The sequence below is a fragment of the uncultured Shimia sp. genome (assembly GCF_913054185.1).
GTDB lineage: Bacteria > Pseudomonadota > Alphaproteobacteria > Rhodobacterales > Rhodobacteraceae > Shimia.
In genome coordinates this window covers 1-54962 of the sequence record NZ_CAJXIV010000010.1, presented here as the reverse complement: position 1 = coordinate 54962, position 54962 = coordinate 1, and the positions used below count along the sequence as shown (strand labels likewise).

Annotated in this window: 62 protein-coding genes (1 of these 62 running past the window's edge); 39 read left to right on the top strand and 23 right to left on the bottom strand. The window is 56.9% G+C overall.

Annotation, left to right across the window (positions count from 1 at the left end; translation table 11 throughout):
• Positions 1–712, top strand: partial view of a 3-dehydroquinate synthase gene (gene aroB / locus QZ517_RS03940; protein WP_294222443.1) — the 3' portion only. Its footprint begins 401 nt before the window's first position; 712 of the gene's 1113 nt are visible here — the last part of the coding sequence; the start codon falls outside the window, past its left edge; its stop codon occupies positions 710–712.
• 51 nt (positions 713–763) lie between these two features.
• Here the strand turns inward: aroB and pepT are convergent, their stop codons facing one another.
• Positions 764–2008: a peptidase T gene (gene pepT / locus QZ517_RS03935; protein WP_294222440.1), complete on the bottom strand. Its 1245-nt coding sequence runs from the start codon at positions 2006–2008 to the stop codon at positions 764–766.
• 141 nt (positions 2009–2149) lie between these two features.
• Positions 2150–2689 carry a single-stranded DNA-binding protein gene (gene ssb / locus QZ517_RS03930; protein WP_294222437.1) on the bottom strand — a complete coding sequence of 180 codons (540 nt, stop codon included), beginning with the start codon at positions 2687–2689 and terminating at the stop codon, positions 2150–2152.
• 227 nt (positions 2690–2916) lie between these two features.
• Here ssb and QZ517_RS03925 point away from each other — a divergent pair, with 227 nt between their 5' ends.
• The gene (locus QZ517_RS03925) at positions 2917–3501 is read left to right on the top strand and encodes a lytic transglycosylase domain-containing protein (RefSeq protein ID WP_294222433.1); all 585 of its coding nucleotides are present in this window, start codon (positions 2917–2919) and stop codon (positions 3499–3501) included.
• Between the two features lie 20 nt (positions 3502–3521).
• Here the strand turns inward: QZ517_RS03925 and QZ517_RS03920 are convergent, their stop codons facing one another.
• Entirely contained in the window at positions 3522–4442 is a 921-nt protein-coding gene (locus tag QZ517_RS03920) for an AraC family transcriptional regulator (protein ID WP_294222430.1), read from the bottom strand.
• Between the two features lie 87 nt (positions 4443–4529).
• Positions 4530–5411 carry a tRNA (adenosine(37)-N6)-dimethylallyltransferase MiaA gene (gene miaA, locus QZ517_RS03915; RefSeq protein WP_294222427.1) on the bottom strand — a complete coding sequence of 294 codons (882 nt, stop codon included), beginning with the start codon at positions 5409–5411 and terminating at the stop codon, positions 4530–4532.
• A gap of 119 nt (positions 5412–5530) precedes the next feature.
• Here miaA and pyrH point away from each other — a divergent pair, with 119 nt between their 5' ends.
• From pyrH to QZ517_RS03845, 14 genes are all read left to right on the top strand, one after another.
• On the top strand, positions 5531–6265 hold the full coding sequence (gene pyrH, locus QZ517_RS03910; RefSeq protein WP_294222420.1) for a UMP kinase: 735 nt from the start codon (positions 5531–5533) through the stop codon (positions 6263–6265).
• A gap of 97 nt (positions 6266–6362) precedes the next feature.
• Positions 6363–6926 carry a ribosome recycling factor gene (frr, locus tag QZ517_RS03905; protein ID WP_294222417.1) on the top strand — a complete coding sequence of 188 codons (564 nt, stop codon included), beginning with the start codon at positions 6363–6365 and terminating at the stop codon, positions 6924–6926.
• A gap of 6 nt (positions 6927–6932) precedes the next feature.
• On the top strand, positions 6933–7655 hold the full coding sequence (locus QZ517_RS03900) for an isoprenyl transferase (RefSeq protein WP_294222411.1): 723 nt from the start codon (positions 6933–6935) through the stop codon (positions 7653–7655).
• A gap of 29 nt (positions 7656–7684) precedes the next feature.
• Positions 7685–8425: a phosphatidate cytidylyltransferase gene (locus tag QZ517_RS03895; RefSeq protein WP_366765999.1), complete on the top strand. Its 741-nt coding sequence runs from the start codon at positions 7685–7687 to the stop codon at positions 8423–8425.
• On the top strand, positions 8422–9591 hold the full coding sequence (dxr, locus tag QZ517_RS03890) for a 1-deoxy-D-xylulose-5-phosphate reductoisomerase (RefSeq protein ID WP_294222404.1): 1170 nt from the start codon (positions 8422–8424) through the stop codon (positions 9589–9591). The genes QZ517_RS03895 and dxr overlap by 4 nt, the downstream gene beginning before the upstream one ends.
• A gap of 24 nt (positions 9592–9615) precedes the next feature.
• On the top strand, positions 9616–10962 hold the full coding sequence (gene rseP, locus QZ517_RS03885) for an RIP metalloprotease RseP (protein ID WP_294222401.1): 1347 nt from the start codon (positions 9616–9618) through the stop codon (positions 10960–10962).
• Positions 10963–11055: 93 nt separating this feature from the next.
• Positions 11056–11202, top strand: coding sequence for a hypothetical protein (locus QZ517_RS03880; protein ID WP_283426365.1), 147 nt, complete (start codon positions 11056–11058; stop codon positions 11200–11202).
• A 178-nt stretch (positions 11203–11380) separates the two neighbouring features.
• Positions 11381–13738 carry an outer membrane protein assembly factor BamA gene (gene bamA / locus QZ517_RS03875; RefSeq protein ID WP_294222395.1) on the top strand — a complete coding sequence of 786 codons (2358 nt, stop codon included), beginning with the start codon at positions 11381–11383 and terminating at the stop codon, positions 13736–13738.
• Between the two features lie 6 nt (positions 13739–13744).
• Positions 13745–14311, top strand: coding sequence for an OmpH family outer membrane protein (locus QZ517_RS03870; RefSeq protein ID WP_294222393.1), 567 nt, complete (start codon positions 13745–13747; stop codon positions 14309–14311).
• A gap of 139 nt (positions 14312–14450) precedes the next feature.
• A complete protein-coding gene (fabZ, locus tag QZ517_RS03865) occupies positions 14451–14915 on the top strand; it encodes a 3-hydroxyacyl-ACP dehydratase FabZ (RefSeq protein WP_294222390.1) in 465 nt (154 codons plus the stop codon).
• A 5-nt stretch (positions 14916–14920) separates the two neighbouring features.
• Positions 14921–15718 carry an acyl-ACP--UDP-N-acetylglucosamine O-acyltransferase gene (lpxA, locus tag QZ517_RS03860; RefSeq protein WP_294222387.1) on the top strand — a complete coding sequence of 266 codons (798 nt, stop codon included), beginning with the start codon at positions 14921–14923 and terminating at the stop codon, positions 15716–15718.
• A gap of 4 nt (positions 15719–15722) precedes the next feature.
• Positions 15723–16523 carry a UDP-2,3-diacylglucosamine diphosphatase LpxI gene (gene lpxI / locus QZ517_RS03855; RefSeq protein ID WP_294222385.1) on the top strand — a complete coding sequence of 267 codons (801 nt, stop codon included), beginning with the start codon at positions 15723–15725 and terminating at the stop codon, positions 16521–16523.
• Positions 16523–17680 carry a lipid-A-disaccharide synthase gene (gene lpxB / locus QZ517_RS03850; RefSeq protein ID WP_294222382.1) on the top strand — a complete coding sequence of 386 codons (1158 nt, stop codon included), beginning with the start codon at positions 16523–16525 and terminating at the stop codon, positions 17678–17680. The genes lpxI and lpxB overlap by 1 nt, the downstream gene beginning before the upstream one ends.
• A complete protein-coding gene (locus QZ517_RS03845; RefSeq protein WP_294222380.1) occupies positions 17677–18255 on the top strand; it encodes a cadmium resistance transporter in 579 nt (192 codons plus the stop codon). Before lpxB ends, QZ517_RS03845 begins: the two co-directional genes overlap by 4 nt.
• Positions 18256–18264: 9 nt before the next feature.
• On the opposite strand, the gene mnmA is transcribed toward QZ517_RS03845, so the two are convergent.
• Positions 18265–19410 (bottom strand): tRNA 2-thiouridine(34) synthase MnmA, encoded by a 1146-nt coding sequence (gene mnmA / locus QZ517_RS03840; RefSeq protein WP_294222375.1) that lies wholly within the window; start codon positions 19408–19410, stop codon positions 18265–18267.
• A 123-nt stretch (positions 19411–19533) separates the two neighbouring features.
• On the opposite strand from mnmA, the gene QZ517_RS03835 reads away from it, so the two are divergent.
• The 5 genes from QZ517_RS03835 (at position 19534) to QZ517_RS03815 (ending at position 25306) form a co-directional block, all read left to right on the top strand.
• Entirely contained in the window at positions 19534–19806 is a 273-nt protein-coding gene (locus QZ517_RS03835; protein ID WP_283426374.1) for a DUF1153 domain-containing protein, read from the top strand.
• Positions 19807–19908: 102 nt separating this feature from the next.
• Entirely contained in the window at positions 19909–20625 is a 717-nt protein-coding gene (gene ctrA / locus QZ517_RS03830; RefSeq protein WP_294222371.1) for a response regulator transcription factor CtrA, read from the top strand.
• A gap of 98 nt (positions 20626–20723) precedes the next feature.
• On the top strand, positions 20724–22979 hold the full coding sequence (gene ligA, locus QZ517_RS03825; protein WP_294222472.1) for an NAD-dependent DNA ligase LigA: 2256 nt from the start codon (positions 20724–20726) through the stop codon (positions 22977–22979).
• On the top strand, positions 22976–25066 hold the full coding sequence (gene recG / locus QZ517_RS03820; RefSeq protein ID WP_294222366.1) for an ATP-dependent DNA helicase RecG: 2091 nt from the start codon (positions 22976–22978) through the stop codon (positions 25064–25066). Before ligA ends, recG begins: the two co-directional genes overlap by 4 nt.
• A 117-nt stretch (positions 25067–25183) precedes the next feature.
• Positions 25184–25306: a hypothetical protein gene (locus QZ517_RS03815; protein ID WP_294222363.1), complete on the top strand. Its 123-nt coding sequence runs from the start codon at positions 25184–25186 to the stop codon at positions 25304–25306.
• 304 nt (positions 25307–25610) lie between these two features.
• Here QZ517_RS03815 and QZ517_RS03810 read toward each other — a convergent pair whose 3' ends face one another.
• Complete coding sequence (locus QZ517_RS03810) at positions 25611–26063, bottom strand: iron-sulfur cluster assembly scaffold protein (protein ID WP_294222361.1); 453 nt, start codon at positions 26061–26063, stop codon at positions 25611–25613.
• A gap of 67 nt (positions 26064–26130) precedes the next feature.
• Between QZ517_RS03810 and hisI the strand changes: the two genes are divergently transcribed.
• Positions 26131–26493 (top strand): phosphoribosyl-AMP cyclohydrolase, encoded by a 363-nt coding sequence (gene hisI / locus QZ517_RS03805; RefSeq protein ID WP_294222358.1) that lies wholly within the window; start codon positions 26131–26133, stop codon positions 26491–26493.
• On the opposite strand, the gene gluQRS is transcribed toward hisI, so the two are convergent.
• The 3 genes from gluQRS to QZ517_RS03790 form a co-directional block, all read right to left on the bottom strand.
• Positions 26490–27332, bottom strand: coding sequence for a tRNA glutamyl-Q(34) synthetase GluQRS (gene gluQRS, locus QZ517_RS03800; protein WP_294222355.1), 843 nt, complete (start codon positions 27330–27332; stop codon positions 26490–26492). The genes hisI and gluQRS overlap by 4 nt on opposite strands.
• Before the next feature lie 94 nt (positions 27333–27426).
• Positions 27427–28770: a methylenetetrahydrofolate--tRNA-(uracil(54)-C(5))-methyltransferase (FADH(2)-oxidizing) TrmFO gene (gene trmFO, locus QZ517_RS03795; protein WP_294222352.1), complete on the bottom strand. Its 1344-nt coding sequence runs from the start codon at positions 28768–28770 to the stop codon at positions 27427–27429.
• 256 nt (positions 28771–29026) lie between these two features.
• Positions 29027–29812, bottom strand: a complete 786-nt coding sequence (locus tag QZ517_RS03790; RefSeq protein ID WP_294222350.1) for an enoyl-CoA hydratase — start codon at positions 29810–29812, stop codon at positions 29027–29029.
• A 56-nt stretch (positions 29813–29868) separates the two neighbouring features.
• On the opposite strand from QZ517_RS03790, the gene QZ517_RS03785 reads away from it, so the two are divergent.
• Positions 29869–30294 carry a PaaI family thioesterase gene (locus QZ517_RS03785; protein WP_294222347.1) on the top strand — a complete coding sequence of 142 codons (426 nt, stop codon included), beginning with the start codon at positions 29869–29871 and terminating at the stop codon, positions 30292–30294.
• A 63-nt stretch (positions 30295–30357) separates the two neighbouring features.
• Here QZ517_RS03785 and QZ517_RS03780 read toward each other — a convergent pair whose 3' ends face one another.
• Complete coding sequence (locus QZ517_RS03780) at positions 30358–30588, bottom strand: DUF1127 domain-containing protein (protein WP_294222344.1); 231 nt, start codon at positions 30586–30588, stop codon at positions 30358–30360.
• Positions 30589–30677: 89 nt separating this feature from the next.
• Between QZ517_RS03780 and QZ517_RS03775 the strand changes: the two genes are divergently transcribed.
• The 7 genes from QZ517_RS03775 (at position 30678) to QZ517_RS03745 (ending at position 36710) form a co-directional block, all read left to right on the top strand.
• Positions 30678–32072 carry a PLP-dependent aminotransferase family protein gene (locus tag QZ517_RS03775; RefSeq protein WP_294222339.1) on the top strand — a complete coding sequence of 465 codons (1395 nt, stop codon included), beginning with the start codon at positions 30678–30680 and terminating at the stop codon, positions 32070–32072.
• A gap of 159 nt (positions 32073–32231) precedes the next feature.
• Positions 32232–32693: a 50S ribosomal protein L13 gene (gene rplM / locus QZ517_RS03770; RefSeq protein ID WP_294222335.1), complete on the top strand. Its 462-nt coding sequence runs from the start codon at positions 32232–32234 to the stop codon at positions 32691–32693.
• Positions 32694–32696: 3 nt separating this feature from the next.
• Positions 32697–33182: a 30S ribosomal protein S9 gene (rpsI, locus tag QZ517_RS03765; RefSeq protein ID WP_093320630.1), complete on the top strand. Its 486-nt coding sequence runs from the start codon at positions 32697–32699 to the stop codon at positions 33180–33182.
• Between the two features lie 166 nt (positions 33183–33348).
• Positions 33349–34512, top strand: coding sequence for a hypothetical protein (locus tag QZ517_RS03760; protein ID WP_294222323.1), 1164 nt, complete (start codon positions 33349–33351; stop codon positions 34510–34512).
• 163 nt (positions 34513–34675) lie between these two features.
• Complete coding sequence (locus QZ517_RS03755) at positions 34676–35350, top strand: cytochrome c3 family protein (RefSeq protein ID WP_294222320.1); 675 nt, start codon at positions 34676–34678, stop codon at positions 35348–35350.
• Complete coding sequence (locus QZ517_RS03750; protein ID WP_294222317.1) at positions 35347–36231, top strand: DUF3365 domain-containing protein; 885 nt, start codon at positions 35347–35349, stop codon at positions 36229–36231. The genes QZ517_RS03755 and QZ517_RS03750 overlap by 4 nt, the downstream gene beginning before the upstream one ends.
• 59 nt (positions 36232–36290) lie before the next feature.
• Entirely contained in the window at positions 36291–36710 is a 420-nt protein-coding gene (locus QZ517_RS03745) for a hypothetical protein (RefSeq protein ID WP_294222314.1), read from the top strand.
• Positions 36711–36719: 9 nt separating this feature from the next.
• On the opposite strand, the gene QZ517_RS03740 is transcribed toward QZ517_RS03745, so the two are convergent.
• The 8 genes from QZ517_RS03740 to secG all read right to left on the bottom strand — a co-directional run bounded on the left by QZ517_RS03740 (position 36720) and on the right by secG (position 43731).
• Positions 36720–37295, bottom strand: coding sequence for a hypothetical protein (locus QZ517_RS03740; protein ID WP_294222311.1), 576 nt, complete (start codon positions 37293–37295; stop codon positions 36720–36722).
• A gap of 14 nt (positions 37296–37309) precedes the next feature.
• Positions 37310–37927 carry a TetR/AcrR family transcriptional regulator gene (locus QZ517_RS03735; protein WP_283426392.1) on the bottom strand — a complete coding sequence of 206 codons (618 nt, stop codon included), beginning with the start codon at positions 37925–37927 and terminating at the stop codon, positions 37310–37312.
• Positions 37920–38789: a polyphosphate kinase 2 gene (gene ppk2 / locus QZ517_RS03730; protein ID WP_294222307.1), complete on the bottom strand. Its 870-nt coding sequence runs from the start codon at positions 38787–38789 to the stop codon at positions 37920–37922. The genes QZ517_RS03735 and ppk2 overlap by 8 nt, the downstream gene beginning before the upstream one ends.
• A 71-nt stretch (positions 38790–38860) precedes the next feature.
• Positions 38861–39805 (bottom strand): homoserine O-succinyltransferase, encoded by a 945-nt coding sequence (metA, locus tag QZ517_RS03725; protein ID WP_294222305.1) that lies wholly within the window; start codon positions 39803–39805, stop codon positions 38861–38863.
• 48 nt (positions 39806–39853) lie between these two features.
• Complete coding sequence (locus QZ517_RS03720) at positions 39854–40723, bottom strand: ATPase (protein WP_294222300.1); 870 nt, start codon at positions 40721–40723, stop codon at positions 39854–39856.
• 209 nt (positions 40724–40932) lie between these two features.
• Positions 40933–41205 (bottom strand): hypothetical protein, encoded by a 273-nt coding sequence (locus tag QZ517_RS03715; RefSeq protein ID WP_294222297.1) that lies wholly within the window; start codon positions 41203–41205, stop codon positions 40933–40935.
• Between the two features lie 255 nt (positions 41206–41460).
• Positions 41461–43104 carry a CTP synthase gene (locus tag QZ517_RS03710; protein WP_294222295.1) on the bottom strand — a complete coding sequence of 548 codons (1644 nt, stop codon included), beginning with the start codon at positions 43102–43104 and terminating at the stop codon, positions 41461–41463.
• 264 nt (positions 43105–43368) lie between these two features.
• Positions 43369–43731: a preprotein translocase subunit SecG gene (gene secG / locus QZ517_RS03705; protein WP_294222292.1), complete on the bottom strand. Its 363-nt coding sequence runs from the start codon at positions 43729–43731 to the stop codon at positions 43369–43371.
• A 153-nt stretch (positions 43732–43884) separates the two neighbouring features.
• On the opposite strand from secG, the gene nthA reads away from it, so the two are divergent.
• From nthA to QZ517_RS03690, 3 genes are read left to right on the top strand one after another with little or no spacing between them, the layout of a single operon-like run.
• Positions 43885–44499, top strand: coding sequence for a nitrile hydratase subunit alpha (nthA, locus tag QZ517_RS03700; RefSeq protein WP_294222288.1), 615 nt, complete (start codon positions 43885–43887; stop codon positions 44497–44499).
• Positions 44496–45173: a nitrile hydratase subunit beta gene (gene nthB / locus QZ517_RS03695; protein WP_294222285.1), complete on the top strand. Its 678-nt coding sequence runs from the start codon at positions 44496–44498 to the stop codon at positions 45171–45173. The genes nthA and nthB overlap by 4 nt, the downstream gene beginning before the upstream one ends.
• The gene (locus QZ517_RS03690) at positions 45170–45532 is read left to right on the top strand and encodes a nitrile hydratase accessory protein (protein WP_294222282.1); all 363 of its coding nucleotides are present in this window, start codon (positions 45170–45172) and stop codon (positions 45530–45532) included. Before nthB ends, QZ517_RS03690 begins: the two co-directional genes overlap by 4 nt.
• Here the strand turns inward: QZ517_RS03690 and QZ517_RS03685 are convergent.
• The gene (locus QZ517_RS03685; RefSeq protein ID WP_294222281.1) at positions 45502–45897 is read right to left on the bottom strand and encodes a DUF6524 family protein; all 396 of its coding nucleotides are present in this window, start codon (positions 45895–45897) and stop codon (positions 45502–45504) included. The genes QZ517_RS03690 and QZ517_RS03685 overlap by 31 nt on opposite strands.
• Before the next feature lie 151 nt (positions 45898–46048).
• On the opposite strand from QZ517_RS03685, the gene QZ517_RS03680 reads away from it, so the two are divergent.
• From QZ517_RS03680 to QZ517_RS03665, 4 genes are all read left to right on the top strand, one after another.
• Positions 46049–47362, top strand: coding sequence for an adenylosuccinate synthase (locus tag QZ517_RS03680; protein ID WP_294222279.1), 1314 nt, complete (start codon positions 46049–46051; stop codon positions 47360–47362).
• 32 nt (positions 47363–47394) lie between these two features.
• Positions 47395–47637, top strand: a complete 243-nt coding sequence (locus tag QZ517_RS03675) for a DUF2842 domain-containing protein (protein WP_294222276.1) — start codon at positions 47395–47397, stop codon at positions 47635–47637.
• Positions 47638–47753: 116 nt separating this feature from the next.
• Positions 47754–48221 carry a DCC1-like thiol-disulfide oxidoreductase family protein gene (locus QZ517_RS03670; protein ID WP_294222273.1) on the top strand — a complete coding sequence of 156 codons (468 nt, stop codon included), beginning with the start codon at positions 47754–47756 and terminating at the stop codon, positions 48219–48221.
• Between the two features lie 71 nt (positions 48222–48292).
• Complete coding sequence (locus QZ517_RS03665; RefSeq protein WP_294222270.1) at positions 48293–48772, top strand: DUF4166 domain-containing protein; 480 nt, start codon at positions 48293–48295, stop codon at positions 48770–48772.
• 73 nt (positions 48773–48845) lie between these two features.
• Here QZ517_RS03665 and QZ517_RS03660 read toward each other — a convergent pair whose 3' ends face one another.
• On the bottom strand, positions 48846–51290 hold the full coding sequence (locus QZ517_RS03660; protein ID WP_294222268.1) for a hypothetical protein: 2445 nt from the start codon (positions 51288–51290) through the stop codon (positions 48846–48848).
• 142 nt (positions 51291–51432) lie between these two features.
• On the opposite strand from QZ517_RS03660, the gene QZ517_RS03655 reads away from it, so the two are divergent.
• Complete coding sequence (locus QZ517_RS03655; RefSeq protein WP_294222265.1) at positions 51433–52113, top strand: thiamine diphosphokinase; 681 nt, start codon at positions 51433–51435, stop codon at positions 52111–52113.
• Here QZ517_RS03655 and QZ517_RS03650 read toward each other — a convergent pair.
• From QZ517_RS03650 to QZ517_RS03640, 3 genes are all read right to left on the bottom strand, one after another.
• Complete coding sequence (locus tag QZ517_RS03650; RefSeq protein WP_294222262.1) at positions 52070–52993, bottom strand: DMT family transporter; 924 nt, start codon at positions 52991–52993, stop codon at positions 52070–52072. The genes QZ517_RS03655 and QZ517_RS03650 overlap by 44 nt on opposite strands.
• 70 nt (positions 52994–53063) lie before the next feature.
• Positions 53064–53279 carry an Lrp/AsnC ligand binding domain-containing protein gene (locus tag QZ517_RS03645; RefSeq protein WP_294222259.1) on the bottom strand — a complete coding sequence of 72 codons (216 nt, stop codon included), beginning with the start codon at positions 53277–53279 and terminating at the stop codon, positions 53064–53066.
• Between the two features lie 15 nt (positions 53280–53294).
• Positions 53295–53540 carry an AsnC family transcriptional regulator gene (locus QZ517_RS03640; RefSeq protein ID WP_294222256.1) on the bottom strand — a complete coding sequence of 82 codons (246 nt, stop codon included), beginning with the start codon at positions 53538–53540 and terminating at the stop codon, positions 53295–53297.
• Between the two features lie 93 nt (positions 53541–53633).
• Here QZ517_RS03640 and QZ517_RS03635 point away from each other — a divergent pair, with 93 nt between their 5' ends.
• Complete coding sequence (locus QZ517_RS03635) at positions 53634–54788, top strand: MFS transporter (protein ID WP_294222253.1); 1155 nt, start codon at positions 53634–53636, stop codon at positions 54786–54788.
• Positions 54789–54962 lie beyond the last annotated feature (174 nt).

Genomic DNA, 54962 nt, shown 5'->3' with positions numbered 1-54962 from the left:
GGCGCAGGTGGACAGTTCCGTGGGGGGCAAGACCGGCATCAACAGCCCCTTGGGCAAAAACCTTGTGGGCGCATTCCATCAACCGCGATTGGTGCTTGCCGATATTGACGTGCTGGGCACGCTGACGCCGCGCGATTTCCTTGCCGGATATGGTGAGGTGGTGAAATACGGGATGTTGGGTGACGCCACTTTCTTTGAGTGGTTGGAAGCGCAAGGGCCTGCGTTGGCGACCGGTGATGAGGCGGCGCGGATTGCGGCGGTGAAACGCTCCTGTGAGATGAAAGCCGAGATTGTGGTGCGTGATGAGACCGAGCAAGGGGATCGCGCCTTGCTCAACCTGGGGCACACGTTCTGTCACGCGCTGGAGGCGGCAACCGGCTATGGCGACCGCCTGCTGCATGGTGAAGGCGTGGCCGTGGGCTGCGCGCTGGCGTTTGAATTGTCGATGCGTTTGGGGCTTTGCGCGCAAGAGGCGCCAAGCCGGGTGCGCGAGCATCTGCGCGCCATGGGCATGAAGGTGGACCTGAAGGACATCGACGGTGGGTTGCCGGATGCCGACGGGCTGCTCGACCTGATGGGGCAGGACAAGAAGGTCGTGGACGGCCAGCTGCGCTTCATTTTGGCGCGTGGGATTGGCGAGGCTTTTGTGACCGCAGATGTGCCGCGTGATGTGGTGCGCCAATTGTTGGCAGAAGAGCTGGCACGGCGGTAAACTTAACCGAAGCGGAAGTTGAAAGGCCGACCCATTGGGTCGGCTTTTTTGTTATTTGGCAGCGATTTGTACGAGGTTGGAAATCATCCGCGTGGCACTGGCCATGTCTTGCACAGAGACCCATTCCAACGGGCCGTGGATTTCCATCATGCCGGTGTAGAGATTGGGGCAGGGCACGCCCAGCTCAGTCAGGCGGGAGCCGTCGGTGCCGCCGCGGATGGGTACGGATTCAGGATCAAAGCCTTCGGTGCGGATGGCCTTGCGGGCCAGCTCCACTGGGGTCATGTCGTTTTCCAGCCAATAGCGCATGTTGCGATATTGTTTGGTGATGTCGCAGGTCACTTTGGAGCCGGGGAAATCCGCTTCGGCTTTGACGCAGGCGGCTTTCAGGCGGGTGGCCTGCGCCTCGAGGTCGTCCATTTCAAAGGCCCGCAGGATGAAGCGCAGTGTGACTTCACTGCTGCCGCCGTCCTGGGCGTAGACATGGGTGAAGCTTTCTCGGCCGGAGGTGGTCTCCGGGGTGGTGCCGGGCTCGTCCAGCTCGGAGACAATCTGTGCTGCCACATGCAGGGCATTGGTCATCTTGTCTTTGGCGTAGCCGGGGTGGGCAGAGGTGCCGGTGATGGTGACCACAGCGCCGTCGGCGGAGAAGGTTTCATACTCCATGGTGCCGCGTTTGGCGCCGTCCAGCGTGTAGGCGAAGTCGACGCCAAAATCGGCGGGCAGGTCGGCATGCACGCCTTTGCCAATTTCCTCGTCCGGAGTGAAGGCGATGCGGACCTTGCCGTGTTTCAGGCCTTGTGTGGTCAGCAGATGCTCGGCCATGGTCATGATGATGGCGACGCCGGCTTTGTCGTCTGCACCAAGAAGCGTGAGGCCGGAGGCGGTGATGATGTCTTCGCCTTCTTTTCCTGCAAGGTAAGCAGACGTCGACGGGTTCAGCACCAGATCCGGGTTATCCGGGTAGGAGATGTCGCTGCCGTCCCAATTGGCAATAACGCGGGGTTTTACGTCAGTGGCGTTGAACTGTGGTGCGGTGTCGACATGGGCGCAAAAGCCGATTGTGGGGGCGGTTTCGACAGTGCCGGGCACAGTTGCGAGAACCACGCCATAGGAGGTTAACTCCACATCCGAGGCGCCAATGCGCTCGAGTTCTGCCACCAGATGGCGGGAGACGTCGAGTTGGATGTCTGTGGAAGGGATGCTCGCGGAGTGCTCATCTGATTGGCTGTCGATGGCACAGTAGGCGACCAGTCGGTCGATGAGTTGCTGGTCAAAACTTGTTTGGTCGCTCATTTCGGGTCTCGCTGAATGATCGTTCACTTGTGCATGACATTGGAAGATGTTGGCGACGGTGTAAAGATAGGCAGGGGGTGGCGCACAATAAAAAAGAGGTCGCCTTAGGGCGACCTCTGAAACAGTGTTGTTTGGTGTGACTTAGAACGGGATTTCGTCGTCCATGTCGCGGCTCGGCGCTGGACCGCCCTGGTTGTTGCCGCCGCCGCCACCGAAGTTGCCGCCGCCACCACCTTGATCGTAACCGCCGCCGTAGCCGCCGCCACCTTGGTCATAGCCACCACCGCTGCTGCCGCCGCCAAAGCCACCGCCGTCACCACCGCCGCCGGAACGGCCGTCGAGCATGGTCAGAACGCCGTCAAAGCCTTGCAGCACCACTTCGGTGGAGTAGCGGTCCTGACCGGATTGATCCTGCCATTTGCGGGTTTGCAATTTGCCTTCGACATAAACCTTGGAGCCTTTGCGCAGGTATTGCTCAGCAATGCGCACGAGACCTTCCTGGAAGATGGCGACGGAGTGCCATTCGGTGCGCTCTTTACGCTCGCCGGTGTTGCGGTCTTTCCATGTCTCAGAGGTGGCAATGCGCAGGTTGCACACTTTGCCGCCGTTCTGGAAGGAACGCACCTCAGGGTCGCGCCCCAGGTTGCCAATGATAATTACTTTGTTCACCGATCCGGCCATGCGCCTATGTCTCCCACGGATTCTTTCTCTGGATTTGGGGCACCATACACCACTGCGGGGGATGAATGGGAAGCGGTTTCTCCCATTCCAAAGGAGGAAACTTGTGGATAACCTGAGGCGGGAAAGACGCGGAACGCGCGGGATTTTGCCAAGCGGTATGCTGTGGTCTGGAAAAATCCCTGCAATTTGATTAAGAAGGCCGCAAAAGCAGGGTGGAGCAGGCGCACATGGCGCGCAGAATTTTGGGACTCGCAATTGGATTGGCCTTGGTTTCAGGGCCGGTGGCGGCACAAAGCCTGTCGACCAAATCCAATGCGCGGCTGTTCAAAAACCAGACAAAAGTGCTGGATGGGCGGGCGTCTGAGCAATACCGCAATTCCGTGCGGCTAAAACCCAAACCCGTGATCACCCCCTCCAAATGGGGCTCCGGAAGCTACAATGGCAAGTATCGCGGGCCGTATCTGGTGATGGCGCAAGAAGCAGCATTGTTGCATGGGGTGCCGGTAGATCTTTTCCTGAAGCTGGTGCAACAGGAAAGCAATTGGAACGCCAAGGCCAAATCGCACAAGGGTGCTTTGGGGTTGGCACAGTTGATGCCACAAACCGCGCGCCTGTTGCGGGTGGACCCACATGATCCGCAGCAAAACTTGGAAGGTGGCGCGCGCTATCTGAAGCAGCAGTATCAAAAGTTTGGCAGTTGGCGTTTGGCTTTGGCGGCCTATAACGCGGGGCCTGGTGCGGTGGAGAAATATGGCGGCGTGCCGCCTTATGCGGAGACCCGCAATTACGTGCGAGTCATTTGGGGCGGGTAAGCCTTTTTACCTCAGAAGCACTACCGACCGTGGGCCTGTTTGCGCACCTGACTTGGGGCGGCACCGAAGTGCTGTTGGCAGAACCGCGTGAAATAGGCCGCGCTGCCAAACCCAAGGGAATCAGCCACACGTTTGATGGGCAGGTCGCTGTCCAAGAGTAGGCTGCGGGCGCGGTGTTGGGTCATTTGTGACAACATTTCCGCAGCAGTCAGCCCGGCGGCTTGGCGACAGACACGGGTCAGATGTGTTGGGGTGATCTCAAGTTGATCGGCATACCAGGCCATGGGGCGGCCGCTGGTGTATTCCGCGGCTAAAATATCACAGAAGCGGCGCACAATGCGTTCTGAGGCGCGGGTTGGTGGCGGTGGTCCGGCCTCTTGCAGATCACGGCGTAACGCGACGGAAAGCAGGCGGGCGTGGGCATTTAAAGCCTCGGCCATAAAGGGGCGCTTGTCGTGTAATTCACGACGCAGAGCGTCCAGAATGGCGGTGAATTCGGCTTGTTCGGTGCCGTCCTGCAATCGCAGATGTTGGGCGCGGTCGGGCAGGGTCACCCGACCGTCATCCGGGATCAACATGGCCAAACCCTGGACCTGAAGGCCAAGTTCAAACGACAGCAGTTTGCCAGCGGGGACAAAAATCGCGTTGTGCGCCCCAAAGCCGCGGCGCAGACCATGCAATAAAACGCGCCCTTGGCCGCGGGTGGTCCACAATAAGATGTGATGGGACCGCACGTGTAATTGCTCAAGCATCCAAGGGGCGCCTTTAGTCAGGCCGGCAAGAGTTTCTACACGAATTTGTGGTAAGGGTTGATCTGCCAAAACAGGGCGTGACGGCGAAGGCGCCGCCACAGGTGCTGCTAGCTTACGCGCGGCACCAGACATGCCGCCCATGCCTGATTTGGTCATAAATGACGGGATATGTAAATTTTTATCGGTCATCTTGCGGTGGATTAAGCGCAGGATGTGCGATTCGAGCAAGTGAAGACTTGTCGTTGTTTTGTGCCGTCTTGCGAAAATTTGCGGAAATTAGATACCTGCGGGCGTGTGGTGATGCCAAGATTTCATCTTTGAGCGGAACCAGGTGCGTTGACGTTTGGCAAATTGCCGGGTGGCAATTGTGGCGCGTTCGCGGGCGGTTTCCAGATCAATTTCACCGCGCAGATGCGCGATGAGTTCGGGCGCTCCGATGGCTTTTGCGGAGAGGTGTGTCGGGTCAAAGATCGAAAGGTTGGCTTGTGCCTCGTCCAAAGCACCCTGTTCCAACATGAGGTCAAACCGCCGGGCAATCCGGGCGTTGAGCCAGTCTTTTGGGGCGTCAAAGACAATCGGTGTTGTGTCGGCTAGGGGCAACATAGGTGGCGGGGTGTTGTCTTGCCAGTCAGCCATTGCACGGCCGGTGGCGGTGAGCACTTCCCAAGCGCGCTGCACGCGCATTGGGTTGTGCGTGTCGATCCGGGCCGTGGTTTCAGGGTCAAGTTCGGCAAGTAGGGCTTGGAAGCCTTCGGCTGCAACGCGTGCGTTGGCGTGCTCGCGCAGGTCCGGTGGCGTGGCGGGGATGTCCGCCAGACCTTGTGTCAGGGCTGTGAAGTATAAGCCCGTGCCACCAACAATGATGGGGCGGGAGCCGTTGGTCAGAAGCGGCGCCACCTCGCGCAGCCAATGGCCAACCGAATATTCCGCGTCATGCGGAATATGGCCATAGAGCAGGTGCGGTGCCGCGGCCTCGTCGGCTGCTGAGGGGCGCGCGGTCAGCACACGCCAGTTGTCAAACACCTGAATCGCATCGGCATTTATGATCACACCACCTTGTGTTTGTGCGATCTCCAGAGCAAGGGCACTTTTGCCGCTGGCGGTGGGGCCTGCAACCAATACGGGCTGATCGGCGGCGATGGGCGGCAGTTGTGACATGAGGGTGACCTGACTTTGCGCTTACTTTTGTCGGTTATTCCCAACTCTCGCATTGAACCTGCGGGCGTTTTCCGACATTTTGCGTCCAATCCTAAAACGATGCGCAGATGGAGTGCAACATGAGCGACGACACCGCCCCCGCCGACGCCACTTATAACCGTGTGATGTTGAAGATTTCGGGGGAGGCGTTGATGGGAGACCAAGGCTACGGCCTGCACCCGCCCACAATTGCGCGCATTGCCAAAGAAGTGCAGTCGGTTCACGACATGGGTGTGGAGATCTGCATGGTGATAGGTGGCGGCAATGTGTTCCGTGGCTTGTCAGGTGCTGCGCAGGGAATGGAGCGCACCACTGCGGACTACATGGGTATGTTGGCAACGGTGATGAACGCGCTGGCAATGCAGAGCGCGCTGGAAGAGTTGGGTGTGTTTACCCGCGTGATCAGCGCCATCCGTATGGATGAGGTGGCTGAGCCTTACATCCGTCGCCGCGCTGTGCGCCACCTAGAGAAAAAACGTGTGTGCATCTTTGCCGCCGGAACCGGCAACCCGTATTTCACCACCGACACTGCGGCGACGCTGCGCGCCAATGAGATGGCTTGCGAAGCCATCTTTATGGGCAAAAATGGTGTGGACGGGATTTATGACAAAGATCCGGCCGAGCATGACGACGCGGTGCGCTTTGATGAAATCACCTATGATGAGGTCCTGACAAAACGCCTGCGGGTGATGGACGCCAGTGCAATCGCTTTGGCGCGGGACAACAACCTGCCGCTGATCGTATTTCCGTTGGATGAGCCAGGTGGGTTCAAAGGTATTCTGGCTGGCCGGGGCACCTATACAAAGGTTGTCTGATCCCGTTAAGGTGATCAAGACTGCGTGACGCGGTGCCGGTGGCGCCGCAACGCGCGAAAAACACAAAAGAAAATACACAGAAGAAGAGAGCAATCTCATGTCCGAAGAGTTCGAACTTGATACCAACGACCTAACCCGCCGCATGGATGGCGCGATGGGCGCGTTGAAAACTGAATTTGCCTCTCTGCGCACAGGCCGCGCCTCGGCAAGTATGCTGGAACCGGTGATGGTGGAGGCCTATGGCTCCAAAACACCTATCAACCAGGTGGGCACTGTAAACGTGCCAGAGCCGCGCATGGTGACCATTAACGTCTGGGATAAGTCGATGGTTGGCGCAGTTGAGAAGGCGATCATGAATTCCGGTTTGGGTATCAACCCTCAGACCAACGGCACCATTGTGATGCTGCCGATTCCGGAGCTCAACGAAGAACGCCGCACCGAGTTGACCCGTGTGGCCGCGCAATATGCCGAACACGCCCGCGTGGCGATCCGCAACCTGCGTCGTGATGGCATGGACTCCATTAAGAAAGCCAAATCGAATGGTCTGTCTGAGGACGATCAGAAGATTTGGGAATCTGAAGTTCAGGAGATGACCGACAGCTACATCAAGCAGATCGACGGCGCGCTTGAGAACAAGCAATCCGAGATCATGCAGGTCTGAAGCAACATGGGTGACGAGATTCCCGCGACCGGCCCTCGGCATGTGGCCATTATCATGGATGGCAACGGCAGGTGGGCGCAGGCCCGCGGTCGCCCGCGGTTATTTGGGCATCACGCCGGGGCCAAGCGCGTCAAGGAGATTGTACGCGCCTGCGGCCCCTTAGGTGTTGAATATTTGACAATATTTGGGTTCTCGACCGAGAACTGGAAACGCACACAGGCGGAAGTGGCGGGCTTGATGAGCCTGTTTCGCCAGTACATTCGCAAAGAAGCTCGCGGGCTGAAGGCGGAAGGTGTGCGGGTGCGGTTTATTGGCGACCGGCCTCGGCTGGATGCGAAGCTGCGCGCGTTGATGGACGAGCTCGAAGAACTTACTGCTGAGAATGACGGTGTGAACCTGACCATTGCGCTGAACTATGGTGGCCGGGACGAGGTGGCTCGCGCGACGCAACGCTTGGCGCAGGATGTGGCGAATGGCTCATTGGCACCGGAAGATGTGAACGAAGAGACGTTGCCGAAGTATCTGGACACACATGTGTTGCCGGATCCTGATCTGGTCATTCGTACGAGTGGGGAAGCCCGGATATCCAACTTCTTGTTGTGGCAGTCGGCTTATGCCGAATACGAATTTATTGACACGTTATGGCCGGATTTCTCCAAAGAGGAGTTCCGCAAACTGGTGGACGCTTATGCACGACGCGACCGTCGCTTTGGCACGGTGACAGTGTGAGCGGTGCGGCTGGTAAATGGGGTGATTTGTTGCCTCGGACTCTGTCAGCAGTGGTGCTGCTTGGCGTGGGCGGATTGGCGATCTGGCAAGGCGGCTTTCTGTTCCATGAATTTGTCGTAATCATTTGCGGTGGCATGGTTTGGGAGTTGACCCGGATGATGTCTGGTGGCGACCAAAAAGTGTCGCTGTCGATGGGGGCGTTGGCCGCTGTGGTCATGTTCCTGACTGACTTTGTACCCGGTCAGGCGGTCTTACCGATGTTGCTCGCGGTGCCATTGGCAGGGGCTGGGCAAATCAAGAAAGATCGTGGAGTTTACGTAGCTTATGCGGCGGGGCTCATGTTGGCTTGCTATGGGTTGATTGTGCTGCGTGACGTGCGTGGCGCCTATTGGGTGATCTGGCTGGTGTCGGTTGTTGTGGCAACTGATGTGGCAGGCTACTTCGCGGGACGCATTTTCGGCGGGCCGAAATTTTGGCCAAAAGTCAGCCCGAAGAAGACTTGGTCAGGCACTATGGCCGGCTGGGTAGCTGCAGCATGTGTGGGCCTGGCTTTTGGCGGCACGCCTTTGATTATTCTGTCAGTGCTGACGGCATTTGCCTCACAAATGGGTGATGCTGCAGAGAGTGCAATCAAACGTCGGACAGGCATTAAAGACAGTTCGAATCTCATTCCTGGTCACGGCGGCTTGCTCGATCGGTTTGATGCCATGTTGGGCGCAGCACTTTTGGTGTTGGTGCTGGGCGCCGTGTTGGGGCTGCCGGCAACATGAGAAAAATTTCCATTTTTGGAGCTACCGGGTCGATTGGGCAAAACACCATCGACCTGATCCGACGCGATCCTGACAGCTATGACGTGGTGGCGTTGAGCGGGGGGCAAAACATTGCCCAATTGGCGGCAGACGCGCGCGAATTGAGCGCAGATATCGCCGTGACAGCGGATGAGGCGCGGCTTGAAGAGCTTCGTGTTGCGTTGGACGGCAGTGGCGTTGAGGTTGCAGCGGGTGCAGCAGCGATCCGCGAGGCGGCGGCGCGGCCTGCGGATTGGGTGATGAGTGCCATTGTTGGCGCGGCGGGGCTGGCACCGGGATTAGTGGCGCTGGAGCAGGGCGCGACGTTGGCATTGGCCAACAAGGAATCGCTGGTCACAGCTGGTCAGCTGATCATGGGCACCGCCGCGAAACACAATGCGCGTATCCTGCCAGTGGACAGTGAGCATTCGGCGATTTTCCAAGGTCTGATTGGCGAAGACATGGCGGCTGTGGAACGAATTATTATCACCGCCAGCGGTGGTGCGTTCCGAGATTGGACGCTAGAAGATATGGCGCGCGCAACGCCGGAGCAAGCCAGCAGCCATCCCAACTGGAACATGGGGCAGCGGATCACGGTTGACAGCGCATCCATGTTCAATAAGGCGCTCGAGGTCATTGAGACCAAAGAATTTTTTGGCTGTGCACATGAGCAAATTGAGGTGCTGGTGCATCCGGAATCGTTGGTGCATGCGCTGGTTGGGTTTAACGACGGTGCATTGATGGCGCATGTTGGCCCTCCGGATATGCGTCATGCAATTGGCTTTGCGTTACATTGGCCGGAACGCAAGACACTACCAGTGGAACGGTTGGACCTCGCTAAGATTGGCGCGCTGCATTTTCGAGAACCGGATCTGCAAAGGTATCCGGCGCTGCGTTTGGCACATGATGTGCTGGAACTTGGTGGACACGCCGGAGCCATTTTCAACGCGGCCAAGGAGCGTGCGCTGGATGGGTTCCTCGCTCATCGCATTGGGTTTTTGCAGATGGCAGAGGTGGTCGAAGAGGTTTTGACACAGCTTTCTCCATCACATTGCCGCAAGAATGCCGAAATGACCCTTGATACGGTTATGGAAACCGACCATCTGGCTCGCAAGACGGCCGATCAGGTCATGCAAAAATTGGCATAACGCCCCAGAAAGAGGACGACCCCTTTGGATATTTCATCGCTGATTTCCGGTATTGGTGGCGGCGGCCTGACCGTGTTGTGGTTTGTGTTGGCCCTGTCGATCATCGTCGCGATCCATGAGTATGGCCACTACATCGTTGGCCGATGGAGCGGGATTGGCGCGGATGTGTTCAGCCTTGGTTTTGGTCCGGTGATCTGGTCACGCTATGACAAACGTGGCACCAAATGGCAGATCGCGGCCATTCCCCTGGGCGGATACGTGAAGTTTAAAGGTGACGCCAATGCCGCAAGCGGCAAAGATGGCGAGGCCATGGCGGAGTTGACCGAAGAAGAACGGCGCCACACCATGCATGGTGCGCCATTGTGGGCGCGGGCGGCAACTGTTCTGGCGGGGCCTGTGTTCAACTTCATTCTGTCGATCATCATTTTCACCGGTGTGATGATGTTCAACGGTCAGATTGGCAGCAAGCTGATTGTTGGCGAGATCTGGGATTTGCCGGACGCACCGTACGAGTTGCAACAAGGCGATGTTGTGACCGCGATTGGGGGGGCTGAGATCCCGTCGTTTGATGATCCGGAAGCCTTTGATGGCTTTGCCAAAGCAATGCCAAAAGAGGCGGTGCTAAGCTATACGGTTGAGCGCAGCGGGGAGACGTTGGACGTGTCCGGGCCGTTTTTGTATCCGCCGATGGTGCAGTCTTTGGCCCCACGTTCGGCAGCTTATAACGCTGGCCTGGAAGTTGGCGACGTGTTCACCGCGATTGATGGCAAGCCGATTGTGGCCTTCTCCCAGCTCAAGGAAGCTGTTGAAGGTGGGGAAGGGGCCACATTGGCACTGACTGTGAACCGGGCTGGCACGCTGGATCAGTTTGACCTGACACCCCGTCGGGTCGACGAGCCACAGGCTGATGGTGGGTTTGTCACGCATTGGCGGATTGGCATTGGTGGCGGGCTGGCATTTGATCCAGCGACAGAGACTTTGCCCGCGGGCGAGGCATTTATGGCTGGTGTGCGTCAGACCGGTCGGATCATGGAAGGGTCCGTGAGCGGACTATATCATATGATCACCGGCGCGATCAGCAGCTGTAATCTGTCTGGACCTGTTGGGATTGCGCAGACCTCTAGCGCGATGGCAAGCCAAGGGGCGCAGAGCTTTATTTGGTTCATTGCTGTGTTGTCGACGGCAATTGGCCTGCTGAATCTGTTCCCGATTCCGATGCTGGATGGCGGACATCTGGTATTTTACGCCTATGAAGCCGTGACCGGGAAGCCCCCTGCAGACGGTGTGCTGCGCATTCTTATGACGGCAGGTTTGGTGTTGGTTTTGAGCATGATGGTGCTTGGACTGACCAACGATTTGTTCTGCCCGTAACGTGATTTTGGGCGCGGCTTTGCAGGTTGCGCCCAATTTTTGCCCAATTCCTACGGTAGAGTTAGCACGTAGGTAAGAATTGGGTTTGGAACTATGCATACAATCGAAGACGGATACCGCGCAGTTGGTTTGCTCATCGACATCAACTGGGAACGTCTGTTGTTCCCAACGGCGATCATCGCCGGGTTGTCACTTGGCTCTTACATCGGCACGATGATCATGAACGGTGGCTTGTACTGACGCCAATTGAGCGGAACGGGGCCGACACACCATATTATGTGGTGCAACAGGCCTCATCCGCTATTGGTGCTGAAACGGCGCAGGCTGATTCTCTTTGATCAAAGGCCAATGCTGTTTTGACATCAGCCCTCAGACCCGATAGTCACAATCCAACTGGGATGTACTGCGGAGTTTGGGAATGACCAAACAATCGAGGGCTTTGGCAATCGCCAAAGACGGGGAAGAGGTGCAGAATCGGCGCCTCTTAACAGCGTTTTTCTTTGCAATTTTTGCGGTTGTGATCGCGTTGCCAACTTTTGGTCGCGCACAAACGTATAATTTCAGCTCCATTCGGGTGGAAGGCAATCAGCGGATCGAAGACGCCGCGGTGGCCAATTACGCCGCAATTCCGCGGGGCACGGCTGTTACGGCTGGTCAGGTGAATGCAGCGTATCAGCGTGTTCTAGCAAGTGGCGTGTTTGAAACCGTTGAAATAATTCCAAGTGGCAGCACCCTTGTCATCAAGGTGACGGAGTACCCAACAATCAACCGCATCAACTTTGAGGGCAACAAGCGTCTCAAGGATGAGGCGCTTTCACAGTTGGTGGAATCTGAAACCAGACGGGTTTTGAACCCATCTGTTGCAGAGCGAGACGCAGCGCGCATCACTCAAGCCTATTCTGAGCAGGGCCGCTTGGCCGCGCGCGTGAACACCCGTGTCATTCGCCGAAGTGATAACCGCGCTGATCTGATTTTTGAAGTGTTCGAAGGTGGCGTGGCCGAAATTGAGCGCATTGGCTTTGTGGGCAATCGCAACTTCAGTGATAATCGGTTGCGTCGTGTTTTGGCGACCAAACAGGCCGGACTGCTGCGGGCGTTCTTTAAGCAAGATACCTTTGTGAATGATCGCATCGAGTTTGATAAACAGGTGCTGCGCGATTTCTATCTGTCGCGTGGGTATGTCGACTTCCGCACTGTGGGTGTAAACGCGGAATTGTCTCGTGAGCGGGACGGCTATTTCCTGACATTCAACATCGAGGAAGGGCAGCAGTTCAAGTTTGGCAATATCACCGCAACAAGCGAAATTGATGGTGTGGATGCGCAGGCCTATTTGGACACGCTACGTCTGAAGCCTGGTGTGGTGTATTCTCCAACGCTGGTGGAAAACTCGATTTCCCGGATGGAGCGGTTTGGCCTGAAGCAGGGGCAAGACTTTCTGCGGGTGGATCCTCGGATTTCGCGCAACGATCGTGATTTGACGCTTGATGTGGATTTTGTGCTGACCAAAGGTCCGAAGATCTTTGTCGAGCGCATCGACATCGAAGGTAACACAACCACTCTGGACAAGGTGATCCGGAACCAGTTCCGCATTGCCGAAGGTGACCCGTTTAACCCACGTGAAATACGTGAAAGTGCGGAGCGCATCCGTGCACTTGGGTTCTTCACGGTGGCTGATGTGAATGCGCGCGAAGGCAGCACTCCAAGCCAGGTGATTGTGGACGTGGATGTCGAAGAACAGCCCACAGGCTCGCTGGCACTGGGTGGTACCTACTCGACCAACGACGGGATTGGACTCGTTGTGCGGTTCAACGAAGCAAACTTCCTGGGTCGTGGTCAGAGTTTTGGACTGTCCTTCTCCACTTCGTCAGACATCAAAGATTACAGCCTGTCGTTTGCGGAACCCGCGTTCTTGGGACGCAACTTGACCGCTGGATTTGGGTTCTTCTACAAAGAGTTCGAGCCTAGTGAGGCGCGTTTTACAAATACAGTTGGTGAGTTTTCTCCATACCTTGGTTTTGAACTGGGCGAATACTCCAATATGCAGCTGCGCTATAAGTTGGAACGGTCTGACATTACCGTTGAGAGCGCAAATGCGGTGCCAGGTTCGATTATCGATGCTGAAGCGTCACGTGGAGAACTCTGGAAAAGTTCCGTCGGATACACTTACCGCTATGACACACGTCGGCGTGGCCTAGATCCAAATCGCGGGTACCTGGTGGAGTTTGGCCAGGACTTTGGCGGGCTTGGCGGCGACTATACCTTTGTGTCGACAACTGCGCGTGCGGTTGCCGAATCCAAAGTGTGGCATGAGGAAGTGACCTTGCGCGCCACGTTGCAAGGCGGGGCTTTGTACTCTCCAAATGGCGACAGCCGAATTGATGACCGCTACATCGTCAGCAATCGGGACATTCGCGGTTTTGAACCTTACGGTCTTGGTCCGCGGGAGCGTTCTGCGGATGGATCTGTGGATGACGCTTTGGGTGGTAAATACTATGCTGCGGCGCGGTTTGAAGCGGAGTTTCCATTGGGGCTGCCCGAGGAATTGGGGATCACGGGCGGTTTGTTCTATGATGTTGGCTCATTGTGGGGTTTGGACAAAACCAATGGTGTGGGCAACATCTACTACGAAGACTTCACTTTGCGTCATGTGATTGGGGCGTCGATCTTTTGGACAACGCCAATTGGTCCACTGCGGTTCAACTTCACTAAAGCCCTGCAGAAAGAAGAGTTCGACCGGGATCAGAGCTTTGACTTCACCATCAGTGCGCAGTTCTGATCTGGTATGGGTGGCAATGCATTTCGCATAATATTTCTGGTCGGGGCGCTTCTCAGCGCCCCGTTTGCCTTTGCACAAGACGCGGCATTGCCGCAGTCTCAAGTGTTGACGGTCGACAGTGACCTGATGTTCAGTCAGTCGATGTTTGGCATACGTGTGGCTCAGGAGTTGGCGGCGGATGAGTCAATTCTGTTGGCGGAGAACCGGCGCATTCAGGCGGAGTTGACGGCGGAAGAAAGAGCGCTCACTGACAAACGCGGTGAGATGGAAGCAGGCGCGTTTCGCGCAGTTGCAGAGGCGTTTGACGCGCGGGTGGTGCAGATCCGCAAAGAACAAGACCAGAAAGCCGCCAATTTGGAGCAACGTCGTCAGCGTGAGCAAGAGGCTTTTATCCGTGTTGTCAGCCCAGTTTTGACAGCGCTGATGCGGGATGCCGGGGCGAGCGTGATCCTTGAGCGTCGGGATGTTTTGCTTGGAGATCCTGCTGTGGATGTGACGTCCTTTGCGATTGAGCGTCTCAATCAAATGTTGGGCGATGGTCGGTCCAATTCCGAGCAGCCAGAAGACGAATAGAAACAAGTCTTTGGCCTTGTTTCGATGGTTTTCAAATTTGGTGGCCTTGTAAGTCATTGATTGCAGGCTGGTGCTTGCTCCTCGCGGCGCGGGTTGCTAGGGCTAGGATCAAAGTCTTAGGCCGCACGAGGAGCAAATTATGTCCGAAGATCTCAAGAGCGCCGATATCGAACTGATCCAACGGCTCATTCCACATCGCTATCCTTTCCTGCTGGTCGACAAAGTGGTTGATATCGATGGATATCAATCGGCCAAAGGCATCAAAATGGTTACGATGAACGAGCCGCATTTTCAGGGCCATTTCCCCAAAAAGCCGATCATGCCAGGGGTTACCATTGTAGAAGCTATGGCGCAGACGTCGGCCATTATGGTGGGTGTAGCACTAGATTTGGCCGACAAAGACCTATTGGTCTACTTCATGGGCATCGACAAATGTAAGTTCCGCCGCATGGTGGTGCCAGGCGACAAGCTGGAAATGAAAGTGGAAACCACCCGAGGAAAACCAGGCGGCAAAGTCTGGAAGTTTGCTGGCACCGCCACAGTTGACGGCGACGTGGCGTGTGAAGTTGAGTTTACCGCAATGATGGATTTGCCTAAGGAGTAACGCTGATGGCTATTTCTGCAAAAGCAGAGGTGCATGCCTCAGCGGTGATCGAAAACGGCGCGGTGATTTCGGACGGCTGCGTTGTTGGGCCATTTTGCGTCGTGGGTGCAAAGGTTGTTTTGCATGCCGGCGTTGAGTTGAAGTCTCATGTGGTGGTGACCGGTGACACTGAGATTGGTGCGGACACGGTGGTGTTCAGCTTCTCGGTGATTGGCGAGGTCCCACAGGATCTTAAGTTCGGTGGCGAAGACACCAAACTGGTGATTGGCGAACGCAATTGTATCCGTGAGCACGTGACGATGAACAGCGGCACCGAAGGTGGCGGTGGCGTCACGCGAGTGGGCAATGACGGGTTGTTCATGGCGGGCTGCCACATCGCGCATGATGCACAGATCGGCCACAATGTGATTGTGGTGAACTCGGCGGCCGTGGCAGGGCATTGTATCATTGAAGATGACGTGATCATCGGCGGATTGTGCGGCATTCACCAATGGGTGCGCATTGGCCGTGGCGCCATCATTGGCGCGGTCAGCATGGTGACAAACGACGTGATCCCTTATGGCTTGGTGCAAGGGCCGCGTGGCGAGTTGGACGGGCTGAACCTTGTTGGATTGAAGCGACGCGGTGTGGCACGGTCTGACATCACTGCTTTGCGGGCGGCGTTTCAGATGCTGGCGCAGGGCGAGGGGGCGTTTCAGGCGCGGGCCAAGCGCTTGGGCGAGGAGACCGACAGTGAATATGTGCAAGAGATGGTGGCCTTTATCATGGGCGACTCTGACCGTTCTTTCCTGACGCCGAGGTAAAACAATGAGCAGGCTGGCTATTCTTTGTGGCGGCGGCGCATTGCCGGTTGCGCTGGCAAACGCGCATCCGGACGCAATGTGTGTTGTCTTTGAGGGGGTCTCTCATGACATGCTCGGTGAGGTGCATTCGCATCGCTTTGAAAAGATGGGCGGGTTGTTTGAGGCGCTGAAGGATGGCGGTGTCACGCGGCTGGTGATGGCTGGAGGGCTTGGCCGCCCACCGCTGAATCCGGCGGATTTTGATGCCGGGATGATGGCAATAGCGCCGCGTTTACTGCCTGCATTGCAGGGCGGCGACGACGCCATCCTACGACTGATTATTGCGGTGTTTGAAGAGCAGGGTTTTGAGGTCGTTGGCGCGCATGAGCTGCTTGAGGGACTGACGGCGGAGGATGGATTGCTGGCCGGGCCGGAGCCGTCTGAGCAGGCCCTGCAGGATTCTAGCCGTGCGGCGGATATCTTGCTGGCCCTGTCGCCACTGGATGTGGGGCAGGGCGCAGTTGTGGCCGCGGGGCTCACACTTGGCATCGAGACGCTTCAAGGCACGGATGCGATGTTGCGGTTTGTTTCTGAAACGCCAGACCACTTGCGGCGGGGCAAAGGCGTGTTTCTGAAAGCACCAAAGCGTGGGCAAGACTTGCGGGTCGATATGCCCGCCATTGGGCCGGACACCGTGCTGGCTGCGGCCAATGCGGGTGTGGAAGGTATTGTGGTTTCAGCAGGGCGAGTGGTTGTGCTGGATCGTCCCAAAACCATGGCGGCCCTAGAAGAAACGGGGTTGTTCTTGTTGTCGCGGGTGATCTGATGAAAGTGTTTCTGGTCGCAGGCGAATTGTCGGGCGACCGACTTGGCGGGGCGCTCATGGAAGGGCTGCGCCAACTGGTGCCGGATGTGGAGTTCGCCGGGGTTGGCGGACCGCTGATGGCCGCACAGGGGCTTGAGAGCCTGTTTCCCATGGATGAGTTGAGCGTGATGGGCATTGCCGAGGTGCTGCCCAAATACCGCCATCTGGTGAAACGTATGTATCAAACTGCGGATGCAGCGCTGGATTGGCAGCCGGACGTGATGGTGACTATCGACAGTCCGGACTTCTGTCTGCGTGTGGCGCGGGAAGTGAAGGCCAAGAGCGATTTGCGCTGCGTGCATTATGTGGCGCCGTCAGTATGGGCCTGGCGTCCAAAGCGGGCCAAGAAAATAGCCAAATATGTGGATCAAGTGTTGGCACTGTTGCCGTTTGAGCCGCCTTACATGAAAGCGGTTGGTTTGCGCTGCGACTTTGTTGGACACCCGGTGGTAACAGAACCGGTGGCAACGGAAGCTGAAGTTGTTGCGTTTCGGGAAAAGCACTGGATTGGTGATGCGCCACTTCTGCTGGCTTTGCCGGGATCTCGGCGAGGGGAAGTTGACCGAATGACGCCAACCTTTGGCGAGGTGGTCGCGCGATTGGTGCACCAGAAGCCAGAATTGAAAGTTGTTGTGCCCGCCGCGGCACCAGTAGCTGATCTGGTGAAGGAGTTGGTGGCGGATTGGAAGGTTGCGCCACTAGTGCTTGACCCAAACGAAATGGACGCAGAGACCGCGCAGGCACAGAAACTTGCGGCGTTTAAAGCGGCGGATGTAGCCTTGGCGGCATCGGGCACCGTGTCGCTTGAACTTGCGGCCAGCGATACGCCAATGGTTATTGGCTATAACATGAACTGGATCAGCTGGCAGATCATCAGCCGCATGCTCTTGATTGATACGGGCACGTTGGTGAATTTGGTGGCCGAGAGTCGGGCAGTGCCGGAATTTATGGGCCCAGCGTTTCAAGCTGATGACATTGCTCCAGCGATATTGCGGGTGTTGGCGGATTCCTCTGAGCAACGCGAGGCGATGGCCTTGACGATGCAGCGTTTGGGCCGGGGGCAAGAGTTTCCCGGTTTGCGTGCAGCACGGGCGGTGTTGGATGGATTGAGCGCATGATCGACGAGCTTGGCATTGCTCTATCCGCATTGACCGCGCACGTGGCCACCAATTTGGACAACCTCGCCATCATGGTTGGGCTGATCTTGACTGTGGGGCAGTTGCGCACACTGAGCGGATTTTTGATTGCGCAGGGCATTATGCTGTCCGCCGCGTATTTTGTCTCCGCTGGGCTTGAGACAGGCTTGCCGCATCAAGTGGGCTACCTTGGGTTTATTCCGATTGGGTTGGGGCTTTATGCTTTGGTTGGGCGTTATCTGGGCGCTGATAGTAGCGCTGCGGAGCAAGTGTCCAAGTCGCGTGTGTTGGCCATTATCGCGCTTTTCCTCAGTGTGTCGTTTGACAGTTTTGCTGTGTTCACGCCATTGTTGGCGGATTCAGGGCCCAGCTACACAATGCCAATTCTGTTGGGGGCAGCGACATCTGCAGTGGCCCTGGCAGTGGGCGGCGCCATGCTGGCCTCTATGGCCCCTGCGCGGGTCTCTCGGATCGAGCGGTTGGAGTGGCTGGCGCCGTATGTGATGATAGCCATCGGACTTTATGTGGTGATCAACACAGGCACCGACATCACCTGACGGCGCGGCTCAGTAGCCGCGCCAGATCCAGCCGCCGCCAAAGATGCGGGAGCTGTCGTTGTCATAAAACACACAGGCCTGCCCGGGGGAGACACCCTCTTCTGGCGTGAGCAGCTCCACCTCGGCGGTGTCCGGTCCCGTTGGGCGCAAAATGGCGTCACGTGGCGGCCGCGTGGACCGCACTTTGACCGACATATGCCACTCCTTGCGGCTTTCAAACGGCTCGTCGCCCAGCCAGTTGATTTCCCGGACAGGAATGATGCGGGTTGATAGCAGCTCCTTGGGACCAACAACGACCTGCTTCTTGTCAACGTCAAGCTTCACCACATACAGCGGCGTGCTCAGCCCCCCAATGCCAAGGCCTCGGCGCTGTCCAATGGTGTAGTGGATCACACCGTTGTGGGTGCCAAGGACGTTGCCTTCGTTATCAACAATGTCGCCAGGTTCCGCTGCACCGGGGCGCAATTTTTCAATCACACTGGCATAGTCGCCGTTGGGAACAAAACAGATGTCTTGGCTGTCGGGTTTGTCCGCCACGGCAAGACCGTATTCGGCAGCCAAAGCGCGGGTGGAATCTTTGTTTGGCAGATGGCCCAATGGGAATCGTAGATAGTCGAGCTGCTCCGGTGTGGTGGAGAACAGGAAATAGCTTTGGTCGCGATTGGCGTCAGCGGCGGAGTGCAGCTCGGGGCCGTCTTCGCCCAGTTTGCGTTGAATGTAGTGGCCAGTAGCCATGCAATCCGCTTCCAGATCTTTGGCGGTTTCCAATAGATCTTTGAATTTCACCCGTTCGTTGCAGCGGATGCAGGGCACAGGGGTGGCGCCGCCAAGGTAGCTGTCGGCAAATTCATCGATCACGGCATCTTGGAAAATGTTTTCATAATCCAGGACGTAATGCGGAAACCCTTTTTCCTCAGCCACGCGGCGGGCGTCGTGGATATCAATCCCTGCGCAACAGGCACCTTTTTTGGCCAAAGCCGCGCCGTGGTCATAAAGCTGCAACGTCACGCCAACAACGTCATAGCCCTCGTCCGCCAATTGGGCGGCGACCACGGAACTGTCGACGCCACCAGACATGGCAACAACCACGCGGGTCTCGGATGGGGGCTTGGCGAAACCGAGCGAATTTAGGGGTGTGTCGCCATCAAGCGGCATGGTGAGTCTCTCCGGGTCAGAAGTCCAAGAGAATATAGGAAAATCTTAGACACTCTCAAGGGCTGCTTTAGGGCCTCGTTAAGTCCCATAGGCGATTATTTTCCCACCAAGAGGATGAGCGAGATGTTTTTAAAGAAAGTGGAAGGCCCCAGATGCGTGACTTTGACCGATGGTCAGGTCATGACACGTGCCGACTTGCCCCCAGCCAAAACAAAGAGATGGGTGGCATCCCGCAAAGCGGCCGTGGTGCGTGGCGTGGCCTATGGATTGATAACCAAGCGTGAAGCGCTTGAAATGTATAGCTTAAGTGAAGATGAATTTAACGAGTGGGTGACGGCAGTATCGACCCATGGGCAGGATGCGTTGAAGGCGACGGCTGTTCAAAAATATCGCTAAATCTAGCAATCTCTGTTAACCTTCCTAAATCGGTAACCAGTCGTTAACCTTTAATCGTTAAGGTTAACGACAGTAACCCTCCAACGTAAGGAAGCCGAACAAATGAGAGTGCTGCTGGTCGAAGACGATCCTACAACATCCAAAAGTATCGAGATGATGCTGACTCACGCCAACCTGAATGTTTACGCCACTGATCTTGGCGAAGAAGGCATCGATCTGGCGAAGCTTTACGATTACGACCTTATTTTGCTGGACCTGGGCTTGCCAGACATGACCGGCCACGAGGTTCTGCGTCAGCTGCGCACCTCACGTATCGACACCCCAATCTTGATCCTGTCGGGTGCGGATGACACTGAAAGCAAGCTGAAAGGCTTTGGCTACGGTGCTGATGATTACCTTACCAAACCGTTCCACCGCGAAGAGTTGGTGGCACGTATTCACGCAATTATCCGTCGATCCAAAGGCCATTCCCAGTCGGTTATTAAGACTGGCCAGATTAACGTAAACCTGGATGCGAAGACCGTCGAGGTCGAAAACAAGCCTGTGCACCTGACCGGCAAAGAATACCAAATGCTGGAGCTGCTGTCCCTGCGCAAGGGCACCACGCTGACCAAAGAGATGTTCCTGAACCACCTGTATGGTGGCATGGACGAGCCTGAACTAAAAATCATCGATGTCTTTATCTGTAAACTTCGCAAGAAGTTGTCTGAGGCGACCGGTGGTGACAATTACATCGAAACCGTTTGGGGCCGTGGCTATGTGCTGCGCGATCCAGAGCCGGTAGCTGGTACAGATGACCCGGTGGCGATGCGCGCTTAGAACGCCTACGACCTCTGGACGTTGACGGTTGTCAGCCCTATTGCTTGGGAGGGTAGTATAGGGAGGCGGCCGTGGCCAAAGAAATAGCTGTCACAGATATGTCTGTAGATCAGGCGCGCGAGGCCCTCGCGCGCCTTTCTGCGTTGCTGGGTCAGGCGAATCGCGATTACCACGGGGCTGATGCGCCCAATATTTCCGACGCGGAATATGATCGCTTGAAACGACGTAACGTGGCGATCGAAGCGCAGTTCCCGGAGTTGAAACGAGACGATAGCCCAACAGAGCAAGTCGGGGCTGCGCCGACGGAGGGTTTTGGTAAAATTGCCCACAAAGTGGCCATGTTGAGCCTTGGCAATGCATTCGAAAATCAGGATGTGGCAGATTTTGATGAACGCATTCGCAAATATCTGGGCATCGGCAGAGAGCCTCTTTCCTTTACAGCGGAGCCAAAGATTGATGGCTTAAGCCTTTCCATCCGTTATGAAAATGGCGAGATGGTTTATGCTGCGACGCGGGGTGATGGCAGTACTGGCGAAGATGTAACAGCCAATGCGCGCACGATCTCCGATATTCCACAGAGCATTACCAATGCGCCTGGCGTACTGGAGGTACGCGGCGAAGTTTACATGAGCCACGCCGATTTTGAGGCGTTGAATGCGCGGATCAGCAAAGAAAATGAAAAGCTTGAAGCGGTGGGCAAGAAACCAAAGACGGTTTTTGCCAACCCGCGCAACGCAGCTGCCGGAAGCTTACGTCAGTTGGATGCGAAGGTCACACAGGAACGCCCGCTGCGCTTCTTTGCTTATGCCTGGGGTGAGCTGTCGGAACCGTTGGCAGAAACGCAGATGGGCGCGATTTCACAGCTGCAAAGCTTTGGGTTTGTCATCAACGATTTGACCAAAGTGTGTGACAGTCCGGAAGCACTGATCTCTCACTACAAGATGATCGAGGAACGTCGGGCAACGCTGGGTTATGACATCGACGGGGTGGTCTACAAAGTTAACGATCTAGCGTTGCAGGAGCGGCTTGGGTTTCGCTCGACGACACCCCGCTGGGCGATTGCACATAAGTTTCCCGCGGAGTTGGCCTGGACTGAATTGGAAGCAATCGACATTCAGGTGGGCCGCACGGGTGCGTTGAGCCCGGTGGCGCGATTGGCGCCGGTCACCGTGGGCGGCGTGGTGGTCAGCAACGCGACACTGCACAACGAGGACTACATCGCCGGACGCGACAGCAAAGGAGCAACTATTCGCGATGGTAAGGACATTCGTGAAGGCGATTGGGTGCAGGTCTATCGCGCCGGGGATGTGATCCCAAAAGTGGCAGATGTAGATCTGAAGAAACGTCCAGACGAGGCTGTGCCGTATGCGTTTCCGGAAAAGTGCCCTGTGTGTGAGTCCGCGGCGGTGCGCGAAGAAGGGGATGCGGTACGCTACTGTACAGGCGGCTTGATTTGTGCGGCGCAGGCGGTGGAAAAGTTGAAGCATTTTGTGGCGCGCAAGGCTTTGGATATCGAAGGACTTGGCGCAAAACAAATTGAAATGTTCTACGAAGACGTTGCTCTGCCGATCAAAACGCCTGCGGATATTTTCACGCTTGCTGAGCGGGACGCGTCCAACCTGATGACCAAGCTGGCCAAACGTAAAGGCTGGCAGGATAAGAGTGTCCGGAATCTATTTGCCGCTATCGAAGGCAAGCGCGAGATCGCCTTTGCGCGACTGTTGTTTGGTTTGGGCATTCGGCATGTCGGGGAAACGGCTGCCAAGGATTTGGCGTTGCATTTCCTGACCTGGGATGCTTTGGCAGGCGCTGCAGAGAAAGCTAGACCGGCCGCGCTGGCGTGGCGATCGGCGGACTTGGCTGAAGACCACGAACGGACGGCAGCGCAGGCTGAGGGGCGTCGCGCCAAAGTCAAAGAGTCGCGAGACGCCGCGATGGCAGCGTATGCGGTGACCGCTGAGTCACAGACCGCTTGGGATGACTTGACGGGGATCGATGGGATTGGCGCGGCTGTTGGGCTCGCGCTAACCGATGCGTTTGCCAATGAGCGTGAGCGTGGTGAGATTGACCGGCTGGTGGACATGTTGACCGTGGTGTCGCCGGATGCGCCAACCCAAGACAGCCCTGTGGCAGGCAAAACGGTGGTGTTTACTGGGTCGCTGGAGAAGATGACGCGGGCGGAAGCCAAGGCGCGGGCGGAGACTTTAGGGGCGAAAGTCTCCGGGTCCGTGAGCAAAAAAACCGACCTGTTGGTGGCTGGTCCAGGCGCAGGCAGCAAGGCCAAGAAAGCGGCGGATTTGGGCATTGAGACCATTGATGAAGATGGCTGGCTGGCGTTGATCGAGGGACTATGAGCGGACGTCCCGAACTTCTGTTTCCGCTGTTTGCGGATGTGACAAGACTGGAGGGTGTTGGGCCAAAGACGGCACAGCATCTGGAGCAGATCGACGTCATTAAGCCGCGTGACCTTTTGTTTTTATTGCCATATTCCGGTATTGATCGCGGCTTGAAGATTTCACTAAATGAGGCTGAACTGCCTGGCGTTGTGACGGTGCAGGTTCTGGTTGGGGAGCATCGTGCACCGCGCAATCGGGGCGGGGCGTATCGGATCACAGTGCAGGACGCGCTGACCTCGTTTCAGCTTGTGTTTTTCCATGCGCGTGGCGAGTACTTGAAGAAAATTCTTCCTGAAGGCGCGCGGCGCGTGGTTTCTGGGAAGGTGGAGGTCTTTGACAACATCGCGCAGATGGTGCACCCGGAGTATGTGGTGGCGCCGGATGAGGCGGAGGAAATCCCAGCGTTTGAACCGGTCTACCCGCTGACCCACGGCGTGACGCAGAAGACCATGGTGAAGGCGGTGCGCTCTGCGCTGGACCGTGCGCCAGAGATGGCGGAGTGGATCGACCCGTCGCAGAAAGATAAGGCGAAGTGGCCTCATTGGCGGGAGGCGATGGAACTGGTTCACCGGCCGGAGGCGATTGAGCAGGTGTCGCCCAATCACCCCGCGCGGGAACGGTTGGCATACGATGAGTTTCTGGCGCATCAATTGACACTGGCGTTGGCGCGCAGTCAGCTGCAACGAGCCAAGGGGGTGATTTCTGATCAGACCGGCCTGTTGCAGGCCAAAGTGCGTGCGGCATTGCCGTACAGCCCGACAGGCGCGCAGGAGCGGGCGGTCGAGGCCATTGCGCGGGACATGGCAACAGACCAGCGGATGAACCGTCTGCTGCAAGGGGACGTGGGAGCGGGCAAAACGCTGGTGGCGTTTATGGCGCTCTTAGTGGCAGTGGAGGCCGGCGGGCAGGGCGTGATGATGGCCCCAACCGAGATTTTGGCGCGGCAACATATGGCGGGGCTTCAGCCTCTGGCAGAAAGCGCTGGGGTTGTGGTTGAGGTGCTGACCGGGCGTGATAAAGGCAAGGAGCGTCGGGCCAAGCTTGAGGCGTTGGCACGGGGCGACATTCACATTCTGGTGGGTACACATGCGGTGTTTCAAGAGGATGTGCATTTTGCGGACCTTCGGCTCGCGATCATCGACGAGCAGCATCGGTTTGGTGTGCGACAGCGGTTAGAGCTGGGCAAGAAAGGTGAGGGCGCGGATGTGCTGGTGATGACAGCGACGCCGATCCCACGCTCGCTGGCTTTGGCGCAATATGGCGACATGGATGTCTCGGTGCTGGACGAAAAGCCGCCCGGGCGGCAGCCGATTGCCACAGCGCTGGTGTCCACGGAACGGCTGGACGAGGTGGTGGAGAAGCTGCGCAAAGCCGTGGCCGATGGCAAACAGGCCTATTGGGTCTGTCCGCTGGTCGAAGAAAGCGAACGGGTGGATTACACGGCAGCGGATGCGCGGTTTAAGGCGCTGCGCAGCGCGCTTGGCGAGGGCGTTTGCGGGCTTGTGCATGGGCAGATGCCACCAGAGGAAAAAGACGCGGCCATGGCGGCGTTTCAGGCCGGTGACACGCAGGTTCTGGTGGCCACCACCGTCATCGAGGTTGGCGTGGATGTGCCCAATGCGACCATCATGGTGATTGAGCGGGCGGAGGCCTTTGGGTTGGCGCAGCTGCACCAGTTGCGGGGGCGTGTTGGTCGTGGCTCACAGGCGTCGACCTGTTTGCTCATGTACCAGGCGCCTCTGACAGAGGGTGGGGAGAAGCGGCTCAAAACCCTGCGTGAGAGCGAAGACGGCTTTGTGATTGCGGAGACTGATCTTGCGATGCGCGGGGCGGGTGATTTGATTGGCACGGCGCAGTCGGGTTTACCGCGGTTCCGGATTGCAGATGTGGAAACGCAAGCGAGCTTAATGGCGGTGGCACAGAGCGATGCCCGCAAACTGCTGCATGACGATCCCACGCTGGAAAGTGAGCGCGGACAAGCGGCACGTGTTCTTTTGTGGCTAATGGAGCAGGATCGGGCGATCCGTTTGATTTCAGTGGGTTAGCCTCTCGCTGGGATTTGAATTCCCTTAATGTTCTCAAATGTTCTCAAAAAGTTCTTTACTCGACTCGCATGGTGTGAGAACAAAGTGGCAACAAAACATTCGGGAAGGAGAGACCAAATGATGCAGCAAATCAAATCCGTTGTTCGCAACTCTGGCGATACGTTGTTGCAGGACGCCATTGGCGGCTTGGTCTTGGTCTTTATGCTGGTGCTTGCGCTGCATGTTCCCGGTTTTGTGTGAACTTGATGTGGTTTTTGTATTTGTACCAGTGTGACGTGGTGAGTCTGATCTAATTCTGCCTGCGAAATTCGTGCCGGTCCGTCCGCGCATCTGTCCCCATTTGATGCGTCTCGACTGACACTGCCTGTTCATAGTCTTCTTGGGGGTCTGCCTCCCCCCAAGTCGGATGGCCCGGGTCCCACACGATACCGCTTGCGCTTGCCGCCGCCTTCCTTTGGGAAGTGCGGCGGTTTTTTTGTGTGGGTGTCATGAGATCAGCCGCGCAGTCTGGCGCGATTTTAGCTGACTTGATTTTGGGATCGGCTTAGGCGCAGTTGGCTTGCTCAGCCACCTCAAAAGCCTCTGCAGTGGCATCCAAAGCCAACATGATAGAGGCATGGCGGTTTTTGTAATCCCGCGCTGGACGTAAAACTTCGAGACCGTCAAATGGCGCCGGCGGGGTGGGGCCGTCTTCCTTCAGCATGGTTTTCAACGCATTGCGCGCGGCTTCGATGCCGTCGCGATTTTGACCAATCACATGAGCCCCAACGACTGAGGCTGCGGCTTGCCCCAAAGCGCAGGCCTTTACGTCCTGTCCAAAGTTGGCGATGCGGCCATTTTCGATTTTGATGTCGACCGTGACAGTGCTGCCGCAGAGTGGGGAGCGTTTTTTGACGCTGGCATCTGGGTTCTCGAGCCGGTCCGTGTTCGGGATCGCAGCCGCCAGTTGCAGGATCTGGCCAGAGTAGAGCTTGATCAGGTCGGTTTCGCCGGACATCGCGGTTTCCTTTTTTACGCCTTTCCTAGATAGAGAGGAAAATTGCGGATGCAAAGGGGACGATGGTATGGGATTTGACCCAAAGGCGCTGAAGTACAATGAAGCTGGACTGGTCCCGGCGATTGCGCAGGACAGTGAGAGCGGCGAAGTGCTGATGATGGCGTGGATGAACGCCGAAGCCGTGGCGAAGACGTTGGAGACCCAAAAGGTCACCTATTGGAGCCGCTCGCGTCAGGCGTTTTGGATCAAAGGTGAGACCTCTGGCCATGTGCAAAAACTGGTCGATTTTCGCTATGACTGCGATCAGGACTGTATTCTGGTGTTGGTTGAACAGACCGGCGCGGCTTGCCACACCAATCGACGTACGTGTTTTTATACAGCGGTGCGGGACGGTGAGACCGTCGAGCTGATGAAGCCGATGGAGGGTTAAAGGCCAGCCATGGCGCGGATGTCAGCGGGCGACGCCCCATCTGCGCGGTACTTTGAAATGGCGCGGGCGTCGTCTCGTTTGGCGAGGCGCTTGCCCGTATCGTCACGGATCAATTTGTGGTGATGATAGTGCGGCGTGCGCAGTCCGAGCAATTTTTGCAACACCACATGGATGGAGGTGGCGCCAAACAGGTCGGCACCTCGTACGACATCGGTGACTCCTGTTGCGGCGTCATCTACCACCACAGATAGATGATAGGATGCGGCCATGTTGGGGCGGGCCAATACGACGTCGCCAATGGTTGAGACCATTGTCTCGACATCTAAAGCATGTTTGCCGTGTTGGTCGGGGCCGCCTTCCTCAAAAGATGCTGGCATTGCGTGTTCACAGGCAGCGCGCATGTTGAGGCGGATGCATTTGGCCTTCGAGAGGGCGTGCCTCGCATTGCAGCAGGTGCCCGGGTAGATACGCCCGTCAGGGCCAAACTCTGGCACACCTTCTTGCGGGGCGTTAGCAGCCGTTTCGATGTCACGGCGGGTACAGGTGCAGGCGTATGTAAGGCCCAACTTTGAAAGCTTCTGCAGCACCTTGTCGTAGTCTGCGAAGTGGTCGGATTGACGGCGGACGGGCGTCTCCCATGTGAGACCTAGCCATGCTAGGTCATCATAGATTTGCTCTTCCCATTGGGCGCGTGCACGAGATTTGTCGAGGTCGTCAATTCGCAAAAGGAAAGTACCACCCGCAGCAGTCGCCATGTCATGCGCCAGCATCGCCGAATAGGCATGGCCCAAATGCAGCGGACCGGTTGGAGAAGGGGCAAATCGGGTGATAAAGGTCACGGTTTCAGTCGCTTATCGAGAGTTCTTCACAAAAAGAGCGGGTCCGTTTGGCCCGCTCCATGGTAGAATATGTGATGTTGCGTGAGCCGTCTAGTCAGGCCTGTACATCGAGCCAGGCCTGCCAATCCGCTTTGGCGCGGTCAGTGTAAGCTTTGTAGCGGTCTTTGCGACCGCGACGGCCGCCTTTGAGTCCTTCCACAGGTTGGAACAGACCAAAGTTAACGTTCATCGGTTGAAAGGTTTTGGCCTCTGCGCCGCCAGTGATGTGGTGCACAAGCGCGCCCATGGCTGTGTTCACAGGCGCAGTGTCTTGCGCTTCTCCAAGAATTTCTGCGGCGGCCAGACGGCCAGCGAGCAGTCCCATGGCGGCGCTTTCGACGTAACCTTCCACACCCGTGACCTGGCCGGCAAAGCGGATATTGGGGCGGGATTTCAGGCGCATCTGGTCGTCCAACAGAGTTGGTGAGTTGATGAACGTGTTGCGGTGGATGCCGCCTAAGCGTGCAAAGGAAGCGTTTTCCAGACCTGGGATCATCTTGAGGACCTCGGTCTGTGCACCGTATTTCATCTTGGTTTGGAAACCGACGATGTTCAACAGTGTGCCCAAAGCATTGTCGCGGCGCAGCTGTACCACGGCATATGGCTTGTCGTCCGGCTTGTGCGCATTGGTCAGCCCCACGGGCTTCATCGGGCCAAACCGCAAAGTTTCGCGTCCGCGCTCAGCCATAACTTCGATGGGCAGACACCCGTCAAAATAACCGGCGGTTTCACCTTCGTGGAACTCGGTTTTGTCTGCTGCTAGAAGCGCGTCGATGAAGGCTTCGTATTGGTCTTTGGTCATCGGGCAGTTGAGGTAGGCTTTTTGCTCTTCCTCGGTCTCACCCTTGTCATAACGGGATTGCAACCAGGCCACGTCCATGTCGATGCTCTCGGCATAAATGATTGGCGCAATGGCATCAAAGAAGGCCAATCGGTCGGCGCCGGTTTCGGCTTGGATTGCTGCGCCAAGCGTGGAGGAAGTCAGCGGTCCGGTGGCGACAATCCAATGACCGTCTGATGGCAGTTCGGAAATTTCGCCGTATTCGATTGAAACATTGGGGTGGTCGTTCAGAGCAGCGGTCACGGATTCTGCAAACGGATCGCGGTCCACTGCGAGAGCGCCACCAGCGGGAAGACGGTGTTTGTCTGCGATGGCCATGATCAATCCGTTGGCGGCGCGCATTTCCCAATGCAACAGACCTACGGCGTTTTGCTCATCATCATCGGAACGGAAAGAGTTGGAACAAACCATCTCTGCCAGATGCCCGGTGCGATGTGCAAAGGTTTCGACCTTGGGCCGCATCTCGTGGATCACCACGTTTACGCCCATGTTTGCGGCCTGCCATGCGGCCTCCGCGCCGGCCATGCCGCCGCCCACGATATGCAATGTTTCTGTCATGAAGGCGGACATAGGGCAGGCATCGGCGTTTGGGAAGGGCTAAGAGCGAAAAGAGGCGCGCGCCCCATAGGTCAGAAGTAAGCAGTACAAAGTGACCTATGAGGCGACATGCAACCCGCGGTTCGGTAACGAGCCGAGCCGCTTAGCGAACTGGTGCCACACAAGCGTGTGGTTTCGGTTGGGTTTGTTGTGCCCAAGTTGAAAAGGATTCGACACAGGTTTGTTGGAAAAACACCGTTATGGGAATGGAAACCGGCTATTGATCCCACTTGGGCGTTTGTTTGTTGAGAAAAGCCTCAATTCCGGCTTCGGTTTGGGCATACAGCATATTTTCAACCATGACGGTGCCAGCATGGGCGTAGGCTTGATCCAGTGGCATCTGCAGTTGTTCATAGAAGGTTTGCTTACCAATTTTCACCGCTGCTGAGAGCTTTTGCGCGATAGTTTCCGCAAGTTGCGTGGTTTCGGCTTGCAAGTTCTCCTCTGGCACCACGCGGTTGATTAGGCCAAGGTTTTCGGCGCGGTTGGCGTTGATGAATTCTCCGGTGGACAGCATCTCAAACGCCTGTTTGCGTGGAATGTTGCGGGTTAAAGCCACCATTGGGGTGGAACAAAACAGGCCGATATTCACACCGTTTACGCCAAAGCGGGTGCCCTCGGCAGCCACGGCAAGGTCGCAGGTGGCGACCAACTGGCAGCCGGCCGCAGTGGCGATACCGTGGACTTGGGCGATCACGGGTTGGGGCAGCTTTTGAATGGTCTGCATCATGGAGGCGCAGCGATTAAACAAATCGGCAAAGTAGGCACGCCCTCCGTCGTCAGATTGGCGACCAGCGGTCATTTGTTTGAGATCGTGTCCGGCGCAGAAGGCCTTGCCGCTGCCTGAAAGCGTGATGGCGCGGATGGAGCTGTCGTCCTTGAGCGCATCAAATTCGTTCTGCAGGGCGGCAAGCATCTCGTCTGAGAGGGCATTTAGCCGCGCAGGCGCGTTCATGGTGAGATGTGCCACCGCATTTGTGTCGCGACGTTCCAAAAGTGTCATCTTGCTCTCCTCCCAAGTTGGCGCGAGGGTAGCGCGGGGAACGACGGAGGAAAAGCATGCAAGCCGTGATGACTGCAGAAGAAATGGGCGCGTGGCTGGAGCAGGTGTTCCCGCAAGTCAAAGATGATTTTGTCGTGGAGCACATCGATGGGGTCAACACGGTGATGCGGATGATGGTGCAGGAGCGCCATTTGCGTCCAGGCGGCACAGTGTCCGGCCCGTCGATGTTTGCGCTGGCGGATGTGTCGGCCTACGTGGCGACCATGGCGTGTATTGGCAAAGAAGCGTTGACCGTCACCACCAATTGCTCCCTGGACTTCATGCGCAAGCCGGAATCGGGCAAGGACCTGATTTCCAAAACGCAGCTGCTGAAATTGGGGCGTACGTTGTCAGTCTCAAACGTGCTGATCTACTCTGAAGGGTCTGAGGCGCCAGTGGCGCGGGCCAATATGACTTACGCGATTCCGCCGCAAAAAAGCTGATTCCAAAGCAAAAAAAAGGGGTCGGGACAAACCCGACCCAGTGGAAGAGGCATCTGACGGGGATCAGAACTGCCACATCTTTTTGCGCGCCTCGGTACGGGCGTCATGCAAGGTCAATCCAACATCTTTCAGCTGCGTTTCGCTGAGCCGTGAGAGCGCGCGGCGTGTGCGTGTGCGCTTTTCCCACTCGGTGACCACCGTCGCAAACGACAGAGCCGCGCGTGCGGCAACCGGAAGTTGTGCATTTGCATTATGGTTTGTCAGGATTTGCAGGTTTGTTGTGGTCATTGTCATGGTCATCTCCAATATTGTATTGATACAATCCTCAAGTTTGTTACAAGTGTGGTGTACGCACGCTGCGATACAATTGCGAGGAAAACATTGTGATTGATACAATATGGCCGCCAAATTTCGATGGATGTACCGATCCCAAGTATATTGTATTGATACAATCTCTTCGAGGTGCCGTGCGAAGTGGTCAGCTACCAGTGGGAGAGAAACTGCCACCTGTGCGGGAGTTGGCTTGGCAGATGGGTATTACTCCAGGTACCGTGGCGCGGGCATACAAACTGGCCGTCGAGGAAGGGCTGTTAGAGACAACGGTCGGGCGCGGCACGTTTGTAGCCGACAGTCGCCCAGAGACTGTGTTGCCTCCGGAACCTCTGATCTCTGTGTCGCAAACGGGAGATTTGGACTTGCGTGCTGTTCGCGTGCCGGACGTTGGTCAGGATCGGGTCATTCGCAATGTAATGACAAGAGTGGCCTCAGAGAGCGGCACCTCTTATTTGGCCTGCGCTTCGTCTGCCACGGACCTGCTTGCGCGGCAGGCGGTGGTGAACTGGATTGGGCCGGACGTTGCCGGGCGGATTGCGGCGGATGATGTGGTTTTGACTTTGGGGGCCCAGAATGCGTGTGTGACGGCGCTGCAATGCTGTTTGCATGGAGCGCATCCAGTCATTTTGACCGAAGCGGTGACGTTTCCCGGTGTGCGCCATGCTGGGCGGTTGTTGCGGGCTGAGGTGATTGGTGTTGAGATGGATGAACACGGCATGCGGCCCGAAAAGCTTGAGGAGGCTCTGCGACGGCACGGTGGGCAGGTGTTGGTGACGTCGGCCCAGGCCCACAGTCCTACGGCCATTCACGTCCCGTTAGAAAGACGTCAGGAAATTGCGGCGCTGGCACGGCGATATAATCTTCAGATAATTGAGGATGACTGCCATGCTTTGGGGCCGGCGGACACGCCATCTTATCGCGCGTTATGCCCAGATCGTGCGTGGTATATTGGGTCGTTGACCAAGTCGGTGTCGGCTGCCTTGCGTTTTGGCTATTTGGTGGCACCGGATGGGAACGCGCAAACCGCGCGGCATGTGGCGCAGTCGATGTTTTATGGGTTGCCACAGCCCATGCTCGACATGTGTGCAGAGCTTATCCAAAGCGGACAAGCCCAGAAAGTCCGAGACTCGATTGTCCAGTTTACCCAAAGGCGGGTTCAATTGGCTGTGAATGTGTTGGGCAGTTGGGATATCCGTTGGCGGCCCTTTGTGCCGTTTATTTGGCTCAAACTTCCCCAGGGGTGGCGCGGATCAACATTTGTGCGAGTTTGCGACGCGGAAGGCATTCGTATTAAATCCGCGGATGAATATGTATTGGCTGATGGACAGGCGCCCAATGCGGTGCGCATTGCACTGGCACCGGACGTGCCGGAAGCGGAATTACGTCTGGCGTTGGAAACCATGTCAGAATTGCTGGCAAAACCATTGCAGCATGCCCCGGTTTAGTGGGGTAATATGATACCTAATTTGTAACATGCTGAAAAGGCTCGCTTATTTTGAGATTTGTGCGCTTGACGTGGCGCGGCGGTGCTTTATAAACCGGCCATCGTATTTTGATGCGTCGGGCAACCGATGTATCTGTCAACCAATCGTGGAAGACCTAACATGAAAACCTTCTCTGCTACTCCGGCAGACATCGAGAAGAAATGGATCATCATCGACGCCGAAGGCGTGGTGCTGGGCCGTCTCGCGTCGATCATCGCCATGCGCCTGCGCGGCAAGCACAAGGCGTCCTTTACTCCGAACATGGACATGGGTGACAACGTCATCGTGATCAACGCGGATAAAATCCAACTGACCGGCAAAAAGCGCGCGGACAAAACCTACTACTGGCACACTGGCCACCCGGGCGGCATCAAATCCCGCACCGCAGGTCAGATCCTGGAAGGTGAGCACCCAGAGCGCATTGTGACCAAAGCGGTTCAGCGTATGCTGCCAGGCAACCGCCTGTCCCGCAAGGTCATGACCAACCTGCGCGTATATGCTGGTGCTGAGCACCCGCATGAAGCACAGGCCCCAGAAGTGCTGGACGTGAAGTCCATGAACAGCAAAAACACCCGGAGCTAATCAATGGCTGATCAAATCAACTCGCTTGAAGAGCTGAACGCCGTTGCCGGTGAAGAAGCTGTTGTAGAAGTTGCGGCACCGCGTGAGCCGGTACGTGACGAGCTGGGTCGTTCTTATGCGACTGGTAAACGTAAAGACGCTGTTGCCCGCGTTTGGATCAAGCCGGGTTCCGGCAAGGTCATCGTGAACGGCAAAGACCAAGACGTGTATTTTGCGCGTCCGGTTCTGCAGCTGATCCTGCGTCAGCCGATGCAGGTTGCCGGCGTTGAAGGTGAATTCGACGTTTATGCCACCGTCAAAGGCGGCGGTCTGACCGGTCAAGCTGGTGCGGTTAAGCACGGGATTTCCAAAGCTCTGCAGCTTTATGAACCCTCCCTGCGTGGCGCCCTGAAAGCTGCTGGCTTCCTGACCCGCGACAGCCGTGTTGTGGAACGTAAGAAATACGGTAAGCGCAAAGCGCGTCGTTCGTTCCAGTTCTCCAAGCGTTAATCGCTGGACAACAAGACTTTTGGGAGAGGCCGCTCTTTTGGAGCGGCCTTTTTCTTTGCGCTGAAGCGACGCAAATTTCCGATATTGACGAATTTTCAGACTGCTCAGATGTCGGAGTTTTAGTTACAACGCCATCAGCCAAGACGCTGATCTGAAAGGAAAGACTGTGAGCAACGCACTTTGGACTTACCCCTGGGATATCGCTGATATTGGACAGGAGGCGGTGTCGTCAGAGTTGCGAGAACTGGGTTTTGACATGATCAGCCTGGCGACGGTGTACCACGCGGGGCGGTTTTTGCAGGTGCGTAGCCCCAAGCGACGGGCGTATTTCCCCGAAGACGGCACGCTCTATTTTCGACCAGACGCAGCGATCTGGCAAGGAGAGGCAGTGCAGCCTTTGGTATCCTCTTTGGCACAAGAGCAGGACGTGTTGCGGGGCGTGATTGAAGCTCGGGACGCAGGCGGATTGGATGTGTCGTGTTGGACAGTGTGCCTACATAACTCGGCCCTTGGCTTTGCCAATCCAGACCTGGTTACGCGCAATGCGTTTTGCGACGCAAATTCGTATAACCTGTGTCCAGCTAACCCAAAGGCGCAAGCCTATGTGAGCAATCTGGTGCGGGATATTGCCCAGAATTATCAGCCGAACCGGATTGAGTTGGAGAGCCCAAATTTCCTTGGCTTTGCGCATGAGTACCACCACGAGAAAGACATGGTGGGCTTGCCGCCCGAAGGCGACTTCCTGATGGCGCTGTGTTTTTGCGAGCATTGTCAGTTGGCGGGGCAGGCCGCTGGACTGGATGTCGGGGCTATTGAGACGCGGGTGAAAGGTTTGATCGATCACATGTGTGAAGGGGACACCCCGACAAGAGTTTGTGCCGATTTCCCTGAGCGCGGTTTAGATGCGTTTGATTTGGATCCGGAACTGAGAGCTTACCTTGATTTGCGGTTCGATCATGTAAATGCGGTTCTTGAGCGGGCCAAAGAAGCTTGTGTCGCGGCAACTGAGTTGATGTTGGTTGACGGGCAAACTGGGTGGATTGGAGGCTGTGACCACATCGCCGCAGCTGAACTGGGCCTAAAAGTGATGTTGTGTGCGTATGACATGGGGCCGGAGGCGGCGCAGGATCTGGCACATTATGCACAAGGTTTGCCTAAAGAGGCCGGTGGGCAGGTTGGCTTAAGGTTGGGTTTTCCGGAGTTTGCGGGACGCGAGGCTTTGGCGGAACGGATAAACTTGCTGCGTTCCCATGGAGTCACCGGGGTGAATCTCTATAACTATGGATTGGTGCCCAAAGCACGGTTGGACTGGGTGCGTGGCTGCCTGTAAGCGCCCTCTTTTGAACCTTGTAAGGTCTTCGTTCTTTCATCGAAAAGGTGAATAATCTGTCACGTCTTCTCGTTCTAGTGTCGATTTTCAATTAACGATTGATTAACTATTATCCGTAACACTTTATGAATTGTTAACGGGTTTCTTGGTTTTGGAGGGGCGTATGGCGTGGCCGTCTGCCCGATTGGTGCGTTTGTTGGCTGTGTTGGCGATTATGCCAACAGCGGTGTGGGCCGGATTTGTGCTCACCCATGCCAAGATCAAACCATCAATTGCTCACGGACCGCTGATCGCAGCGCACGGTGATGTTGCCTGCGTGGCGTGCCATATGAGAACCCCGGGAACAGTGCGCCAACAGGTGCAGGCACAGGTGCGTTATGTGCTGGGCATGCGGCAAACTCCGGTTGATTTTGGGTATGCTGAAGTTGGCTCAGAACAGTGTCTTGCCTGCCATGCGCGCCCCAACGAGCGCCACCCGATCTATCGTTTCAGAGAACCGCGTTTTGCCAAAGCGGTTGAGCAGGTCGATGCGCGCAGCTGTTTGGGGTGTCACTCTGAACACGTTCCGCAAATTGTGACAGTGGAGCCAACCCTGTGTCGGGCTTGCCATGAAGATTTGAAGGTCAAAAATGATCCGATAGACACGCCCCATGAACGCCTTGTTTCGCTAAAAAAGTGGGACAGTTGCCTGGGATGTCATGACTTTCATGGAAATCATCCGGTGAGTTCTCCGACCAGGATGGCTGAAGCTCTGCCGGCGTTGAAAATCTGGAGCTATTTTCAGGGGGGCGACGATCCGTATGGCAGCCCAAAGTTCTACGAAGGGAAGGTGCAATGACATTATCGCGCATTTTTCTAACAGGTGTTTTGGGATGCCTGGCGGTCTATTTGTTTGTGTCCGCGCCTGCGCCTCTTCCAGATGGCGATGGTGAAATTGCGGGGTGCCGTCACCCAGTAAATGCGGTGTTTGACGGGGTGAATGCGATCAATGAAGTCGCACGCACGATGTACACCAAACGCATTGTTGGGGGGGGGATGGCAGCAGGTCTCAAGTATGGCGAAGATTGGCAGGAACCGGGTGTGGAACAAGGTCCGTTGCCTGCGCTGTTCCTGCGGGCCACTGCGGCACATATGGAAACACTGCCACCACAATTGGGACTCTATTTGGGATCGGACGCGCCGATCAACAAATCCAATTTGTTTGGGGTGGGGCAGGTGTCCGCGTTTGAGACAATTAAAGCAACACGCGCAGCTGTTTATTCAGACGATACACAAAGTGGGTTTCTGGCTATGTATCCGGATGTGGCGGGAGTTGCCCCTTGTGTAACTTGCCATAATGAACATCCAGACAGTCCAAAAAAGGATTGGAAGCTTAACGATGTGATGGGCGCGACGACATGGACTTATCCGCGTGCTGAAGTCACGGCAGATGAGTTTATGGGTGTGCTAGATGCGATGTATGCCTCTGTCGCGCATACCTATGAAGCTTATCTGAAAAAGACGGCGCGGTTTGAGGTGCCGGTTGAGATATCGGAGGGTTGGCCTTCGGCGGAGCAACGAGTTTTGCCAAGCGCCGAGGTGTTTTTGGCGGAGGTAAAAGTTCAAGCCGCGCCGGTGGTTCTGCAGGCGATGATGCGAGAGCGCCGTAGCCCTCGAGGAGAGGGGCAAGACACGTTGGCGGCGCAAGCAGATGAGGAAAGCAAACCATGCGGGTTCTAATCTCGACCTGGCAGAGAGCGCCTTACGTTTTGATAATATTGCTTGCAGTGGGGCTCGGGATGGCACTGCTAACATCTGATCTGAAGTCTGTTTTGCCAGAGCCACTTACGGGATTTGTGCAGCAGGTGGTAACTGGGGCGCTGTTGTTGAGTCTGCTGAGTTACCAGTGGGTTCTGTTTTTTAAGCGTGTGACCAAGGATAATCGAAATGCCCGACAGGTGGTGGTGCGTCACCGTTGGGTGGGCACTGCGGCGACGTTGCTTTTTGCGCTGCATGCGGTGCGGTTCGGTCATGTCTGGATGAGCACCTTGAGCGCGGTGGTGTTTCTCGTGGCCCTCACTGGTGTGCTGAACCGTGAGGTGCTGCGGTATCGCAGTCATACAATCTATCTTGTCTGGCTGTTGGCCCACATTGGGTTGTCGGCGGCGTTGGTACCGCTGGTAGCCGTGCATATCTGGGTGGCTCTGGCTTATCAATAAGGCCGCGCGTTATTGCGAAACCGCGTTGTAGGCGGACCACACGTTGTCCAACAGAGATTCGTCTGCGCCAGCCGCTTCAGCTGCCTGAAGCAGGCTTTGCGCTGCCTCTAGGTCACGGGGCATGTGAATGCCGGTGATCAGCTCGCCTGCCAGCATAGCTCCGGCGTCCCCAAATCCCCCTTCAAACGCCAACATGACCAATCCGGCTCCTGAGTTTGGGTTTTGCGGAATGCCGAGGCCTCGGATCATGCGGATACCACTATAGGCCAAGGCCACTGGATAACCCTTCTGTGCAGCGCGTAAATAGAAGTAGGAAATCTGTTCGTCATCGCCTGTGTAATAGGCGCAAGTGTCTGATGCCACGAGCCAGGCGAGAGCAGACAAGGCGGCCGGATCACCTGCTTGCTCGGGGTCGGCGGCTGTGAGCAAACGTGTAAAGGCAGCTTCATCCCCAGCGCAGGCGAGATCGCTTTCTGCGGTGTACATTGCGCGGGTTTCGGCGAACTCTGATAGTGGGCGCACATCTTGTGCCACCGCTCCGGTGGAAATTCCCGTTAGAAGTGGCAATAGAAGCAGCTTTTTCACGATGTGTCCTCGGATCATTGGTCTGGTTCGATCAACCCAAGCCCGCGTAGGTACACACCGATGCCACTTTCCAGCAGGTCTTCGGGGGCAAACGGGCTTTGGGTTCCGGGGGAGTTCCGCGCGTAGAGCTCGACAACGCCATGGCTCATCGCCCAGATGTGGGCGGAGAACATACTGGCAGGAGGGCGTTTCTCTGGTGGAATGTGCTTTGAGAGCTCAGCGGCTGCGTGCTCCATCACGCCTCGGGCGCGAGTGGCAACGGCGGCGAGCTCTGGTGTGCGGTTTACTGAAATGCCGCTTTCAAACATCGCAATGTAGTGGCCGGGGTATTTGCGGGCAAAGGCAAGGTAAGCGCGGCCCGTGGCTTCAAAGGAGGCCAGGGCGGACGGTTGGCCTTTGTCAAAAGCGAACTGCATCAGATCGGCAAAGATTTCATAGCCTTGGCGGGCGGCTTCGGCGATCAGGTCTTCGCGGCCTTCAAAATGGCGATAGACGGCAGCTGGCGTCACGCCTGCGGTTTTTGCGGCCTCAGAGAGGGTAAAGCCGGTAGGGCCCTTGGCCTCGATCAGGCTCAAGGCGGCCTCAACCAAAGCCTGGCGCAGGTTGCCGTGATGATAGCCGCGTTTAGGCATTCCAGATGTCCGGTCCGCCACAGATTTTGCTGTCGATTGCGCCAATCGCGTCCACGTCTTTGCGGTCATAAGGCAGGGCGTGCAGTACGGTGCTAATGGCGTTCAGCCGGGCGCGGCGTTTGTCATCGGAGCGGATGACCGTCCAGGGAGCCGCGTCTGAATGGGTACGCCGCAAAGTTTCGCCAATGGCAGCTGTGTAAGCGTCCCAGCGTTTCAGGCCCTCGACGTCGATCCAGCTTAACTTCCACTGTTTTAGTGGGTCAATCTCGCGGCTCAGGAAACGGCGCAATTGTTCGGCGCGCCCAACATTGAGCCAGAATTTAAATAAGTAAATTCCGTCGTTTACGAGGGTTTCTTCGAGGTTGGGAGCTTGGTGAAAGAAACGCTCGCGCTCGTAGTGCTCGCAAAAACTAAAGACCTTCTCAACGACACCGCGATTGTACCAGCTGCGGTCAAAGAGCACCAATTCGCCGCCTGACGGCAAGTGGTCAAAATAGCGTTGAAAATACCATTGAGTGCGCTCAGCATCCGTAGGCTTGGAGAGGGCCACAGTGCGAGCTCCACGTGGGTTTAAGTTCTCGCGGAAGCGCTTGATGGTGCCGCCCTTGCCTGCGGCATCACGGCCTTCAAAAACGCACGCGATGCGGGCGCCGCTTTCCTTGGCCCAGTGCTGCATTTTCACAAGTTCGATCTGCAAGGCTTCGAGCTCTGCTTCGTAGGTTTTCCTGCTTAAGCGGTCTTTGTGCGGATATGTGTCGGAGAGGATGTCTTTCTTGCCGGCTTGCTCAATGGCGGCACGCACCTCGGCCGGGGCCTCGTTCTCAAAGTAAGCGCTGATCGCGCCGTCAAAGGGCAAGTCCATGAAAGCTCTCCGTTTTCCCCAATATGGGGTGTCATGCACGTCAGTGCAATCGGGATGGCAGCGCCCCAAGTTTAAGCGCGAAGGTCAGTGATTTCATGGCCGATACGGGACATGTCAAACGGCGTGGTTTGATAGATCTCGGACACCCAGTTGCCGTAGAGCAAGTGTGCGTGGCTGCGCCAGCGGTTTTGCGGCGGATTGGAGGGGTTATCATCCGGGTAGTAGTTGGACGGCACATTGATGGTTGTACCCTCAGAAACGTCGCGATCGTATTCCTGTTTCAACGTGTCGCTGTCGTATTCGAAGTGATTGAAAATAAACAAGTCTCGCGTTCTAGGAGCCTCGATCAGGCAGGGACCGACGTCTTCAGAGTGCAGTAAAGTGCGCAGTTCCGGACGGGCATCAACCTCGTCTTGCCGGATTTCTGTCCAACGGCTCACGGGGATCACACAGTCATCTGAAAAGCCGCGCAAATACGGGGAGGAATGGGCCAGGTTTTGGTGGCGGAAGCAGCCAAAAGCCTTGTGGTCTATGATGTGTTTCTGCACGCCGTGGAAATAGTTGATCATCGCCATGCCACCCCAGCAGACGCCAAAGGTGGAGTGCACATGGGTGCGGGTCCACTCAAAAACCTCGCAAAGTTCTTCCCAATAAGTGACATCTTCAAACGGAAGATGCTCGATCGGTGCGCCTGTGATGATGAGGCCGTCAAACTTTTCGCCTGAGGCTTTAACATCCTGAAATGGACGATAAAATTCCGCCATGTGCTCGGCGGCAGTGTTGCGGGTTTTGTGCTCGGACATACGAATGAGCGACAATTCCAACTGCAACGGGGTGGCGCCGATCAGACGGGCAAATTGGTTTTCCGTCTGAATTTTCTTTGGCATCAAGTTGAGAAGCCCAATCCGCATCGGGCGGATGTCCTGACGGGAGGCCTGATCCGCGGCCATAACCATGACGCCTTCGTGCTTAAGCACGTCGAAGGCAGGCAGGTCGGCGGGAATCTTGATGGGCATGTCAGTCTCTTTGTCTGTTTGGTGTTTGAATAGGCGTGAGGGCCATAGTTAGGCGGGGACCGCGGGATGCTCAAGGGCTGCGGCGATCACGTCGACAAAATCTGCAGCTGTGGCGACCTGTGAGACGGCTTCTGCGGTCACGGTCACCCCCCAGCGGGCCATGGCCTCATAGCGTGGCTGTCGATGCGCCAAGGCTCGGCCATAGGTCCAGCGCACAAAGGTATCCGGGTCAACACTGCTCTCGTCTTTGCCAGTTTCATCCAGATAGGCATGCCAGCAGTCCAGCAGGAATTCCGGCTGATAATACATCGGCTTAGGCGACTTATCAAACCGACGTACCAGCTCTTCCGTGTGCGTATCCGAGCCTTTGATCCAGACCATCAATGTATTTTGTGACAGGGTGGTCATGATCGGATCTTTGGGATCGTTCGCATCCACTACTTCGCAGATCGAACCGCCAGTGTCACAGACAAAGTGGTCATAGCCATAGAGGTCATGGGCGCGGGAAATGAACGGCTCTGTGTCCATCAAAGAGGCCATTTCGGCGGTGCGATGTTGGCGTTGACGCAGCATGTATTCGGCGAAGGGCAGGCCGCCTTTTTCCGGGTTACCCGGCTTGCCTAGGTAGGTGGAGAGCGGGGCGAGATTGTTAAACGTGATGTTGGAGCCGATGTAGATACTGTCACTCATCAACAACTCGCGCAGAAACGGGACTTTCATGGCCTCGCGCTTGGCGTTGTCGGTGATGTGCTCGCCCATGTAACGGGTGCCAATGCGGTAGTCGACGGAGTAATGAAACCAATCGCCATTATCGCGCAAGGTGTTGGAAATATGCGTTTTTCCCAAGCCTGACATGCCAAAGAGCAGCACTCTTTTCTGCTCTGCGTCGCGCCAGTCTTGTGCAGATTTGTAGATCATGGCCCCATGCCCTTTTATCGGTGTTGCGCATTTTGGTACTGCGCCCGGCAGGGCGGGTCAAACGCAATCAGGAGGGGCGGCGTTAACGTATGGATTCCGTGTCGGTATAACGTCGGTATCGCGACTGTTTTGCGGAAGTGTGGTATGTTGACGTCAAGGTCAAGGTTAATCGGGCGGACGTTGCGCCCTGTAACGCCGTCAGCAAACGGTTAGCCTTTGCAGCCAGCTTTTGAGAGTTTGACGCCTGCGATGCTGTGATCCGCAAGCCAGTTCTTTTTGTCCCAGTCGCGGATGATGTCGCGGGTTTGGGCTGGCATGAGACCATATCTTGGCAGGATTTCCACCGCTTCGACAGCGGTCATTCGACAGCCATTGTCACGGATCAGTTGCAGCAGTGTGTCTGAGGCATCTTCCCCCGCCAAGGCAGGGAGGGCGGAGAAGAATAAAGTGGTGACAGCGGCAATCCGCGTGGAAAAGGTCATTTGGGGCACCCTCAATAAGCTAAACAATTGAGGTGGAGTTTCAGTTTGAATTGGTCGTTTGGTCAAGCGAAGCTTAGGGGGAGAAATTACCGCAGAGTGTCACAAGTGATGCGTGTTTGCGCAGGACTTTTGCCTTTTAGGGAAGCACGCCCCCTACACCCGAGGATATTTTTGATCAGAAGACACGGGCAAGGTTCGTAAGCACAAAAAAGGCGCGCCACAGAGCGCGCCTTATGAACTCTGTCGTGCAGTGGGCTACACCAACCGGCTGTTGTCTTTTGCCGCGCGTACAAAATCGCGGAACAGCGGGTGAGGGTCAAATGGCTTGGATTTTAGCTCCGGGTGGAACTGTACGCCGATGAACCACGGGTGATCTTCCCATTCCACAATTTCTGGCAGGCGGCCATCCGGGCTCATGCCGGAGAAACGCAGACCACAGGCTTCGAGCTGCTCACGGTATTTGATGTCCACCTCATAGCGGTGACGGTGGCGCTCTTCGATGGCGTTGGCGCCATAGGCAGCAGCCACTTTGGAGCCTTCGGTCAGAGCCGCGTCATAGGCGCCCAGGCGCATGGTGCCGCCTTTGGCATCGGTGGATTTACGAGTGACCTTGGCGTTGCCCTGCACCCATTCCTTGAGGTGGTACACAACCGGCTCAAAGCGGGTTTCGCCAGCTTCGTGGTCAAACTCTTCAGAGCCCGCGTCAGAAATGCCTGCTTTGTTACGGGCGGCTTCAATCACAGCCATTTGCATGCCGAGGCAGATGCCGAGGTAGGGCACTTTGTGCTCACGGGCAAACTGCGCTGCTTTGATTTTACCTTCGGTGCCGCGCTCACCAAATCCACCTGGGACCAGAATGGCGTCGTAGCCTTCCAAGAAAGGCGCCGCGTCGTCTTTGTCAAAGAGTTCCGCGTCAACCCAGCTCACGTTGACCTTCACCCGGTTGGCCATGCCGCCGTGGGTGAGCGCCTCTTTGATGGATTTATACGCATCTTCGAGTTGGGTGTATTTGCCGACGATGGCGACGTTGATCTTGCCGTCGGTGTTGTGAATGCGGTCGTTCACGTCTTCCCAAACGCGCAGATCTGGGCGTGGGGCTGGGGCGATGCCAAAGGCGTCGAGCACAGCTTGGTCGAGACCTTCGCGGTGATAGGCCAGCGGCGCTTCGTAGATCGACTTCAGGTCGTAGGCAGCCACAACGTGTTCTTTGCGCACGTTACAGAACAGCGCGATCTTTTGGCGCTCTTTCTCTGGGATTGGCTGCTCGGAGCGGCAGACCAGGATGTCAGGCGCGATACCGATGGATTGCAGCTCTTTTACGGAGTGCTGGGTGGGTTTGGTTTTGAGTTCACCGGAGGCGGCCAGATATGGCAGCAGGGTGAGGTGCATGAAGATCACATCGCCACGAGGCTTGTCATGGGAGAACTGTCGGATGGCTTCAAAAAATGGAAGGCCTTCGATGTCGCCCACGGTGCCGCCAATTTCACACAGCATAAAATCAACTTCGTCGTCACCGACGTGCAGGAAGTCTTTGATCTCATTGGTGACGTGCGGGACCACCTGAATGGTTTTGCCGAGGTAGTCGCCGCGCCGCTCTTTTTCCAGCACGTTTGAGTAGATGCGGCCGGAAGACACCGAGTCGGTCATGCGGGCCGGCACGCCGGTGAAGCGCTCGTAGTGGCCCAGATCGAGGTCGGTTTCGGCACCGTCGTCAGTCACAAACACTTCGCCGTGCTCAAACGGGGACATGGTGCCCGGATCCACGTTCAGATAGGGGTCCAATTTGCGCAGGCGCACGGTATAGCCCCGTGCTTGCAACAGCGCACCCAAGGCCGCAGACGCAAGGCCTTTGCCCAACGATGAAACAACCCCACCTGTAACGAAAATATAGCGTGCCATGTGCGTGGCATCCCCCGTGATTGTCGACCCATTGGTCGGACGTGTTGTCGATGTAGCAGCGCCCAAGTCAGTGCAGATTTCCCTGCAAAATTGACCCAGCATCACGGGACTTAAGTAATATAGGATTCGCAGACAAAAGGCAACCGGACCGCAAGATGCTGTTGCGGGTGGCGTATCGGCCTCAAGCTGTGGTGGATGCCCGAAAAGGGCAAAAAAGCAGGCGGCCCCGAGAGACCGCCAGAATTTGTTTACAGTGCGCGACGTTTAGTCGGCGCGTGGCACCAGTGGGGCATTGTCGCCCTCAGACGGTGGCAGAAGCGAGTCGCCGGCGCCTGGCAGAGCTGGTGCAGTTTCTTCCACAACAGGTGCGGAGGTGCCCAGGCGGTCAAATACCGAGCTGGAGGCAGAATCCCTCGCGGCGATCACGGTCAGGGAAATGGAGGTCACGATAAACGCGCCCGCCAAAATCCAGGTCACGCGGGTCAGTGCCGTGGCTGCTGCGCGGCCAGATACGGCGCCGCCGCCACCGCCCATGCCAAGGCCACCGCCTTCGGAACGTTGCACCAGTACGGCGCCAATCAGCGCCAAAGCTAGAAGAAGATGGATGATGAGGACAACGTTTGCCATTGGGACCTGTAAACTCAAGCGTTCGGATTGTTAGCCGGGTATGTAGGCAAGTTTGCGGCGGGGGGCAAGGTGGATTTGTGAAGTTGATCGCGCTGTGGTGCAGAAGTGGTTTTGAGGATGGACGCCGCTGGGGTGTTCTGGCAGGGTTTTGGCATGCCACATGATCATGACCACCCGCATTCTCACCTGCCATCGGACCCCGCGTTGCGGGTCAAGGCACTAGAAACATTGTTAACTGACAAGGGTTTGGTGAATCCCGCCGCGCTTGATGAAATCATTGATCTCTACCAAAATAAAATTGGCCCACAGAACGGCGCCAAAGTGGTGGCCAAGATGTGGCGTGATCCGGAGTTTCACAAACAGATGTTGGATGATCCGATGCCGGTGCTTCAGGAGATGGGGCTGTATGGGCGGCAAGGTGAACATATGGTGTTTGTTGAGAACACCGACGCGGTGCACAACATGGTCGTTTGTACCCTGTGCAGTTGTTACCCTTGGCCGTTGCTGGGGATTCCGCCGGGGTGGTACAAGTCGGACGCCTACCGCGCGCGCTCAGTGCGCGAGCCGCGTGCCGTGTTGGCAGAGTTCGGGGTGACTTTGCCGGAAGGCAAGAAGGTGCGCGTCTGGGACAGCACGGCAGAGGTGCGGTACTTGGTGGTGCCGCAGCGGCCTTTGGGGACGGAGGGTTTGTCTGAGGACGATCTGGCGGCGCTGGTGACGCGGGACAGTATGATTGGCACGGGCTTGGCACAGGAGCCGGGCGCATGAGCCGAATTCACGATATGGGCGGACGTCTGGGCGCGGGGCCTGTGGACCCGCAAGACGGCTATGAGTTTGGTGAGGCCAAAGACTGGCACAAGCGGGCGTTGGCGCTCAATGTGGCCTGCGGTTTTTTGGGTCAGTGGAATATTGATGCGTCGCGCCATGCGCGGGAATTGCTGGACCCGCAGGATTACATGTCCTTCAGCTATTATGAAAAGTGGATGGGCGGACTGGCGGATCTGATGGTGGATCGGGGTGTTGTGACTGTTAATGAACTGGCCAGCGGGCAGGCAGAGGGCGTGTCGCCAATTGCCGACAAGGCGGCGAAGCCGGAGTCGGTTGAGTCGGTTCTGACGCATGGCAGTCCTTACACGCGAGAGGGGGCGACGCCGAAGTTTGCGGTTGGCGCCAAGGTGAAAACCCGTCGGATCACGCGCAATGTGGCTGTGCGGGGCGGGCACACGCGTTTGCCAGCTTATGCGGCGGGGACAGTGGGCGTGGTTGTGTTGCGACACGGCGCGCATGTGTTTCCCGACAGCAATGCGCATTTCAACGGAGAGGCGGCTGAGTCGCTCTATGCAGTGCAGTTTTCCGCGCAGGAGTTGTGGGGGGCTGAGGCGGACCCGCGTGATGAGGTCGTGCTAGATCTCTGGGAGAGCTATCTGGAGGCAACAGAATGACCTGGTGTGGCGACAAACCGGAGCCAGCGTTTTCGGAACCGTGGCATGCTCAGGTGTTTGCGATGACCGTGGCATTAAATGAAGCGGGGCATTTTGTTTGGGCAGATTGGGCGGAGCGGTTTGGTGCAACGCTTAAGACGCACGGATTGGCTAAGGAGTTGGATGGCGGGGAAGATTACTTCAACGCGTGGCTTGAGACGCTGGAGGGGTTTCTGGCGGAGGCAGGGTTGGTTGAGGTTGGGGCTTTGAGCGACCTAAAAGATGGCTGGACTAGAGCATTTCTGAACACCCCACACGGACATCCCGTTCACTTGTCGGCCGGGGACAATCAGGCCTCCACGTCGTCCACATCCACCTGACCGGTCAGCATGCGGCGCACGATGGACCAGCCGAGGCCAATGCCCAGCACAATGGAGAGTGCGAGGATTGCCAGCCAGATGTTCACCGCGCCGTTGTCCAAGCTGAGCATATTGTAATCGTGCAAAACCCAAGCCACGGCGGCCAGCACAGCCAGCACCACACTCATGCCAAAGGCGCCAATCGAGCGCAGGGTGGCGCGTAGATAGATCACGTAGCCAATCAGCAGGAGCAGGCCGAGCAGCACGGTCAAAGGCAGCTCTTCGGCGTAGTTGACCCGCGCCCAGACAACATAATTGAACTCGGTTGGATTGTAGGTTGCTGCCAAAAGCAGGAAGGCGATCAGCCAGCGTAACAAGAGCCCCATCTCTGTCCCCTTAGATGTCTTGCCTGTGTTTTTTGCCAATCCTCGCGCAAAAAGGCGGGTTCTGTCCAGTCAATGACGCAGTTTGCGGTTTCGCAGGGCGCACAACATGGCTAAAAGGGCGCGGGTTTGAACTCTCTGCAAAGGACCGGATATGGCCAACGTTGTTGTTGTAGGCGCTCAGTGGGGCGATGAAGGAAAAGGTAAGATCGTTGATTGGCTCAGCGAACGTGCCGATGTCATCGCGCGATTCCAGGGCGGGCACAACGCGGGCCACACGCTGGTCATTGATAGCAAGGTGTATAAGTTGCACGCGCTGCCGTCTGGCGTGGTGCGTGGCGGGAAATTGTCGGTGATCGGTAACGGTGTGGTGCTGGACCCGTGGCACCTGTTGAACGAAATCGAAACTGTGCGGGCGCAGGGCGTGGATATCTCTCCTGAGACATTGATGATTGCGGAAAACACGCCGCTGATCATGCCATTCCACGGCGAGCTGGATCGGGCGCGCGAAGAAGCGGCCTCCAAAGGCACCAAGATTGGCACCACTGGTCGCGGCATTGGCCCGGCCTATGAAGACAAGGTTGGTCGCCGTGCGATCCGTGTTGCCGATCTGGCGGATGCTGCCACGTTGGAAGCCCGTGTTGATCGCGCGTTGCAGCACCATGATCCGCTGCGCAAAGGTCTGGGCGTGGAAGCCATTGACCGCGATGCGCTGGTTGAGAAGCTGAAAGAAGTTGCCGGGAAAATTCTGCCCTATGCGGCGCCGGTTTGGAAAGTGCTGAACGAAAAGCGCAAAGCGGGCAAGCGTATCCTGTTTGAAGGCGCGCAAGGCGCGTTGCTGGACATTGACTTTGGCACCTATCCGTTTGTGACCTCGTCCAACGTGATTGCCGGTCAAGCGGCCACAGGTGTGGGCATTGGTCCCGGCTCGATTGATTACGTGCTGGGCATTGTGAAAGCTTACACCACCCGTGTGGGTGAGGGGCCTTTCCCAACCGAGCTGTTGAACGCAGATGGCTCACCTGATGTGGACGGCGAGCGCCTTGGCACCCGTGGCCATGAGTTTGGCACCACCACCGGCCGTCAGCGCCGCTGTGGCTGGTTTGATGCGGCTTTGGTGCGTCAGACCTGTGCGACCTCTGGCATCAAAGGCATCTGCCTGACCAAGCTGGATGTGCTGGACGGCTTTGAGACGCTGAAAATCTGCGTCGGCTACGATCTTGATGGTGAGCGTTTGGATTACCTGCCCACGGCGGCGGATCAGCAGGCGCGGTGCAAGCCGATCTATGAAGAGATTGCAGGTTGGTCTGAGACCACTGAAGGCGCGCGCAGCTGGAATGATCTGCCCGCCAATGCGGTGAAATACGTGAAACGTGTGGAAGAGCTGATCGAGTGCCCTGTGGCGTTGTTGTCGACCAGCCCGGAGCGGGAAGACACGATTCTGGTCACCGATCCGTTTGCGGATTGATCGCATTGCATTCTCTGAGAGGGGAAACTGACATGGCCCTAAGTTACAAAGCCCGTCGCCGTGTGGCGCTCTTGGTGCTGCTGGTTGGCTTGCCAATCTACATTTTGGTGGCCTCGGTTCTGGCCACCACGATTGCGCCGGACTCGGTGTTGGTGACCTTGCTGTTGTATGTGGGGCTTGGGATCGTGTGGATCCTGCCGTTTAAATCCGTGTTCAAAGGCATTGGTCAGGCGGACCCGGATGCGCCCAAGCGGCGGTTTGACGACGATCCTTAGGGTGGTTTTGCAGAAATTTGGCGAGCGGCGGCATAATTGTGTCGCCGTTTTGCGTTTTTACGGGTTCGTTATCAAATCAGGTTGCAGGCCGGCGGTGGTCAACCCAGGTTGCTGCCATGGCCCAGTTGATTGACCGCCCTTCGTATTCTTACCGCACCGATCCGGATGTGCCTGAGTTTGACGACACCGGGCCGATAACGGTGATGGACGGCGATTGCGCGTTGTGCGGATTTGGCGCGCGGATGATTGCGCGGTTTGATACTCACGAGGATTTTCGCATTTGTCCGGGACAGACAGACCTTGGCACTGCATTGCTAGGCCACTTTGGAATGAAACCGGAAGACCCGGAAAGTTGGCTGCTGATTCTTGATGGGCGAGCCTATGGCTCGTTGGATGCGATTATCCGCGTCGGGCAGGCAGTGGGCGGCGTTGGGCATGGCCTGCGCGTTTTACGAGTGTTGCCGCGCGGCTTGCAGGATTGGATTTATCGCCGGATTGCCCGTAATCGATATGCGATGTTTGGCAGGGGCGACATGTGTGCCTTGCCGGATGAGCGGTTGAAGGCGCGGTTGTTGTTGAAATGAAAGATACATTTTCGTTAGACAACTCTCTGTTCCGCACGGCATTTGGAGGATCTTGGGAGCAATTGCCAAAGGTGACACGGCAGTTGCACGAGGTTCAGGGGCGGGTCTGTTTTGAAGGCAGTGCACAGGTTGAACGTGGCCAGGGTTGGATCGCGCGGTTGGTCGCGTTGTTCTTTGGCTTTCCACAGACACAGGAGAATTGTCCAGTTCGTGTGACCAAGACGCGGACCGATAAAGCCGAGGTCTGGGAGCGTGATTTTGGCGGGCATGTCATGCGCTCGCGGTGTGAGCTTGCGCCAAGCGCGGGGCGGTTTCGTGAACGATTTGGCGCGTTTCTGTTTGAAATGGACCTGAAAGTTGAGGATGGCGTCGTGCATATGCCAGTGCGGCGTGCATGGTGTTTGGGCGTGCCCTTGCCAAAATTTTTACTGCCGCTCAGTGAAACGCGGGAGTTTGAACAGAATGGGACGTTTCAGTTTGATGTGGCACTCTATGCGCCAACCGGCGGCTTGATGGTGCGCTATCGAGGGTCACTGAAACCCGCGCTCTGAAACCGATCCGTGCTGTAAAAAATGAAAAGCCCGATCAGTTGATCGGGCTTTTGCTTTGCAGTTTTGGGTTACCTTAACCAGCTTTGCTGTCACGTGGCTTAAAGTTGATCGAGGCATTGGCGGTGAACCGGCCACCGGCCACTTTGTCGATCTTCTTGTCGCGCAGCAGTTGACCAAAGGCACGCAGACCTTCTTCGCGGGTGAATTGTGGAATGTTCACCTCCCGTGACATCCGCATCAGCATCGGGCGGGAAAAACGCTCCAGACCCTCAACGTAGGTCAGGTATGCTGCCGCCGCTTCGGTGCTTTCTGGCAATTGGATTGCGCCCATGCTCGCGGCATAGTCTGCAAACCCGCTCAGTGTGGAACCTTTGGCGCTGACCGGGGCAGCGGACTTCGCGGCTTCGTCGCGGTCCAGTTGGTCAGAAGACACCCGGCGCGGACGAACAGGGACGCGGCGGGGGGCTTTTTGTACACTTTCAGTCTCAGACTGAGCGGGTTGTTCGGATTTGTTTTGCACAGTGGCATCAACACGTTGCGCGGCCACCAGCTTCAGCGGGGCTGCCGCAGATTTGGACGGTTTGGCCTCGCCGGATTTGCCACCTGGCACGGCGCGCACAACGGAGGCCAGGTCGTCGCGGTAAGCGACCGTGTCGTCTTTGCCTTTGCCGTCATTGCCAGCGCGCTTCTCAGCGCGGGTGGCGGCAACGGCAGCGCGCAGATGCGCAATGGCGCTGCGACGGCCTTTACCTTGGGGCTCTTCCATTTCGCTGTTGGCCTTGGCCATCAGGCGGGAGAGATCTGGCTCAGGCTGTTGGCGAGGCTCAACTTTTGTTTCGACCTCCGAAGCAATCGGTGTGTCCAAAACAACCGGCGCGTCTTCTTGCGGGGCAGCCTTTGGGGCGGCTTGCGCAACGTCGGACAGCTTCAACTCGGCTTCCACTTGCGCCAATTCAGCCAGCAGGTCTGCTTCGTCTTCGGGAGTCAGGCTGGTTGGCTTTGGAGCTTCTGGCGCAGGTGCCTGGGCCGTTTCGCCGTCGTCATCCTCAGAGGCTTCCAATTGGCCAGAGGCCACGGCGTCCTCAAAGTCAGCCTTTTTCATACGCACAACACGGGCACGCAAAGGGCGGACTTTGGGCTTTACTGGTTCTGGTGCGGGCTCGGCGGCGACCTCTTCGATCTCTTCAGCTTGTGCTTCAACCACTTCGGCGTCTTCGACCTCGGCCTGAGGCACAACGATGTCTTCGGACAGCTCAGCGGCGACCTCCACAGCGTGGTCGTCTTCGAGGTTGATCGGGGCCAAATCCATTGGCGCCAACTCTTCGTCGAAGATGTTGCTGTCAGCAGGGGCCTCGGCAGTGGTCAGCTCTGGCTGGTCGTCTTCGGCGTCTACAGCGGCGGTATCCGGCGCAGCCTCCACGCGGGCAACAACGGCGCGGATGCGCTCAAGTTTGGCGGCGATGGAGTTTTCCTCAAACTCCGGTTCATCGTCGGCGTCTTCCCAATCGGCGGCTTCAACGGAGTCTTCAGCCACGTCCTTGGCAAACGGGTCTTCGCCGTTGCTTTCAACAGGGGCGTCCAGAACCAAAAGGTTGGAAATATCGGCCTCGGAATCGGTTTGCAGTTGGTCATCAGACAGGGCGTCCACAGCGGACACGGCGGCGGAGATGCCTGCGAGGTCTACGTCTTCAACGGTGTCCTCAACGATGTCCGAAGCAACCTCAACGGCAGTTTCCTCGACGACCTCTTCGGTTTCTGCAATAATGGGTGCGTTTTCGGCCTCGGGCAGGCGGTCTTCTGCAATGGCGGCCATGACGCTGTCAGCGATGTTGTCTTCGGAGGCCAGATCAGGCGTGCCTTCAGAAACCACTTCCGGTGCGGGGTCCTCGGTCTCAGCAACTTCGGTCACGGCTGCTTCAACTTCAGCAGGGGTGTCTTCAGTCATAGGTTCTTCGACGAGCGCGTCTTCCGCTACGGTCTCCTCTACAGGAGAGGGAACGTTCTCCTCTTCGGCGGCAACCGGGGCGTCCTCAACAACAGCTTCCGCAACTTCTTCTACTGGTGTTTCAATCAGCTCTTCGGCGGGTGTGTCCTCAACGGCTGGCATGGCCGCCTGTGCCACAACCTCTTCAATCACAGGTGCTTCGGCCACAGGTTCAGGTGCTGTTTGTGGTTCCGGCTCTGCTTGCGCCACAGGTGCTGGCGTGGCCTTGGCCGCGTGCTGTTCCTTTTCTGCGGGCCGCGCGTCGCTTTGGTCTTTTGGCTCGCCGGCACTCAAAACGATGGCGCCATGATCCAAACGCGCACTGACGCGGCGGGTGATTTCTTTCTCAGCGATGCGGGCAAGCATCTCAGCATCCGGGGTCGGGGGCTCTGCACCGAAATATCGGTCGTCCGCCGCGAGATCCCTGAAATACTCAGCGATTGCCTTCATTGTATCAAACGACTCCTCAAACCCTTCAAGGGTGCAGGAGAATGTCCCGTAAGACACCGTGAGCACTTTGTTATTGGTAACCATCTTCTGCGGGTCCTTTGCACTACTCAGCAATCAAACTACCACCTAAGGAAAGTCGAAACGCGACCGATTCTGTGGAAGACAGGGTATCATTTCTAGGCCAAATTGTGGCGAGGGGCTTTTGAGAGGGGTGAAACGGGGCGAAATGGCAGCTATTGTTCACAGTTTGGAACCAATCACGCTGGTTGGTGCGGGATCGTTGCGCGATTCCGATATAGACGACTCATTGGCGCTTGCGCCGACGCTGGTGGCGGCAGACGGCGGTGCAGCGCATTGTTTGGCGGCGGATCACATGCCGGAAGCGGTGATTGGTGATCTGGACAGTTTGGATATGGTGCAGGCCGCGAGCATTCCGTGGGAGCGATTGCATGAGATCACCGAACAGGACAGTACCGATTTTGACAAAGCGCTGCGCCATATAGTGACTCCTTTGGTGGTCGCTGTCGGCTTTACAGGCGCACGTACGGATCACGAGTTGGCGGCGTATAACGTGCTGGTGCAGCGTGCGGATCGGCGCTGTGTGCTGGTTGGCGAAACAGATGTGCTGTGTGCGGTGCCTCCCAAACTTGCGCTGGATGTGCCTGTGGGCACGCGGGTGTCGCTGTTCCCAATGCGGGATGTGACCGGGCGGTCGGAGGGGCTGAAATGGCCGATTGCGGGCATTGAATTTGCGCCCGGTGGGCCAATAGGCACGTCTAATGCGGCAACTGCGGCGGTGACGCTGGAGATGGACGGGCCGGGCATGTTGCTGATCCTGCCCAAAGCGTTTTTGCCGCTTTTGGTTAAGACGCTGCTTGCGACGCCTGAAGCGTGGCCCGCTCCCTGAACACCACATAAAGACCGGCGGCCATTGTGATGCAGATACCAAGCGCGGCAAGCCCGTTTGGCCAGTCTCCAAACACCAGCCAGCCTATCAGGGCAGCAATGGGGATTTCGAGATACTGCATCGAGGCGAGAGTGGACGATGGCGCGTAGCGCAGGCTCCAGGTCATCAACAAATGTGCGGCGGTGCCAATCACGCCGATCGCCAACAGGAGGCCCCAGTATTGGGTGTTGGGGTTGGAAAGTGACAAAGCGGGCCACTCCAATGATTGTCCGACAAAAAGTGCAACGGCGATGAAGGCAGAGCCCAGCACGCCGCTGACCGCTTGTATGCCGATGGGGTCGGTGTCTTTGGCAATTTGGCGGGTGACCAACATAAAGAGGGCAAAAATCACAGCCACACCAAGTGGCAATAGGGCAGGGGCGCCCACTTCAACAAAGCTGGGCTGGATCACCATGAGTGTGCCTGCGAAACCAACAACACAGGCCATAAGACGTCGGATGCCCACCTCTTCATTTAGAACGTATTTGCCAAGGATCAGCATGAGGAACGGCATGACAAACGCGATGGCCACGGCGTCTGCCAGAGGCAAGTAGCGCAGGGCGGTGAACATAAAGGCAATGCCCGCGATGTGCAGCAGCGTGCGCCAGACCACCAGCTTGAACACACGCCCAGAGGTGCGCCAGGGGCGGCGGGTGAGCACCACTATCGGAATCAAGATCACCGCCTGGATGGCAAAACGGATGAATACCAGTTGCCCCAGTGGGACCGCGCCGGACAGGAGTTTGGCCACAGCATCGCCTAATGGGGCGAGTACACAAAAGCCAAGCATCAGAAGGATGCCAAGCAGGGGGCGGTCTTGGTGGAGTGAATGATCGTTCATTTCGGCACGCTAGGGCGGCGGGTTAACCAAGGCAACAGAAAGATTGTGCTGACACAATGTGCTGGGGTGCTCAGAACTCGGTGATGCCTGCTTGCACGGGACGTTCCAGATACGTGGAGAGCGCCACATATGTTTTTGTGCTGACCACGTCCGGCATGTCATAGAGCCGTTTGAGCAGAGCCTCCATTGCCTTGGAGTCCTGCATACGTACCTTCAGCAGCATACAGGTATCACCGGTGACAGAATGGATTTCCTCCAGCTCAGGAAGGTCACGTAACTCCATCATCGCAGCGGATTTGCCCTACCCGGTGGTGTCGACATGCAGAAAGGCCAAAAACGGTTTGCCGGTCATTGTTGGGTCGAGCTGCGCGGTGACGCTCGAAATACGGCCGGTGGCTTTGTAGCGCTTTACGCGTTCATGCACTGCGGGGGCGGAGAGGCCAACCTTATCACCCAAAGTGGCGTAGCTTTGTTCGGCGTCTTCGCACAGAAGCCCTAATAGTTTTCGGTCTATGGCGTCCAAACCCTGGTTGTCTTTGAGTGTCATCTGAACCTCATTCGAAATTTTTCTAATCTTGCAAAATGACATAAACATCCTGTCCGTATTTGGCTATCCATTCTCAAAAATACGGAGAGTGTCATGAAGCCGGTCTGGGTGTTGATGTGTGCAATTGGGGTTGTCGGGTCCAACTCGTTGGTGTTGAGCCCAATCGCGGCGGATGTGGCGGGGGCGTTTGAGGGCAAAGCGGCGTCTGATGTGATGCTGGCGTCAGCGGTTTATGGCGGGGCCACCGCGATGAGCGCGCTGTTTTTGGCGCCACGCGCGGATCAGATTGGATTGAAGCGCGCGTTGATCCTGGCCTTGGTGATCTTGGTGGCAGCTTTGTTCACGAGCGCCTTTGCACCATCCTTGGAGGCATTGACCTTGGCGCAGGGGCTGGCAGGCCTTGGCGCGGGGCTAGCGTTGCCAGCCACCTACGGCTTGGCGGCTGATGTGTCCCCCAAGGGGCAGGAGAGTGCGACGCTGGGCAAAGTGCTCACGGGCTGGACGTTGAGCCTTGTGGCAGGCGTGTCTTTTGCGGCGGTTCTGGCGGATATGCTGCATTGGCGGGCTGTGTTTGGCCTGATGGCGGCGATGAGTGCCGGGTTGATTGTCCTGATCTGGAAGATGCAGGTGCCACAACGGCCTGCCGTGCAGGTTGTATCGCCGTTTAAGGCGTTTCGTGTGCCGGGGCTTATGCCAATTCTGTTGGCGGTGGTGGCGTTCATGAGCGCTTTTTACGGTCTCTATGCTTTCCTTGGCACCCATCTCACCACAGTTCTGGGCTTTTCCACGGGCCTGGCCGGGCTTGGGGCGCTGACTTATGGGGTGGGTTTTGGCGTAGTGGCACCTCTGGATCGGATGATTGACCGCTTTGGCGCCACACGGGCCGCGCCGGTGGTGTTTGGCGCGCTGCTGCTGGTTTATCTGCTCATGGCGGTATGCGCAGGGCAAGGGCTTGCGATCTTTGGGGTGTGCCTGCTTTGGGGGGCGGTGAACCACTTGGGGCTCAACATCCTTGTTGGGCAATTGACAGCGCTGTCACCAAGTCAGCGGGCGGCCATTATGGGCATTTACAGCGCGACCACCTATGTGGCGATGTTTGTGGGCACCGCTGCGTTTCGGCCGGTGTTTGAAACACAGGGATTTGCGGTGGCGTCACTGTTGTCTGCTGTTTGCATTGCGCCCGCGTTGATTGGCGCGCTTTGGGCGCTGCGTCGGGCAGGGCGCGCGGTGGTGTCCGCCGCAGAATAAAAAACGGGCCGACACAAAGGTCGGCCCGACAGGGAGTGAAGTCGGGCGATGGATCGACGCCCGGCTTCGGGGAAAACCTTAGCGGTTCATGCGGTTTTCGATGAGATCGTCCACAACAGCGGGTTCAGCCAGCGTGCTGGTATCCCCCAAGGCGCCATAATCGTTTTCGGCAAT

Coding starts and splice junctions, on each gene's coding strand:
- pepT (WP_294222440.1), bottom strand. CDS start 2,008: ATGAGCGACCAAACAAGTTTTGACCAGCAACTCATCGACCGACTGGTC.
- ssb (WP_294222437.1), bottom strand. CDS start 2,689: ATGGCCGGATCGGTGAACAAAGTAATTATCATTGGCAACCTGGGGCGC.
- QZ517_RS03925 (WP_294222433.1), top strand. CDS start 2,917: ATGGCGCGCAGAATTTTGGGACTCGCAATTGGATTGGCCTTGGTTTCA.
- QZ517_RS03920 (WP_294222430.1), bottom strand. CDS start 4,442: ATGACCGATAAAAATTTACATATCCCGTCATTTATGACCAAATCAGGC.
- miaA (WP_294222427.1), bottom strand. CDS start 5,411: ATGTCACAACTGCCGCCCATCGCCGCCGATCAGCCCGTATTGGTTGCA.
- pyrH (WP_294222420.1), top strand. CDS start 5,531: ATGAGCGACGACACCGCCCCCGCCGACGCCACTTATAACCGTGTGATG.
- frr (WP_294222417.1), top strand. CDS start 6,363: ATGTCCGAAGAGTTCGAACTTGATACCAACGACCTAACCCGCCGCATG.
- QZ517_RS03900 (WP_294222411.1), top strand. CDS start 6,933: ATGGGTGACGAGATTCCCGCGACCGGCCCTCGGCATGTGGCCATTATC.
- dxr (WP_294222404.1), top strand. CDS start 8,422: ATGAGAAAAATTTCCATTTTTGGAGCTACCGGGTCGATTGGGCAAAAC.
- QZ517_RS03880 (WP_283426365.1), top strand. CDS start 11,056: ATGCATACAATCGAAGACGGATACCGCGCAGTTGGTTTGCTCATCGAC.
- bamA (WP_294222395.1), top strand. CDS start 11,381: ATGACCAAACAATCGAGGGCTTTGGCAATCGCCAAAGACGGGGAAGAG.
- QZ517_RS03870 (WP_294222393.1), top strand. CDS start 13,745: ATGGGTGGCAATGCATTTCGCATAATATTTCTGGTCGGGGCGCTTCTC.
- fabZ (WP_294222390.1), top strand. CDS start 14,451: ATGTCCGAAGATCTCAAGAGCGCCGATATCGAACTGATCCAACGGCTC.
- lpxA (WP_294222387.1), top strand. CDS start 14,921: ATGGCTATTTCTGCAAAAGCAGAGGTGCATGCCTCAGCGGTGATCGAA.
- lpxI (WP_294222385.1), top strand. CDS start 15,723: ATGAGCAGGCTGGCTATTCTTTGTGGCGGCGGCGCATTGCCGGTTGCG.
- lpxB (WP_294222382.1), top strand. CDS start 16,523: ATGAAAGTGTTTCTGGTCGCAGGCGAATTGTCGGGCGACCGACTTGGC.
- QZ517_RS03845 (WP_294222380.1), top strand. CDS start 17,677: ATGATCGACGAGCTTGGCATTGCTCTATCCGCATTGACCGCGCACGTG.
- mnmA (WP_294222375.1), bottom strand. CDS start 19,410: ATGCCGCTTGATGGCGACACACCCCTAAATTCGCTCGGTTTCGCCAAG.
- QZ517_RS03835 (WP_283426374.1), top strand. CDS start 19,534: ATGTTTTTAAAGAAAGTGGAAGGCCCCAGATGCGTGACTTTGACCGAT.
- ctrA (WP_294222371.1), top strand. CDS start 19,909: ATGAGAGTGCTGCTGGTCGAAGACGATCCTACAACATCCAAAAGTATC.
- ligA (WP_294222472.1), top strand. CDS start 20,724: ATGTCTGTAGATCAGGCGCGCGAGGCCCTCGCGCGCCTTTCTGCGTTG.
- recG (WP_294222366.1), top strand. CDS start 22,976: ATGAGCGGACGTCCCGAACTTCTGTTTCCGCTGTTTGCGGATGTGACA.
- QZ517_RS03815 (WP_294222363.1), top strand. CDS start 25,184: ATGATGCAGCAAATCAAATCCGTTGTTCGCAACTCTGGCGATACGTTG.
- QZ517_RS03810 (WP_294222361.1), bottom strand. CDS start 26,063: ATGTCCGGCGAAACCGACCTGATCAAGCTCTACTCTGGCCAGATCCTG.
- hisI (WP_294222358.1), top strand. CDS start 26,131: ATGGGATTTGACCCAAAGGCGCTGAAGTACAATGAAGCTGGACTGGTC.
- trmFO (WP_294222352.1), bottom strand. CDS start 28,770: ATGACAGAAACATTGCATATCGTGGGCGGCGGCATGGCCGGCGCGGAG.
- QZ517_RS03790 (WP_294222350.1), bottom strand. CDS start 29,812: ATGACACTTTTGGAACGTCGCGACACAAATGCGGTGGCACATCTCACC.
- QZ517_RS03785 (WP_294222347.1), top strand. CDS start 29,869: ATGCAAGCCGTGATGACTGCAGAAGAAATGGGCGCGTGGCTGGAGCAG.
- QZ517_RS03780 (WP_294222344.1), bottom strand. CDS start 30,588: ATGACAATGACCACAACAAACCTGCAAATCCTGACAAACCATAATGCA.
- rplM (WP_294222335.1), top strand. CDS start 32,232: ATGAAAACCTTCTCTGCTACTCCGGCAGACATCGAGAAGAAATGGATC.
- rpsI (WP_093320630.1), top strand. CDS start 32,697: ATGGCTGATCAAATCAACTCGCTTGAAGAGCTGAACGCCGTTGCCGGT.
- QZ517_RS03755 (WP_294222320.1), top strand. CDS start 34,676: ATGGCGTGGCCGTCTGCCCGATTGGTGCGTTTGTTGGCTGTGTTGGCG.
- QZ517_RS03750 (WP_294222317.1), top strand. CDS start 35,347: ATGACATTATCGCGCATTTTTCTAACAGGTGTTTTGGGATGCCTGGCG.
- QZ517_RS03745 (WP_294222314.1), top strand. CDS start 36,291: ATGGCACTGCTAACATCTGATCTGAAGTCTGTTTTGCCAGAGCCACTT.
- QZ517_RS03735 (WP_283426392.1), bottom strand. CDS start 37,927: ATGCCTAAACGCGGCTATCATCACGGCAACCTGCGCCAGGCTTTGGTT.
- ppk2 (WP_294222307.1), bottom strand. CDS start 38,789: ATGGACTTGCCCTTTGACGGCGCGATCAGCGCTTACTTTGAGAACGAG.
- metA (WP_294222305.1), bottom strand. CDS start 39,805: ATGCCCATCAAGATTCCCGCCGACCTGCCTGCCTTCGACGTGCTTAAG.
- QZ517_RS03720 (WP_294222300.1), bottom strand. CDS start 40,723: ATGATCTACAAATCTGCACAAGACTGGCGCGACGCAGAGCAGAAAAGA.
- QZ517_RS03715 (WP_294222297.1), bottom strand. CDS start 41,205: ATGACCTTTTCCACGCGGATTGCCGCTGTCACCACTTTATTCTTCTCC.
- QZ517_RS03710 (WP_294222295.1), bottom strand. CDS start 43,104: ATGGCACGCTATATTTTCGTTACAGGTGGGGTTGTTTCATCGTTGGGC.
- secG (WP_294222292.1), bottom strand. CDS start 43,731: ATGGCAAACGTTGTCCTCATCATCCATCTTCTTCTAGCTTTGGCGCTG.
- nthA (WP_294222288.1), top strand. CDS start 43,885: ATGCCACATGATCATGACCACCCGCATTCTCACCTGCCATCGGACCCC.
- nthB (WP_294222285.1), top strand. CDS start 44,496: ATGAGCCGAATTCACGATATGGGCGGACGTCTGGGCGCGGGGCCTGTG.
- QZ517_RS03690 (WP_294222282.1), top strand. CDS start 45,170: ATGACCTGGTGTGGCGACAAACCGGAGCCAGCGTTTTCGGAACCGTGG.
- QZ517_RS03685 (WP_294222281.1), bottom strand. CDS start 45,897: ATGGGGCTCTTGTTACGCTGGCTGATCGCCTTCCTGCTTTTGGCAGCA.
- QZ517_RS03680 (WP_294222279.1), top strand. CDS start 46,049: ATGGCCAACGTTGTTGTTGTAGGCGCTCAGTGGGGCGATGAAGGAAAA.
- QZ517_RS03675 (WP_294222276.1), top strand. CDS start 47,395: ATGGCCCTAAGTTACAAAGCCCGTCGCCGTGTGGCGCTCTTGGTGCTG.
- QZ517_RS03670 (WP_294222273.1), top strand. CDS start 47,754: ATGGCCCAGTTGATTGACCGCCCTTCGTATTCTTACCGCACCGATCCG.
- QZ517_RS03660 (WP_294222268.1), bottom strand. CDS start 51,290: ATGGTTACCAATAACAAAGTGCTCACGGTGTCTTACGGGACATTCTCC.
- QZ517_RS03655 (WP_294222265.1), top strand. CDS start 51,433: ATGGCAGCTATTGTTCACAGTTTGGAACCAATCACGCTGGTTGGTGCG.
- QZ517_RS03650 (WP_294222262.1), bottom strand. CDS start 52,993: ATGAACGATCATTCACTCCACCAAGACCGCCCCCTGCTTGGCATCCTT.
- QZ517_RS03645 (WP_294222259.1), bottom strand. CDS start 53,279: ATGATGGAGTTACGTGACCTTCCTGAGCTGGAGGAAATCCATTCTGTC.
- QZ517_RS03640 (WP_294222256.1), bottom strand. CDS start 53,540: ATGACACTCAAAGACAACCAGGGTTTGGACGCCATAGACCGAAAACTA.
- QZ517_RS03635 (WP_294222253.1), top strand. CDS start 53,634: ATGAAGCCGGTCTGGGTGTTGATGTGTGCAATTGGGGTTGTCGGGTCC.